Raw genomic sequence first — 57,671 nt, forward strand, 5'->3', positions numbered from 1 at the left:
CGCAGCAGCGCAACCGCGACGGAGGTGCCCAGGGTGGCGGGGTCCAGCGGCCCGGCCCACTCGTGCGCGTTCAGCACGGTCTTGCCGTCCGGCGTGAACACCTTCGCCCGCAGCGACAGGTCGCCGTTGCGTTCGACCCGCGCGTACCCGGCGATCGGGCTGTTGCAGTGGCCCTGGAGCACATGGAGGAACATGCGCTCGGCGGTCGTCTCACGGAGCGCGGCCGGGTCGCCGAGCCCGCTCACGACGTCGATGACGGCGTCGTCGCCTTCGCGGCACTGGAGCGCGAGCACCCCCGCCCCGATCGGCGGGCACATCACCTCGGTCGTCAGGACCTCGGTGATCACGTCCTCGCGGCCGATACGCCCCAGCCCCGCCGCGGCGAGCAGCAGCGCGTCCGCCTCGCCGGCCGCGAGCTTCTCCAGGCGGCGGTTGGCGTTGCCGCGCATCGGTACGCAGTCGAGGTGCGGATGCGACGCGGCGAGCTGAGCGGAACGGCGTACCGACGAGGTGCCGATCCGGGTGCCTGCGGGCAGCTCGTCGAGCGTCAGGCCGCCGGGGTGGATCAGGGCGTCGCGGATGTCGTCGCGGCGGAGGAAGGCGGCGAACACGGTGCCGGCGGGGAGGGGCCGGTCCGCCGGAATGTCCTTGACGCAGTGCACCGCCAGGTCCGCCTCCCCGGCGAGCAGGGCCTGGTCGACCTCCTTGGTGAACGCGCCCTTCCCCTCGACCGCGCTGAGATCGCCCATCCACTTGTCGCCCGTCGTCTTCACCGGGACCACCTCGGTACGGATGCCGGGGTGCAGGGCGGACAACTCGGCGCGCACTCGCTCCACTTGGGCGAGAGCCATCGGCGAGTCACGGGTGACGACACGAATCAGATCGACGGACATGACGCCACGATAGAGCGTGGGGCCTCCCGTTCACCGGACGGACCCGGTGTTCATCTCCTCTTTTGAACACGGGCGTTGGGTACTCCACGATCCGCCGGGCCCTCGCGCACCCGTACGAGCGATCACGCGTGCGATGCGGCTGCCGCGCTGGTCAGCCGCACGGACCCGGAGCCGGAGACACGTCGTCCTTGCGCCTCTGCGCGCCGGTGGAGTCGCCTCCGCCCCGGCTTCGCCCCCCGCCGTGGAGCGCGGAACGCAGCACGCAGGGAGAGGTCGTGGACCTGGGGGGGCACATCGGAGGATCCACGTCGTCGTCACGGGGCGGCGGGAGGCGGTGAAGCCCGCCGAGGGCCGGGCCGTGCCCCGGACCGGCATCGTCGTCGTCGGCGTCGACGGCGGTTCCGGCGCCGCCGGGCGGGCCGTCACAGCTCCTTGGCCGGCCAGTCCAGCAGCCGTGCGCCGATGACCGCCGTCTGCAGGCTGTAGCGGTGCACCGGATCCGAAGGGTCGGACCCGGTCAACTGGTGGATGCGCTCCAGCCGGTACGTCAACGCCCGTACGCTCAGGGCCAGTCGGCGGGCCGTCTCGGCGGCCACGCACCCCGCGTCGAAGTAAACCGCCAGCGTGTTCAGCAGCGGTTCCGCCCCGCCCCGCGCCTTCTGCAACGGCCCCAGCTCACTGCGCACCAGATCCGCCATCGCCTGCCGGTCCCGGGTCAACACCGGGTAGACCAGCAGGTCGGCGGCGTACAGCACCGGGTCGTCCATGCTCATCCGGTCCGCCAGATCGAGGGCTTCCAGGGCTTCGTCGTACGAGTGGACCACCCCACCGGGCCCCTTGTGCGGGCGGCCGATCGCGACCCGGCCGCCGTCCGTCGCCGCGTGCGCCTGCTTGGCGAAGTAGCGCAGCACGTCGGGCTGGCTGCCCGGAGCGATGCAGACGATCCGGCCGTCCTTCGTGGTCAGCAGGATCTTGCGCCCGCCGAACCGCGCCAGCAGCGCCGTCTCCACGCTGCGCGGCGCCGCGTCCGTCTCCGTGTACGCCTCCGGGCCCGACGCCACCGCCACCGCGTGCGCGCGCGACAGCCGCAGGCCGAAGCGGGTCGCCCGCTCCGCGAGCCGGACCAGGTCGCTCCGCCCGTACAGCAGGTCGTCGATGAACTCCCGCCGCGCCGCCTCCTCCCGCCGTACGGTGAGCCGCTGGGCGCGTTCGAACCCCTCGGCGAACGCGTCGACCGCCTGCTCCACGGCGGCCAGGACGGCGTCGGTCACGGCAGGTGAGTTTCCGGCAGCGGCACGCGGCCACGCTTCACGCGTCCGTGCCAGGTGCATCGTCACCAAGGCGCGCAGTTGGTACCCCGCGTCCGCCGCCGCACGTCCCAGCGACCGGCGCTCCTCCAGTTCGTCACGGGTCAAGCGACGGCCCGTGAGGGCGACTTCACCCAGGATATGGGCGTAATCGCCCAGTATTTCGTCGGGAATCCTCGGCTCGGCCACGCATTCTCCTTCAGCCTTGCAACAGTCCGGTCATCTTCCCGACGCTTCCCGGCCGGTGCCGACGCCCGGCATCAGCCGGGCAGGAAGATTGCCGGGTTCCGGCAATGCACGATAACGCCCCCCGGTGTCAGGATCAGGTCAGCACCAACACGGGGGCGCCCCGGGGGAAACACACCCGGGGAGGCCCTGCGGGGGAGACGGGGGGAGTACGGGGGAGCACGGGAACGGGGGAGCGGGAGCCTCCCGGATCTCGGATTCCGCACCGTCCACGGGGGATCGGGGACGATGTGGGGGCCGGAGGTCCGGCACGGGGCGCCCGAGGGCGAACGCCCCGCCCTCCGCGGCGGTTTCGACCGCGCCGCGGCGGCCGGCCCCCGTCACCCGGCCGCCCGTCACCCGGCCGCCCGCCGGCCGACCGCCCCCGTACCGGAACCGACGAGGCGCACCGTCACCGGGACGATGCGCGCGACCGCAAGGGGGGTGGGACCGATGGACGAGTTCCTGAGCGCGGCGCTCGCCTTCCCCGCCGCCGTCTTCGGCGCGGCCCTGGTGGTCGTCGTCTGCTTCTGGCTCCTGGTGCTGGCCGGGGCCGCCGGCCACGACTCCTTCGGCGGAGACCTCGACACCGCTCCGGCCGGTCTCAGCGGCGTCCCCGCCCCGGTCTCCGTCTCCCTGCTCGTCGTCCTCGCCTGGTTCGGCAGCCTGACCGGTACGGTCCTGCTGCACCGGAGCGGGACCGGCGGCGCCGTCCGCACCGCGCTCTCCTTCGCCGTGCTCGCCGGGTCGCTGCTCGTCGCCTGGGCGGCCGTCCGCCTCCTGCTGCACAGCTTCCGCCGGTACTTCCCGGCGGAACCCCCACCATCCCGGCTCGACTTCCTCGGCGGCGTCTGCACGATCCGCACCGGCTCCGTCACCGCCTCCTTCGGCCAGGCCGAGGTCGTCGCGCACGACGGATCGACCGCCACCGTGCAGGTCCGGGCCGCCGCCCCGTCGCACCCGCTCTCCGGCCCGGCCGCCGGGGAGGCTCCGCTCACCAGGGGCAGCACCGGGCTCCTCTACGCCTACGACGAGGAGGGCGAGTTCTTCTGGGTCGCGTCCTACGACGCGGCGCTGGACCCGGGTCCGAACACCGCACCGCACGAACGGCGGGGCGGCGCGGCCGGCTGACCCGGACGGGCCGGCCGCCCCGTCTCCGTACACCCACGCCGCCTCCCTGCCTCCACCACGTCTCCGGACCCGCACCACGTGCCGCCGCGCGACACCCGCGCAGGGGCCCCGGTACGCGACCGGGGCCCGCCCGCCCTGCCACCGCCCTCCCCCGACCTTCCGTACCGACCAGCCGCCAAGGACTCTCCATGGATGCCATCTCCTTGGGCATCGGCGTGCTCATCGCCGTTGTCCTGCTCATCGTCATCGCCGTCGTCTTCGTCGTCACCCGGCTGTTCCGCAAGGTCGAGCAGGGCAAGGCGCTGATCATCTCCAAGACCAAGAAGGTCGACGTCACCTTCACCGGGGCCGTCGTCCTGCCCGTGCTCCACAAGGCCGAGACGATGGACATCTCGGTGAAGACGATCGAGATCCGCCGCGCCGGGCGCGAGGGGCTGATCTGCCAGGACAACATCCGCGCCGACATCCAGATCACGTTCTTCGTCCGGGTCAACAAGACCGTCGAGGACGTCATCAAGGTCGCCCAGTCCATCGGTACGCAGCGGGCCAGCGACAAGGTCGCCATCCAGGAGTTCTTCGCCGCGAAGTTCTCCGAGGCGCTCAAGACGGTCGGCAAGCAGCTCGACTTCGTCGACCTGTACACCCAGCGCGAGGAGTTCCGGGACCGGATCATCCAGGTCATCGGCACCGACCTGAACGGCTACCACCTCGACGACGCCGCGATCGACTTCCTGGAGCAGACCCCGATGGCCCAGCTCGACGGGGCCAACATCCTGGACGCCCAGGGCATCCGGAAGATCACCGAGCTGACCGCGATCGAGCACGTGCGCACCAACGAGTTCCAGCGCACCGAGCAGAAGGAGATCACCCGGCAGGACGTCGACGCCCGCGAGACGATCCTGGAGCTGGAGCGCCGCCAGGCCGAGGCGGAGATCAAGCAGCGCCGCGAGGTCGAGACGCTGCGGGCCCGCGAGGAGGCGGCCACCGCCCGGGTGCAGGAGGAGGAGCGGCTCGGTTCGCAGAGCGCGTTCATCAGGACCGAGGAGCAGCTCGGCATCCAGCGCGAGAACCAGGCGCGGGAGGTGGCCGTCGCGCAGAAGAACCGCGAGCGCGTCATCGCCGTCGAGAGCGAGCGCATCGAGAAGGACCGGATGCTGGAGGTCATCGGGCGCGAGCGCGAGACCGAGCTGAACCGGATCGCCGCCATGAAGGAGGTCGAGGCCGAGCGGCGCGAGGTCGCCGACGTCATCCGCGAGCGGATCGCGGTGGACCGCACGGTCGCCGAGCAGGAGGAGTCGATCCTCACCCTGCGCGCCGTCGAGGACGCCGAGCGGGCCCGCAGGTCGGTCATCATCGCGGCCGAGGCGGAGGCCCAGGAGAAGCTGGTCAAGGACATCAAGGCGGCCGAGGCGGCGGAGGCGGCCTCCACCCACCTGGCGGCCGAGCAGCTCACCCTCGCCGAGGCGCGGCTCAAGACCGCGGACCTGGACGCGCAGGCCAAGCTGCGGCTGGCGGAGGGGGTGCGGGCCGAGTCGGCGGCGCCCGGACTGGCCGCCGTGCAGGTGCGGGACGCCGAGGCCGAGGTCATCGAGAAGGCCGGCCTCGCGGAGGCCGAGGCGACGGCGGCCCGGCTCAAGGCCGAGGCGGAGGGCGCGCGGCTCAAGGCGCTCGCGGAGGCCGAGGGCACCCGGGCGCAGGCGACCGCGGACGCCGCGGTTATCGGCGAGAAGCTGAAGGCGGAGGCCGCGGGGCTCACCGAGAAGGCGGCCGCCATGGCGGCGCTGGACGAGGCGTCCCGTACGCACGAGGAGTACCGCCTGCGGCTGGAGGCGGAGAAGGAGATCCGGCTCGCCGGGTTCGAGGTGCAGCGGCAGATCGCGGAGGCGCAGGCGACGGTCCTGGCGACGGGGCTGGAGAACGCCGACATCGACATCGTCGGCGGCGACTCGGTCTTCTTCGACCGGCTGGTCTCCTCGGTCTCGCTCGGCAAGGGCGTGGACGGGTTCGTCCAGAACTCGCAGACCGCGCAGGCGCTGGCCGGACCCTGGCTGGACGGCTCGTCCTCCTTCACGGACGACCTGACCCGGGTGCTGGGCTCGGTCTCCACGGGCGATGTGCAGAACCTGACGGTGTCGGCGTTGCTGATGCGGCTGATGGGGTCGCCGGGGGCGGCGTCGGGCCAGGTGGAGCAGTTGCTGGCGGCGGCGAGGGAGCTGGGGCTGGCGGACCTGCCGGTCGGCGGCGGTACGGAGGCGGCTCCCGCCCCGGCGTCGCTGAACGGGGCCGGGGCGAAGGGATAGGCCGCGGGGCCCCGGGCCCCGCCCTCGAACGCCGGACGGGCCGGCCGCCCGGCCCGCCCGGCGCCGCAGCACGGGGCACGGTGCCGCCGCACGGGGCCGCCCGCTCCGCACGCCGGAAGAAACACGTAGGGAGCCGTACGCATGGACAGCGACAACACCGCCACCGCCACCGCGCCCCCGGGCGGGCGCGGCGATGTGGACGACGGCGCCTACGAGGTGCTGCGGCGGCGGCTCTCCGACCGGGCCGGCGAGCTCATCCGGCGGGCCGAGGCGCTCGACGCCCGCCGCACCGAGGAGTTCGGGACCACCGGCCTCCGCCTCCTCGCCACCGAGCAGGTGCGCACCGAGCACCCCGCCGTACCGCGCGACCTCGTCGCCGTGGGCGGAAAGCTGCTCTTCGGCTTCGAACGGGGGCCGGGGGCCCGGGGCGAGGCCGGCGTCGAGGACGTCCTCCTCGTCCGGGACGCCTCGCCGCGGGACGCGGACGCCGCGGACGCCCCCGCCCAGGAGGACGCCCTCCTCGACGACCCCGGCTTCCGGCACGCGTTCGCCTCCCTCCACCGCTACTTCCGCGACGCCCGCCTCCTGCGGCTGCGCCGCGTGGACGGCAGGCTGCTGGCCGTCTTCCGTACCGGCGAGAACGCCGAGGACATCCGGGTCCTGCGCTGGGCCCTGGGCGCGGACGGGTCGCCCGGGGCGTTCCTGGACGCGCAGGGCGAGCGCGACCACGTCTTCCCGCCCTCCCACGACGTGGAGTGGACCGTCGCGGGACGCGACGCCCACGTCCCCGGGCGCCACCCGCACATCGCCGTCGGCAAGGGCGGCGGCCTCTTCGTCGACACCCTCGGCGGCACCCTGACCGTCAAGACCGCCGACGACACCGAGTCGCCGGACGGGATCTACGAGGAGCCGGTCGACGAGCCGCTGCAGTCGCTGGCCGACGCCGACGTCGCCTACGCGAAGGTAGGGCCGCTGGTGCTGCTGCGCGTGCGGCCCTACAAGGAGACGCACTGGCGCCACCTCGTCTTCAACTCGCTGCTGGGCACCGTCGAACGGCTCGACGGCATCGGACCCGCCTGCCGCCGCCTCCCCGAGGACCAGGGGATCATCTTCCCCGGCGGCTACTACCTCACCACCGGCGCCGCGAAGACCTTCGACACCGCCGAGGAGCTGACCGAGCCCGTCTTCGAGGGCGCGGTCCGCTCCCCCAACGGCGAGGACGTGCTGTACGTCTTCCGCTCCCGCGACGGCCTCCGCAGCCTCCTCCTCCCCTACAACCTGATCCGCCAGGAGGTCGCCACCCCGCTCACCGGGCGCGGCCACGCGCTGCTGGACGACGGGACGCTCGTCCTGCTGCGGGACAGCCCGGACGAGCCGGCCCGCGTGCACCCCCTCCAGCGCTGGCAGACCCCGTACGTCTCCGACACCCACGCCGCCGCCCGCCCCGCCGGGGCCGGGCCGCTGGCCCGGACCGGCAACGCCGACCTGGTGCGCGGGATCTCCGACTGCCTCGCCCTCGCCCACGGCGTACGGGACATGGCGCCGACGACCGCCGTCTACGAGCGGCTCGCCGCCGACTGCGCCCGCGCCCAGGACCGTTACCACTGGCTCTCCGACCCCGAACTGGGCGCACTGGCCGAGCCGTTGGACGAGCTGCGGGACACCGCGCAGCAGGTGCTGGCCGAGTTCACCGCCGTACAGGAGCTGACCCGGCGGGCCGCCGACGCGCTGGCGGAGACCGACGCCCGCATCACCGCCCTGGTGCGGCGGGTGCGCGGCGAGGCGCCGGGCTCCGCATCCGCCTGGGTCGAACGGCTGACCGAACTCCGGCAGGCGCACGGCCACTTGGCGACCGTCGCGGGAATGCGGTACGCCGACGCCGGGCGGATCGCGGAGCTGTCCGCCCGGACGGAGGAGGACATCGCCTCCGCCGCCCGGCGGGCCGTCTCCTTCCTCGCGCGCGAGGACGCCTTCGACGGCTACCACGAGGAGGTCGCGGGCCTCGTCGCCGACGCGGGGGCCCTGGAGACCGCCCGGGAGGCGTCCGCCGTGACGGACCGGCTCGCGGCGATGACGGAGGGGCTGGCCACCGTCACCGACGTCGTCACCGGCCTGGACATCGGTGACGCCACCGTGCGCACCTCCATCCTGGAGCGGATCGCGGAGGTGCTGGGCGGGGCGAACCGGGCCCGCGCCACGCTCGACGCGCGCCGCGGGGAGCTGCTGTCGAAAGAGGGGCGGGCCGAGTTCGCCGCCGAGTTCGCGCTGCTCGGGCAGGCGGTGACGGGCGCCCTGGCCGCCGCCGATACGCCGGAGGCGTGCGACGACCGACTCGCGCGGCTGCTGCTCCGGTTGGAGGACCTGGAGGCGCGGTTCTCCGAGTTCGACGACTTCCTCGCGGAGCTGGCCGAGCGCCGGGCCGAGGTGTACGAGGCGTTCTCGGCGCGCAAGCAGACCCTCCAGGACGAGCGGGCGCGGCGGGCGGAGCGGCTGGCCGGGGCGGCCGACCGGGTGCTGGAGACCGTCGCCCGGCGGGCGGCCGTACTCGACGACCTCGACGCCGTCCACACCTGGTTCGCCTCCGACCCGATGGTCGCCAAGGTCCGCCGCACCGCCGACGAGCTGCGCGGACTCGGCGACCCCGTACGGGCGGAGGAGTTGGAGGGGCGGCTGAAGGCGGCCCGGCAGGAGGCGGGCCGCGCCCTGCGCGACCGTACCGAGCTGTACGCGGACGGCGGGGCCGTGATCAAGCTGGGCCGCCACCGGTTCGCGGTGAACACCCAGCCCTTCGACCTGACGCTCGTGCCCTCGGGTGGCCGGGACGGGGAGGGGCAGGGCCTCGCCTTCGCGCTGACCGGCACGGACTACCGGGCCCCGGTCACCGATCCGGCGTTCGCGGCGGCCCGCCCGTACTGGGATCAGCTGCTCCCCTCGGAGAACGCCGCCGTCTACCGCGCCGAGCACCTGGCCGCCCGCCTCCTCGACGAGCACGGGGCGAGCCGCCTGGCCGCGTTGTCCGATGCCGAACGGGCGCTCCTCGTACGGAAGTCGGCGGCCGAGGCGTACGACGAGGGGTACACCCGGGGCGTCCACGACGAGGACGCCACCGCGATCCTCGCCGCCCTGCTGCGCCTGCACGCGGGCGCGGGACTGCTGCGCCACGAGCCCCGGGCCCGGGCGGCCGCCCAGCTGTTCTGGGCGTACGGCGTGGACGCGGAGCAGCGCACGGCCTGGCGGCGGCGTGCCGCTTCGCTGGCCCGGGCCCGCGCCGCCTTCGGCTCGGCCCCCGCCATCGCCGCGCTCCGGGAGGAGTGGGCGGCGGCGATCGGGGGCGGTCCGGCCGCGCCGGACGGGGCACGGCCCGAGGCGGTCGCCGCGTACCTCTTCGAGGAGCTGACGAGCGGGCCGGCCGGGTTCGTGCGGTCCGCCCCGGTCCGGGCGTTCCTCGACGGGTTCCACCGGGCCGTGGGGCCCGACGCGTACCGGGAGGACCTGGCGGCCCTGGGCGACGACCCGGCCGCCCGCCGCCAGCTCGTGGAGGGCTGGCTCGTTCCGTACGCGCAGACCCTGGAGGCCGCCGGGGCCGGCCCCGACCGCGGCGACCTGGCGGAGGCCGTGGCGGTGGAGGTGTGCCCGGAGCTGGAGCGGTACGCGTGCGACGCACCGCTCACCGAACGGCTGGAGGGCCTGCTCGGCGACCACCCGCGCATCGCGGGCGGCGGGGTCCTCACCGTACGGCTGGACGAACTCCTCGCACGCACCGCCGAGTTCCGCACCGTGACCGTGCCCGGGTTCCGCGCCTACCAGCGGCTGCGCGCCTCCCTGGTGGCCGCCGAGCGCGGACGGCTGCGGCTGGACGACCACCGGCCGCGCGTCATGTCGGCCTTCGTCCGCAACCGGCTGCTCGACGAGGTGTACCTGCCGCTGATCGGGGACAGCCTGGCCAAGCAGCTCGGCACCGCCGACGCCGACCGGCGCACCGACTCCCAGGGGCTGCTGCTGCTCGTCTCGCCGCCCGGCTACGGCAAGACGACGCTGATGGAGTACGTCGCGGACCGGCTCGGCATGGTCCTCGTCAAGGTCAGCGGTCCGAACCTGGGCCACGACGTGACCTCCCTCGACCCCGACCGGGCCCCGAGCGCCACCGCCCGGCAGGAGATCGAGAAGATCAACTTCGCGCTGGAGGCGGGCAACAACACCCTCCTCCACCTCGACGACATCCAGCACACCTCGCCCGAACTGCTCCAGAAGTTCATCCCGCTGTGCGACGCCACGCGCCGGATCGAAGGGGTGCGGGACGGCGAGCCGCGCAGCTACGACCTGCGGGGCAAGCGGTTCGCGGTCTGCATGGCGGGCAACCCGTACACCGAGTCCGGCGAGCGGTTCCGCATCCCCGACATGCTCGCCAACCGGGCCGACGTGTGGAACCTGGGCGAGGTGCTGAGCGGCCGCGAGGACGTCTTCGCGCTGAGCTTCGTGGAGAACGCGCTGACCGCCAACCCGGTACTCGCCCCGCTCGCCGCCCGCTCCCGGGACGATCTGGCGCTGCTGGTGCGGCTGGCCGGCGGCGACCCGTCCGCACGCGCGGGGAAGCTGGAACACCCCTACTCATCAGGCGAGTTGGACCGCGTCCTGGCCGTGCTGCGCCACCTCCTCACCGCCCGGGAGACCGTCCTCGCGGTGAACGCGGCGTACATCGCCTCGGCCGCGCGCACGGACGCCACCCGCACCGAGCCGCCGTTCCGGCTCCAGGGCTCCTACCGCAACATGAACAAGATCGCGGAGCGGATCGTGCCCGTCATGAACGACGCCGAACTGTCCGCCGTGGTCGACGACCACTACGCGGGCGAGGCCCAGACGCTCACCACGGGGGCCGAGGCGAACCTGCTCAAGCTGGCCGCCCTGCGCTCCACGCTCACCGCCGAACAGGCCGAGCGGTGGGCGGCGATCACCGCCTCCTACGTCCGCACGCAGGCGCTCGGCGGGCCGGACGGCGACCCGGTGACGCGTGCGGTGGCGGCGCTCGGGCTGCTCGCGGACCGGGTCGCGGCGGTGGAGACGGCGATCCGGCGCGCGGCCGGCCCCCGGCGCCCGTCGGCGGAGCCGGCGGACGGGCCGACCGCCCTCCGGCCGGACGCGGTCGGCAACCCGGACGCGGTCGACAACCGGGCCGTTCGGAACCACCATGTGAAGATCACCGACACTCCGCACTGACCGGGCAGACCGAGCCGGAAGGATCACGGCATGCTGGGCTTCGTGCCTCCACTCCCTCAGCAGCCGGGACGGCCGCCGTCCTCCGGCCACATGATCGTCTGCGGTGACGACGCCCTGGCCCGCCGGCTCGCCGTGGAGCTGCGCTACGTCTACGGGGAACGGGTCACCCTCCTCCTTCCCCCGGGCCGCGACGCGAACGCCCCGGAGACGCCGCTGACCCAACGCGGCCGTGCGGCGGCCCTGTTCGGCCGGATGTCGGCCGCGATGAACCGCGCGGGCAACGGGGCCGCCGGGGGCGGCGGCGACACCAACGCCGGGGTCGAGGCGGTCCGCATCATGGAGGCGCCCGAGCCCTCCGACGAGGTACTGGAGGAGGCGGGCGTCGACCGGGCCGCCGCCCTCGCCCTCGTCTACGACGACGACGAGCGCAACATCCGGGCGGCCCTGACCGCCCGCCGCCTCAACCCCCGCCTGCGGCTGGTGATCCGGCTCTACAACCGCAAGCTCGGCCAGCACCTGGAGGAGCTGCTCGACCAGGCGGCGGCCGTCACCATGCCCGGCATCGACCCGGCGCTGCTGGACGCCTCCACCACCGTCCTGTCCGACGCCGACACCGCCGCCCCGGCCCTCGCCGCCACCGCCCTCACCGGCAGCAGCAAGGTCATCCAGGCCGAGGGGCTGCTCCTGCGCGCCGCCGAACGCCCGCCGCCGCGGCCCGGCGAGAGCGCCGACCCCGGGCTGTGCACCCTCGCCCTGCTCTCCTCCACCACCAACGACCCGGCGGGAGCGGAGGGTTCGGAGAGCAGTGGCGACGAGGCCCCGCTGCTGCTGCCCGACGAGAGCGCCGTCGCCGCCGCGACCGGCCGGGGCACGGTGGTCCTCGAAGCGATCAGCCGGGCCGCCCCGGACCGGCCCGCGGCCCGGATGGGAGGCAGGGGCGCCCCGCTCTCCCAGGTCTTCTCCCGCCGGTTGCGCTGGTCGGCCCTCGGTGTCGCGCTCTCCGCGCTCGCCCTGGTGATCGCCTCGCTGCTGACCACCGAGGACTCCGCCCTCCGCTCCACGTACCTGACCCTGCTCGACCTGCTCGGCATGAACGACCCGGCGGAGGACGCGCCCCCGGCCCGCCAGATCATCCAGATCCTCTCCGGCATGGCCGGGCTGCTCCTGCTGCCGCTGCTGATCGCCGCCGTCCTGGAGGCGTTCGGCACCCTGCGCACGGTCTCCTCGCTGCGCCGCCCGCCGCGCGGCCTGTCGGGCCACGTGGTGCTGCTGGGCCTCGGCAAGATCGGGACGCGCGTCCTCGTACGCCTCCGCGAACTCGGCATCCCCGTGGTCGTCGTCGAGGAGGACCCCGAGGCGCGGGGCATCCCGCTGGCCCGCTCCCTGCACGTGCCGACCGTCATCGGCGACGTCACCCAGGAAGGCGTCCTGGAGGCCGCCAAGATCCGCCGCGCCCACGCCCTCCTCGCGCTGACCAGCATCGACACGACCAACCTGGAAGCGACGCTGTACGCCCGCTCGGTGAAACCGGACCTGCGGGTGGCGCTGCGGCTGTACGACGACGAGTTCGCCACCGCCGTCTACCGCACCCTGCGCACCGCGCACCCCCAGGCCCTGACCCGCTCCCGCTCGGTCTCCCACCTGGCCGCCCCGGCCTTCGCGGTCGCCATGATGGGCCGGCAGATCCTCGGCGCGGTCCCGGTCGAGCGGAAGGTCATGCTGTTCGCGGCCCTGGAGGTCGCGGGGCACCCGCAGCTGGAGGGCCGCACGGTCGAGCAGGCGTTCCGGTCCGGCGCGTGGCGGGTCCTGGCCCTCGACGCCACCCCGCCCGCCGACCGCGCCCCCGACCTCGCCGCCGTCCCCCCGTACGACCCGGTGGGCGGCGGCACGGCGCCGCCCTCCGGCCTGGTCTGGGACCTGCACCCCGGCTACGTCCTGCGCGCCCAGGACCGCGTGGTGATCGCCGCCACCCGCCGGGGCCTCGCGGAGCTGCTGCGCCGCCGGCGGACGGCGGCGGTGCGGCAGTAGGGGCGACGGGACGGGGGTGGCGCGGCGGAGGGGGCGGCGCGGCGGGGGGAACGGAGGCGGGCAGGCGCCGTGGGGAGGGGCGTGCCGGTGGCCTCCGTTCCGGGTGCGGCGGGGGGAACGGAGGCGGGCAGGCGCCGTGGGGAGGGGCGTGCCGGTGGCCTCCGTTCCGGGTGCGGCGGGCGCGGTCGGCTACCGGAACGCGCCCATCGCCTCCCGCACCTCGGCCAGCGTGCTCTCCGCGATCGCGTTCGCCCGTTCGTTGCCCGCCCGGAGCACCGACCTCACGTACGCCAGGTCCTTCGCGTACTCCTCCCGCCGGGCCCGGAAGGGGGCGAGGTGGCCGTTGACCGCGTCGGTCACCGTCCGCTTGAGGGCGGCGCCGCCGCCGTCGCCGATCTCCGCCGCGACCTCGTGCGGCTCCCGCTCCAGGCAGAGGGCGGCCAGCAGGACGAGCGAGGAGACGCCCGGCCGGCGGACGGGGTCGTAGGTGATGTGCCGGTCGGCGTCGGTCGTCGCGCCCCTGATCAGGCGGGCCGTCTCGTCGGCGGTGGCGGAGAGCGGGATGGAGTTGGCGCGGCTCTTGCTCATCTTGCCGCCGTCCGTGCCGAGCAGGAGGGGCGCGGGGGAGAGCAGGACGTCCGGTTCCGGGAAGACGTTCCCGTACCGCTCGTTGAAGCGGCGCGCGATCGTCCGGGTCAGTTCGACGTGCGGGATCTGGTCCTGCCCGACCGGCACGAGGTTGCCCTTGCAGAAGAGGATGTCCGCGGCCTGGTGCGCCGGGTAGGTGAACATCAGCCCGCTGACCGCCGACTGCCGGGAGTGTGCGATCTCGTCCTTGACCGTGGGGTTGCGGCCCAGCTCCGCGACGGAGACGAGGCTGAGGAAGGGGAGCAGGAGCTGGTTCAGCGCGGGGACGGCGCTGTGGTGGAAGACGGTGGAGCGGGCGGGGTCGATACCGAGGGCCAGGTAGTCGAGGAGCAGCCCCTCCGTGTACTCCTGGAGCCGGTCGGCGGTGTCCCGGTCGGTGAGCACCTGGAGGTCGGCGATCAGGACGAACACGTCCACGCCGAGATCCTGGAGGCGGACCCGGTTGCGCAGGGTGCCGAAGTAGTGGCCGAGGTGGAGGGGGCCGGTGGGGCGGTCCCCGGTGAGGACCCGGAAGCGGCCGGGGTCCTGCGCGATGCGGTGCTCCAGCTCGGCGCTGCGCAGCTCGACGGGGGTGGGAGCGGTGGCGACGGTCGCGGTCGCGGTCGGGGCGCTGGTCATGACGGGTGTCTCTCCTCGCGGGTGTGATGCGTGAGGGACGGCCCCGCCGGTGAGCGCCGCTGCGCTCCGTCTCCGTGTCCGCGCCGTACGAGGGCAGCGAAAAGGGCCGTCCATGTCGAACGGCCCTGGTTCCGTGCAGATGCTGTGGCCGCTCCTATGAGGAGCGCCACCAGTTTCGGCACGGGACGGAGGTCATGGCCTCAGTGTACGGGCCACGGGCCCGGCGCGGCAGCTCTCCGAGGGGCTCGCCTTCGTGGCGGAAGCCCCCCAGGGGCTCGCCTTCGGGGTGGAAGCCCCCTCGGAGGGGCTCGCCTTCGGGGTGGAAACCCCCTCGGAGGGGCGTGGAATAGGACGGAGGGGGACCCCGTTGTAGGGTGTAGTTCAACGTTCAACCAAAACGGCCGAGGCTTCCGGCGACGGAACCCTGACCTCCGGCCGGGACTCAGGAAGGCGGACGCCATGCAGTTCGGGATCTTCACCGTCGGGGACGTCACGACCGACCCGACCACCGGCCGGACCCCCACCGAGAACGAGCGGATCAAGGCGACCCTGGCCATCGCGCAGAAGGCCGAGGAGGTCGGCCTGGACGTCTTCGCGACCGGCGAGCACCACAACCCGCCGTTCGTCCCGTCCTCCCCGACGACCACGCTCGGCTACATCGCCGCCCGCACCGAGAACCTCATCCTCTCCACCTCCACCACGCTGATCACCACCAACGACCCGGTGAAGATCGCCGAGGACTACGCCACCCTCCAGCACCTCGCGGACGGCCGCGTCGACCTGATGATGGGCCGGGGCAACACCGGGCCGGTCTACCCCTGGTTCGGCAAGGACATCCGCCAGGGCATCCCGATGGCCGTCGAGAACTACGCCCTCCTGCACAAGCTGTGGCGCGAGGACGTCGTGGACTGGGAGGGCAGGTTCCGCACCCCGCTCCAGTCCTTCACCGCCACCCCGCGCCCGCTCGACGGCGTCCCGCCGTTCGTCTGGCACGGCTCCATCCGCTCCCCGGAGATCGCCGAGCAGGCCGCGTACTACGGCGACGGCTTCTTCCACAACAACATCTTCTGGCCCATGGAGCACACGAAGAAGATGGTCGACCTCTACCGGCGCCGCTACGCCCACTACGGGCACGGCACCGCCGACCAGGCCATCGTCGGACTCGGCGGCCAGGTGTTCATGCGGAAGAACTCGCAGGACGCGGTACGGGAGTTCCGCCCGTACTTCGACAACGCGCCGGTCTACGGCCACGGCCCGTCCCTGGAGGACTTCACCCGCGAGACCCCGCTGACGGTGGGCTCCCCGCAGGAGGTCATCGAGCGGACGCTGACGTTCCGGGACGCGGTCGGCGACTACCAGCGCCAGCTGTTCCTGATGGACCACGCCGGGCTTCCGCTGAAGACGGTCCTGGAGCAGCTCGACATCCTCGGCGAGGAGGTCGTACCGGTGCTGCGCAAGGAGTTCGCCCGTCTGCGGCCCGCCGGCGTGCCGGAGTCCGCGCCCGTCCACCCGGCGGTCGCCGCCGCCCGCGCCCCGCAGGAGACCGCCCGCACGGGCGGGAAGCAGTCCGAGAAGCAGTCCGAGAAGAAGGAGGTCTGACCCCCATGACCGCCACCACCCCCCTGCGCGTCGTCGCCGTCTCGGCGGGACTGAGCCAGCCCTCCTCCACCCGGCTGCTGGCCGACCGGCTGGCCGCCGCCGCCCGCGAGCGCCTGGCGGCCGACCAGGACCGGGAGGTCGAGGTCCGCGTCGTCGAGCTGCGCGACCTCGCCGCCGACATCGCGAACCACCTGGTCAGCGGATTCCCCTCGGCCGGACTCCGCGAGGCGATCGAGGCGGTGACGGAGGCCGACGGCCTGATCGCCGTGACACCCGTCTTCACCGCCTCGTACAGCGGACTGTTCAAGTCGTTCTTCGACCTGATCGACCCCACCGCGCTGACCGGCAAGCCCGTCGTGATCGCCGCGACGGGCGGCACGGCCCGGCATTCGCTGGTCCTGGAACACGCACTGCGCCCCCTCTTCGCCTACCTGCGGGCCGTCACCGTGCCCACCTCCGTCTACGCGGCGTCGGAGGACTGGGGGTCGGCGGGCGACGAGTACACCGAGGGGCTGCCGTCCCGCATCCGGCGCGCGGGCGGCGAGCTGGCCTCCGCGATCCTGGGCCGTACGGTCTCCGGAGCCTCGCGCGCGGGCGGCCTGGACGACGGGGAGGACGCGATCGTCCCCTTCGAGCAGCAGCTCGCGGCCCTGCGGCCGAACTGAGCCTGCCGCACCCGCTGAGCGGGACTTACGGCTCAGGGGGACTTACGGGGGCGGTTCGGTACGCCCCGCCCCCAAGTGCCTGATGTGACTACAGTGAATCGAGAGCTGTACCGAGCGGGACCGCACAGGACCGAGCTGGAGGCAGACATGGGCAGGATCGTGGTGGGCGTCGACGGCTCCGGCGCGTCGATCAAGGCGCTGCACTGGGCTGTACGCCAGGCCGAGCTGACCGGCGCCACGGTGGAGGCCGTGAGCAGCTGGGAGTACCCCACCACCAGCTGGGCGTCGATGATGCCGGGCATGCCGGCGGACTTCGACCCGCAGGCCATGGCCACCGTCTCCCTCAACGAGGCGCTGGAGGAGGCGCTCGGCGCCGCGGGATCCGCCGCGGTCAGCAAGGTCGTGGTGATCGGCAACCCGGCCCAGGCGCTACTGGACCGTGCCGAGGGCGCCGACCTGCTCGTCGTGGGAGCCCGCGGCCACACCGGCCTGAAGGCCACCCTCCTCGGCTCGGTCAGCCTCCACGTCACCCAGCACGCACCCTGCCCGGTGACGGTCGTACGCGAGTGACGCGGGCGGTGCGCCCGAACCGCCCCGGACCGTGCGCGGGTCCTGCCCCGGACCGTGTGCGGGCACCGACCCGGACCGTGCGCGGACACTGACCCGGACCGTGCGCGGACACCGACCCGGGCCGTGCGCGGGTGGTATGCGGCGGGCCCGACGTGGCTCCTACGCGGGTGGTGCGCGGGTGGTGCGCGGCGGACTGAGGCGGGCGTACCCGGCCGGGCGGCGGATCCGGCGGGCGGCCGGACGGCCGGCGGTGGAAATCGGGGGACCGTTGTCAGTGGGTGCTCCTATCGTGGGCCCATGACCCCTGCTCTCTTCGGGCGCGACCACCCCGCAGGCGTCCTCCGCTCGGAGATCGCCCGGGCCATGGACAGCCACGGCGGCCTCGTGCTGGTCGCCGGAGAGGCCGGGATCGGCAAGAGCACGCTCGTGACGGACGCCGCACACGAGGCGCGGCGGCGCGGAGCGCTGGTGGTCGGCGGCTCCTGCTGGGACTCCGGCAGCACCCCCGGTTACTGGCCCTGGGTCCAGGTCCTGCGCGGCCTGCGCCGCTCCGCCGCGGCGGCGGAGTGGACGGCGGCGCTGGAGGCGTCGGAGGGCCGGCTCGCCGCGCTGCTCGGCGACCCGGCGCCGGGGGCGGCGGCCCTCAGCGCTGTGGGCAGCGGCACCAGTCCGCCGGGGACGCAGAGGTCGCAGGAGCCGCCGGGGGCGGAGGGGCCGCAGAGGCCATCCGGCCTCCAGGAGCCACCGGGTTCACCAGGGCCGCAGCGGCCCACGGGGTTACTGGCGTCTTCCGGCAGCGGCCCCACCGACGGGATCGACGCCTTCGGCCTGTTCGACGCGGTGACCACGGCCCTCGTCACCCTCTCCCAGAGCCGGCCGCTGGTGGTCGTCCTCGACGATCTGCACAGCGCCGACCCCGCCTCGCTGCGCCTGCTCGAATTCGTCGCCCAGCACGCCTGGTTCGAGCGGCTGCTGCTGATCGGCGCCTACCGGGACGTCGAGGTGGAGGCCCCCGGGCACCCGCTCCAGCCGCTGATCCTGCCGCTGGTCTCGCGTGCCGCCGCCACCCTCACCCTGACCGGCCTCGGCCGGGACGAGGTGGGCGCGCTGATGGCGGTGACGACGGGGCGTGAGCCCGCGCCGGAGCTGGTCGACGAGGTCCACCGGCGTACCGGCGGCAACCCCTTCTTCGTCGAGCAGACCGCCCGGCTCCAGCACAGCGGATCCCCGGTCTCCACCATCCCGCCCGGTGTACGCGAAGCCGTCCGGCAGCGGCTCGCCCTGCTGCCCGAACCGGTCGTCTCCCTGCTGACCGGCGCCGCCCTGCTCGGCCGGGAGTTCCGGCGGCAGGTCCTGGCCGTGGTGCACGGCTCACCCGTCCCCCACGTGGACCGGTTGCTGGAGTCGGCCGTCGTGGCCCGGCTCCTCGTTCCCCGGCCCTCCGGGCAGTACGCCTTCGCCCACGACCTGCTGCGCGAGACGCTGTACGCCTCGCTGGACGACGCGGAGGTCCGCGAACGCCACGCCGCCGTCGTACGGACCCTGGACGCCCACGGCAGCCTCGGCGTCGCTCTGCGGCCCGGCGATCTCGCCCGGCACGCGCACCTCGCCGGCGGGGCGCTGGAGCCCGACCGCCGGATCGACCTCCTGCTGGCGGCCGCCCGCGACGCCGCGGGACGCCTGGCCGACGAGGAGGCCATCGGCCACTACCGCCGCGCCCTCACGGTCGCCTCCGGCGCCCCCGGCGCCCCCGGAGAACCGGAACGCGCCCCGGACCTCCGGCGGGCAGCGCTGATCGGCCTCGACCTCGCCGGACAGCTGCGGCATGGGGGAGAGAAGGCCGAGGCGCAACGGCTGCTGGACCAGGCGGTCGCCCGCGCCCGCCGGCTGGACGACCCGGAGCTGCTGGCCCGCGTGGCGATCACCCTCCACCGCGACGCCGTCATGAACAGCCACGACGTGTCCACGAAGGACCTCCTCGCCGAGGCGCACCGCAGGATCACCGGCAAGGAAGGCCAGGACGGCCTCTCCGACGACCGGCTCGCCCAGGAGCTGGCCGTCCACACCATGGCGCTGGCCCGGCGCGGCTCGGACGACGAGGCGCTCGCGTTCTCCCTCTGGGCGCGCCACGACTCCGTGTGGGGCCTCGGATCCGCGGTGGAGCGGCTCGCGCTGACCGACGAACTGACCGTCGTCGGCCGGCGCGCCCGGCACCAGGCCATGGAACTGCACGCGGCGGCCATGCGCTGGGTAACGCTCCTGGAGCTGGGCGACCCGGCCTACCTCGACCAGTTCCGTACGTTCGTCCGGTGCGCGGAGCTGAGCGAGCTGCCCTGGTCCGCCCTGGCACTCGCCGTCGACAGCAGTCTGATCGCCTCCCTGCAGGGCCGGTTCACGGAGGCTGCCGCCGCGCTTCCGGACGACGCGCTCCCCCTGGAGGGCGGCGACCGCGCGACGTTCAGCTTCATGGGGCGCCACCTGCGCTGGGCGCTGCACCTGCTCCAGGGCCGTTTCGCCGAGGCCGAGGAGGCACTTCACCGCCTGCGGAGCTCCGGACACCCCTGCCTCCGGCTGCTGGAATCGGTCACCGCGGTGGAGCAGGGCGACGCCGCGCCCGCGCTGCGCCTGATCGCCGAGCACGCGGACCGCGCCGCCCCGTACCCGCGGGCCTTCATGCCGCAGTGGCTCAGGCTGCTCGCCCAGACGGCGGCGCTGACGGGAGACCCGCGGCTCATCGCCCGCGCGGAGGACGAGCTGACGCCCTACACGGGCCAGTGGGTCGTCTCGCTCGCCGGGTGCGACATCGGCGGGCCCGTCGACCTGTGGCTCGGAATGCTCGCCGCCGCGCGCGGCGACCGGGACGCGGCGGTGGCGGCACTCACCGAGGCCGCCGCCTCCTCGGACCGCCTCGGCGCCCGCCCCTGGGCCGTACGCTCCCGCGTCCACCTGGCCCGCGCCCTGCTGACCCGCGCCCCAGGTACCGGTACCGGTACCGGGGACGCCGGGCAGGCTCGTCGGCTGCTCGACGACGTCGCACGGGAAGCAGGCGAACTGGCGCTGCACCACTGGGTGTCCGAGACCATCGCGCTCCGCGCACTCCTGCCCGCCACCACCGCCGACGGCACTGCCACCGCCACCGCCCCCGCCGACGGCACTGCCCCCGCCCCCACCCCGCCGTCGGTATCCATCCCCCACGCGGCTCCGGACCGGGGCACGGCCCGGACGGCGGAAGGAGCACCGACCGGGGCACCGCCCGCGGAGCAGAGCGGGGAGCGCGCCGAGTTCCGGCGGAAGGGGCCGGTCTGGCAGCTCCGCTGGGACGGGGTGACCGTGCACGTCCCGGACGCCAAGGGCCTGCGGGACCTGCACACTCTGCTGGGTCTTCCCGGCACCGACGTCCCGGCCGTCCAGCTCCTCGCACCCGAGGGCGGGAGCCTCGTGGTCGCCGCCGGGCGGCTCGGCGGTGATCCGGTGCTCGACGATGAGGCCAAGCGCCGCTACAAGGAGCACCTGGACCGGCTGGACGCCGAGACGGACCGCGCCGCGGCACGGGACGATGCCCGGCAGGTGGAGGCGTACGACCGGGAGCGGCAGGCCCTCCTCGACGAGCTGCGCACCGCGTCCGGGCTCGGTGGCCGGCCTCGGCGGCTGGGCGACCAGGCCGAGCGTGCCCGCAAGACGGTCACCGCCCGGATCCGCGACGCCCTGCGCAGACTGGACGCCCTGCACCCCGCCCTGGCGGCCCACCTCACGGCGTCCGTGACGACCGGGTCCACCTGCGCCTACCGGCCCGGGCGAACCCCCGACTGGCGGCTCTGACCTTCACCGCCCGGGTCGGAGCACCCCGCGCCCACGACGCGGCGGGTACCGGTCCAGGGCCGGCCGCCACGGACGAACACCGGACCGGCCCCACGGACCGGACACCGGGCCGGCTCCACGGGCCGGACACCGGGCCGGCTCCACGGGCCGGACACCGACCCGGTCGCCGCGGACGGCCGCCGACCGACTGCCAGCAAGGGGTACCGTCCGTGCCCCGCCGCTACCCCTCCGCCACCACGTCCGCGACCACGCACGCCACGTTGTCGGGCCCGCCCGCCTCGCGAGCCAGGCCGACCAGCCCGCGTACGGCTGCCTCCGGTGCGTCCGCCGCGATGACCGCCGTCCGCAGCTCCGCTTCGTCCACCACCGCCGACAGACCGTCCGAGCAGAGCAGGTAGCGGTCGCCGGCCCTCACCTCCCGCAAGCGGACGTCGGGCCGGGAGACCACCCCCGACGGGGCGGACCGTGCCGCGCCGACCAACGCCTTCAGCAGCAGCGCACGCTCCGGGTGGGAGGCGGCCTCCTCCGGACTCAGCGCCCCGTCGTCGATCATCGCCTGGACCACGCTGTGGTCGTGCGTGATCCGGAACAGCTCACCGTCCCGCAGCAGATAGGCCCGCGAATCCCCGATGTGTACGAGTCCGAGCCGCGACCCGGTCCACAGCATCGCGGTGAGCGTCGTCCCCGAACCGTCCGGGGACGCACCGGGCGCGACCGCTTCCCGGACCGCGCGGGACACGGAATCCGCCGTGTCCTCCAAGGCGTTCAGCAGATCCGCGGCGGACAGCTCGCCATCCCGCCCGCCCCACGCGGACGGCTTGAGCGCATCGATCGCCGCCGCGCTCGCCTCGGCCCCGAGCTCCCCGAACCCGTCGGCGACCGCCAGCAGCCGCGGCCCTGCGAACGCCGCGTCCTGGTTCTCCGTACGCACCATCCCCGTATCGGTCAGGGCGGCACACCGGATGACCAGGTGCACCTCCCCCGGCCCGCCCGGCCCTCCCGGCGCCCCCGGTCCTCCCGGTCCTCCCGGTCCTCCCGGCGCACAGGACCGGCCCAGCGCCGGAGGCCCGGGCCGGGGCAGCGCTCCCGGCCCGAACCCTTCGGCGCTCAGAGCTTCCGCGTCCCCCGCGCCCCCACCCGACCCCGCACCACCCCCGTCCCCGCTCCTGCCGGTGCTCCCCGTACCGCCCGAGATCCGCCACATGGCTCTTCCCTCCGCTGACAAGTGGTCGACGAGGTACATCGCCAGATCGCGCCGGGCTGCCGTCTCGGCCTCCACCCGTGCCCAATAGGCCCGGATCTCCACGGCCGCCGCCCCCGCGTCGAGCGCCACGACCCGGCCGATCCGGCTCAACGGCATCCCGATCCTGCGCAGCCACGCCACCAGGCGGGCGCCCTCCGCCTGCGCCGGGTCGTAGTACCGGTAGCCGTTCACCGGATCGACCAGGGCGGGCCGGAGCAGCCCCAGCTCGTCGTAGCGCCGGAGCGCCTTCGCGGAGAGCCGGGACAGCCGGGCGAACTCCCCGATCGTCACCAGTCCGCCACGCGCGGCGTCCGCCGCAGGAACTTCGCGTTCCACCCCGTACCTCCTCGTACCGGGCGTCGTCCGCCCGGCCCCACCGATGCTGGGGCTTCCCCCGCGGGGAAGGTCAAGGATGCCCAGGACGTGGATGTCCACGACGCCCGGGCCCGCGCGTACGACCTGGGCGACGGCGCCCCGTCAGAGGACCGGAGACGAACCTGCCCGCTCCTGTCGGGCGGGTCCGGGCACGGACGCGTCCGCAACCCTGCCCCTGGTCACTTCCGGTTGTAGAGCCGCATCGTCACCACCCCGAAGACCACCAGAAGCACCCCCGACCAGCCCAGCGTCCAGGCGATGTCGGCGGCCGGCCATTCGCCCGCCATCAACTCGCGCACCGCCGTGGCGAGGTGGGTGACCGGGCTGTTGTTCACGAACGCCTGAAGCCAGCCCGGCATCGTCTTGGGGTCGACGAAGACGTTGCTGAGGAAGGTCAGCGGGAAGATCACCATCATGCTGACGCCCATCACCGACTTCTCCGAGCGCAGCAGCAGCCCGAACATCGTCCAGATCCAGGAGAACGCGAAGGAGAACACGACCAGCAGCGCGACGCCGGCCAGCACGCCGAGCACACCGCCGCCCGGACGGAACCCGATGATCATGCCGACGGCGAGCATCACCGCCGACGCCAGCAGGTAGCGCAGGACGTCGCCGAGCAGATAGCCGACCATCGGGGCGGGACGCCAGATCGGCAGCGTGCGGAAACGGTCGAAGACGCCTTTGGCGATGTCCGTGTTCACCGCGACGCCCGTGTACATCGTGATCATCACGACGCTCATCACCATGATGCCGGGCAGCAGGAACTGGATGTACTCCTCCGTCGAGCCGGCCAGCGCCCCTCCGAAGAGGTACGTGTACATCAGGACCAGCATGATCGGAAAAGCCGTCACGTCGAAGAGCTGTTCCGGCACGTGCTTGATCTTCAGCATGGCGCGCCAGCCGAAGGTCAGCGACGCCGACAGGGCGCTGGGCCTCGGAGGGCGCTCATGGCCCACCAGCAGCGCCGAAAGGCGCTCCCGGTCGGGCTCGGCGAGCACGACGTCCTCGAGCTCCGTCTTGGCGGTCGCGGTACTCATGCCGCCACTCCCTTCTTGTCCGTGAGAGCGAGGAAGACCTCGTCGAGGCTGGGTTGTCCCAGCGAGAAGTTGTCGACCGTGATGCCGCAGCGGGCCAGCTCGGCCAGGGCACGCCCGGCCTGCTCCGCCGCGCCCTGGTCGCCGTTCTGCCCGTCGATCCGGGCGGTGAGCGCCACCGGGTCCGCGTCCAGCTGGACCTCCGTCTCCAGCGCGAGCGCCAGCACCTTGTGCGCCTCGGCGCGCTGATCGGCGTCCCGCAGCCGCAGGTGGACGGTTCCGGAGCCGACGGATGCCTTGAGCTCACCCTTGGTCCCCTCGGCGATGACCTTGCCGTGGTCGATCACCGCGATACGGGAAGCCAGTTGGTCGGCCTCGTCCAGGTACTGGGTGGTCAGCAGAACCGTGGTGCCGTGCGCGACGACCGCCCGCACGATGTCCCAGACCTGGTTGCGGCTGCGGGGGTCGAGTCCGGTGGTCGGCTCGTCCAGGAACAGCACGTCCGGGGTGTTCAGGATGGACGCGGCGATGTCGATGCGCCGCCGCATGCCTCCCGAGTAGTTCTTCACCTGCTTGCCCGCCGCGCCGCTCAGCCCGAACCCGTCGAGCAGCTGGTCCGCCCGGTCACGGGCCGCAGGTTTGGAGTGCCCGAGCAGCCGGGCGAGCAGGATCAGGTTCTCCACGCCGGTCAGGTCCTCGTCCACCGAGGCGTACTGCCCGGTCAGGCTGACCCGGCTGCGGACCGCGTCGGCGTCCTGCACGACGTCCTTGCCGAACACCCGGGCGGTGCCGCCGTCGGGGCGCAGCAGGGTCGCGAGCATGCGGACGGCGGTGGTCTTGCCGGCGCCGTTGGGTCCGAGGACGCCGTAGACGGTGCCGGTGGGGACGGCGAGATCGATGCCGTCCACCGCGCGGTTGTCGCCGAAGACCTTCACCAGCCCCTCGGTCTCGATGGCCAGTTCTGTGGTCATGTTCCCCTCCTTGTGGATCGTCGGTGGGTGTCGGTGCTCCGGGCCCGCATCGGCTTCCGGAAGCTCACGCGACGTAGGGGTGGACGGCGCGCGCCTCACGCAGGGCCCGGCCCCACCAGTCGAGCTGGTCGAGCATCACACGCACGGACCGGTCGTGGCGGGTGGCGGCGGGGCTTTCCTCCAGGGGCTGCTGGAGGAAGTCGAGCGCGACCCCGTTTCTCAGGGTCACCGTGTGCAGCTCGGTGAAGACCGAACGGAGCTGCTCCACCGCGTACAAACCGGCGGAACCATGTCCGTAGCTCACGAAGGCGACCGGCTTGGTCTGCCACTCCTCGTACGCGAAGTCGATGGCCTGTTTGAGGGAGGCGGGGAAGGAGCGGTTGTACTCCGGGGTGATCACGACGAACGCCTCGGCCCTGGCGATCTCGCCGGTGAACTCCGTCATCTGCCCGGTCGCCCGCCCGGGGTGGTGGAGGGGGAAGTCGAAATCCGCCAGGTCCAGCACGGCGAGCTCCAGCTCGCTCCGGCCCTGCGCCCGGTCCATGAACCAGCGGCCGACCGCATCGCCGACGCGGCCTTCGCGGGTGCTGCCGATGATCACCGCGACACGGAGCGGGTCGCTTCCCGTCTCCCGCTCCCGCCCGGACGGAGAACCGCTTCCGGTGCCCCGCGCAACGTCGTCTGCCTCGTCCGTCGTCATCGCCGGCTCCTCCTCCCGTCTCCCCCGCCGCGCCCCGAGCCCCGTCCGCTCCCTCACCTCCTGGGCGCCAGACGCGGGGGCGCGGCCGCCAGATCGAATCGGGCGGCCGCACCCCCGGTCGGGGAGCCATGGGAACAGGCCCCGGAACCGGGCCCCGGAAGGCAGCCGGGCTCTCAGGTCTCCCGCGCGTACAGGGCGTAGTACGAGACGCAGAGGACGCCCACCCCGACCGCCAGGCCCAGCACGGTCGACCGCAGCACGCTGGTGTCGGTGAGGCTCACCAGGAAGCCGATCGCGCACGCGGTCAGCGCGCCGTAGGCGACCGCCCGCAGTTCGCGCGGCAACGCGTGCTGGATCCGTCCCAGCGCGAAGCAGAGGACCGCCAGAGCGGCACCGGAGACGAGCCCGAGCAGGACCTGCCCACCGGTGCTGGGGCCGCCGTCGCGGCGGATGAACGCCGCGTAGAAGCCGTAGACCACGCCGAGCACCAGGGGCAGGGCCCAGGCCAGCGCGGTGTGGCGGCGGGGCCGGGCGTGCGCGCGGCCGCCCCTTCGGCCGGGCATCGCTGCGTGTGTGGCCATCACGGACAGCTCCTTCCGTCACCCCCGTTCCTCCAGAGCACACCCGGCCGCGCGGCCCGGCAACTCGAACGGCGTACGGCCCGGAGCGGTCCGGCCCCCGAGGGGATTTCCTGGAGGAGTGCGGACCTCCCCCTCGATGACCTCGAAGACCCCGGCAGCCTCGTCGCGCTCGGCGGTCCCGGCGGCCCTCTCAGCGGTCCTGCTCGTCCTGCTCGCCCTCCTGGTGCCGCTGAGCGCGCTCTCCGCGTGGGTGGACCTGGAGATCGACGACGCCGACCGGTACGTCGCCGCCGTGTCCCCGCTCTCCTCCGACCCTGCGGTCCGGGCCACCGTCGCGGACCTGGTCACCGAGGAGGCCATGCGCCGGATCGACCTCGGGCCGCTCCAGGACACGGCCCGCGACTTCCTGCACCGGACCGTGTCGTCGTTCACCACCGGCGACGTCTTCCGCAACGCCTGGGACACCGCGAACCGGACCGCCCACGAGGCGGTGACGGCCGCCCTGGACGGCGACGGCGGGGAGCCGGTGACGATCGACCTGGCCCCGGTGATCGACCAGGTCAAGAAGGACCTCGTACGCGACGGGGTGCCGTTCGCGGACCAGATCCCGGTCGAGCGGACGGAGATCACCGTGCTCGGCCCGGACCGGGCCGACGACTTCAGGAGTTCGTTCCGCCGGCTCCGTCAGTGCAGCATCTGGCCGGCCGTCGCCACGCTGGTCCTCCTCGTCCTGGTGGTGGGCGTCACGACCGTACGGCGCGGTCTGCGGGGCGGCCTGGGGGCCACCGCGGTCGTGGGCGCCGGGTTGGTGCTCGGGGCGATCGTGCTCCGGGTGCTGGTCTCGGTCGGCCGCAGCCGGGTGCTGGACGAGGTCCCCGGCAGCGACCGGGACGCGGCGGCGGCGGTGGTCGACGCCCTGACGGCCTCGCTGCGGACCACGGTGTGGATCGTGCTGGTGGCCGGGGCGGTGCTGCTCGTGGGGGCGGTGTTGGCACGGATGCTCCTGCGGAAGAGGGCCTGAGCCGATGTGCGCCGCGGTGGTACCCGCGCGAGAGTGGACGACGGGCCCGTCCCGCACGGCGACCGCCCCCCCGGGGGGGGCACGGCGGCCGCCCCGCGTGATCCTCAGGGCGGCGACCGCCGCCGAACGACCTGCTCCGAGTTACCTGCGCCGAGCGACCTGAAGGAGGCGTCATGGCCGACCGCGAGATCTTCGAGCACATCGACGAGCTGGTGGCGGAGGAACGCGACCTGCGCGACCGCTCCGTGGCCCGGATGGGGCTGTCCGCGGACGAGAAGGCCCGATTGCGGGCGGTGGAGGTCCAGCTCGACCAGTGCTGGGATCTGCTGCGCAGGCGTCGGGCGCTCAGCGAGTACGGCGAGGACCCCTCGGCGGCGAAGGTGCGCCCCGCGGACGAGGTCGAGGGCTACCGGAGCTGACCGGGTCCGGGAGGCCGACGGAGACCGCGGCCCCGTGTTTCACGTGAAACACGGGCAGCCTCGGCGGGCACCCCGCTGACCGGCCCGGACGCCGACCGGCCCGGCCCTGCTCGGCTCGTCGTCAGTGGCGGCGGCGGCGTCGGCTCAGCCGGCCGGCGGGCGCCCCTGCAGACGCTCCATCTCCCGGCGGTCGCGCTTGGTGGGGCGGCCCGCGCCCCGGTCCCGTACGGGTACCTGGATCGCCATCTCTCGGGGCGGCGGGGGCGGGCTGTTGTCGACGAAGCACTCCGCGGCCACCGGCGGGCCGACCCGCTTCTTCACGATCTTCGAGACGACGACCACCCGGTCCCGCCCCGCGTGCCGCAGCCGCACCTCGTCGCCGACGCGTACGGCCTGCGCGGGCTTGGCCCGGTCGCCGCCGACCTTCACATGCCCCGCCCGGCAGGCGGCGGCCGCCTGGGCACGCGTCTTCGTCAGCCGGACCGACCAGATCCACACGTCGACCCGGACGCTTCCCTCCGCCTGCGGCGCGTCACCGGAAACCATGGGTCCGACTGTAGTGCGGAGAGGGCGGCGGGCGGGAGGCGGTCGTCCTCCCGCCCGCCGGACCTCACACGCCGATGTCGCGGCCGTCCTTGCGCCAGACGGCGACGACGGCGGGACGGACGATCCTGCCCGGTCCGTCGGGCCAGGAGCTCGCCGGGTTCTCCACGGACGCCCCGTCCGTCTCCCCCGGGTGCTGCACGGCGACCAGGACGCGACGGTCCTGGATGACCGGGCCGCAGGTCTCGGCCCCGGACGGGACGGTGAGGAACTGCTTCAGTTCACCCCGGCGGTCACCCTGCGTCGCCACGCCGAACAGGCCGTCGTGCGAGTCGAGCTTGTTGCCGTCCGTGGAGATCCACAGGTTGCCGTGGGCGTCGAACGCCACGTTGTCCGGGCAGGAGATGGGGCTGACGTTCTCCTTGGGGAAGCCCGCGAAGTACGTCGACGGGTCCTCCGGGTCGCCCGCCACGAGGAACAGCCGCCAGGCGAAGCCGTCGCTCGCCGGGTCGTCCCAGTTCTCCGCGAGCTCCAGGACCTGCCCGTGCTTGTTGTTGTTGCGCGGGTTGGCCTCGTCCGCACCAGCCTTGCCCGCCTTGCCGCGGTCCGTGTTGTTGGTGAGCGCGACGTAGACGCGGCCGGTGCGCGGCGAGGGCTCGACGTCCTCGGGGCGGTCCATCTTGGTCGCGCCGACCTTGTCACCGGCGACCCGGGTGTAGACGTACACCTCCTCGGCGGTCATGCCCGGCACGTGCGAGGTGGTGCCGGTGGCCAGCGGGATCCACACACCGCTGCCGTCGAACTCGCCGTCGTTGGGAAGCTTTCCGGTGCCGTCGATCTCGGTGACCGGCGAGTCGCCCGTCAACTTGGCGACGTACAGCGTCCCCTCGTCCAGCAGCGTCAGGTTGTGCTCACGGGCGGCCCGCGAGTTCCCCTTCTTCATCCGCTTGCTGGAGACGAACTTGTAGAGGTAGTCGAACTTCTCGTCGTCACCCATGTAGACGACCGGGCGGCCGTCGGAGGTGAGCCGGGGCTGCGCCGCCTCGTGCTTGAACCGGCCCAGCGCGGTCCGCTTGCGCGGGGTGGAGTCCGGGTCGTACGGGTCGAGTTCGACGACCCAGCCGAAGCGGTTGGCCTCGTTGGGCTCCTCGGCGAGGTCGAAGCGCCGGTCGAAACGCTCCCACTTGCGCTCCGTCTCGCCCGCGCCTATCCCGTACCGCTTGTGCATGGCGGTGGAGCCGTTGGCGAAGTACTGGTTGAAGTTCTCCTCGCCGTGCAGCGTGGTGCCCCACGGAGTGGTGCCGCCCGCGCAGTTGTTGAGGGTGCCGAGCACCTTGCGGCCGGTGCGGTCGGCGGAGGTGCGCAGCAGGGCGCTCCCCGCGGCGGGGCCCGTCATGCGGAACTCGCTCGTCGCGGTCAGACGGCGGTTCAGCGGGTGCCGGTTGACCGGGCCCAGCCTGCCGGTGCGGTGCTCCTCCTGGACGACGACCACGGAGAGTCCGTGCGCCGCCCAGGCGATCTCCACCTGCTCGCGGGTCGGGTTGGCCGGATCGTAGCCACGGAACATGAGGATCTCGTCCGTGTACTCGTGGTTGGCGACCATGACCTGCCGGCCGTGCTCGCCGCGCAGCGGGAGCAGAGAGAGGAAGTCGTTGTTGTAGCCGAACTGGCCCGCCTGCGCCTTCGCCGTCTGCTTGTCCGGGTCGAAGGCGGGCGCACCGCGCAGGATCGGTTCGCCCCAGCGGATCACCACGTTCTGGGCGTACCCGTCGGGGACGGTGACCTTGTCGTCCTTGTTGGGTGCGACCGGCGAGAACCGCAGGCCACGCGCCCCGGAGGAGGACGGGCGGTGGGGGTGGCCCGGCTTGTGGCCGTGTCCGGCCGGTACGACGGCCTCGGCCCGCTGGACGCCCGGGCCGGTCAGCGCGGCGGTCCCTGCGGCGGTGGCGACGGTGACCACGGCGGCGGCGCGCATCATCGAGCGGCGCGACACGGCGCCGGCGATGATGTCGCCCGCGTACTCGTTGTCGCTGGTGTTGGGCGTCTCCTTGAAACAGGCGTCCCCGCAGCGGAAGCGGCAGGTCAGCGCGGAACGCCCCCCGGGATGCGAGCTGATGAACGGCAGCAGGTTGCGCACGTGGATTCCCTCCGTCTGGTGTCGTGCGAGACGGTATGTGCGCCTTCACGCGGTCCGTGGGACTCCCGGTGAACGGAGGGTGAAGTCCGGGCCACCGCTGTCTTTTCGCGCCCCCCGGGGCCGGCGCCCCGGACTCGGTACGGGAACGGTTGCGGCTCGGTTGACGCAGGGGTGGGCCGCACCGGCGTACGGCCTGATCCGGCCGCTAACCTTACGTATCCGTCCTGGCCAGGGATGAATTCACCCAGGTCGGACATTCCCCGCACCCAACTCATGCGAAAGGCCTCGCTCATGGGCATTCGGAGCTTGCTGCGTAAGGTGTTCGGCCGCACGGAGCAGGACGAGCCGACCACGGCCACCGTCCCGCCCCAGGCCGAGCGCGTTCAGCCCAAGGAGCCGGAGCCGGAGTCCACTTCGGCGGCCGGAACCGAGGCGGAGCCGAAGGCCTCGATCCCGGCGCCCGCCTCGCCCCCCTCGACGGAGTCCCCGTCGGCGGCCCCCCGCCCCGACGGCGCCACGGAGCGTGACGGTTCCCCGGCCGCCGACCTGGTGGCGGAGGCGTTCGACCGGCCGGCCACCGCTCCGGCGACGGCGACCGTCCCCGCCCAGGGGTCGGCCGCGGACGCCGCTCCGAAGGCGGAGAAGCCCGAGGAGCCGGTAGCCGCCGAGCCCGAGGAGCCGGTAACCGCCGGTCCCGCCGAGACGGGGAAGCCCGAGGCCGCCGAACCCGTCGAGACCGAGAAGCCCGAGGCGCCGGTGGCTTCCGGGACGCCTGCCGAGGCCGGGGCGGCGGACCGGGCGCCGATCACGATCGACTTCGACCTGGACGATGTCCGGGAGGCCGCACCGGAGCCGGAGCCCGCACCGGCAGAGGGGCAGGCGAAGGCAGAGGGGCCGGCAGAGGCAGAGGCGTCTGCCAAGGCCCCGGAGGCCGAGACGGAGGCCGCTCCCGAGCCGGCCCAGGCCGCTCCCACCGCGGAGACCCCCGCGTCCGAGCCCGCCGAGGCCGAGGCCGCCCCCACCGCGGAGACCGCTCCCGAGCCCCAGGCAAAGGCCGAGACCGAGGCGGAAGTCGAGACCGCCCCCGAGGCCGAGGTCGAGACGGAGACCGCCCCCGAGCCCATCGAGGCCCCGGCCGAGACGGAAGCCACCCCCGAGCCCATCGAGGCCCAGGCCGAGACGGAGACCGCCCCCGAGCCCATCGAGGCCCCGGCCGAGACGGAGACCGCCCCCGAGCCCATCGAAGCCCCGGCCGAGACGGAAGCCACCCCCGAGCCCATCGAGGCCCAGGCCGAGACGGAAGCCACCCCCGAGCCCATTGAGGCCGAGACGGAGGCCGAGGCCGCCCCCGAGCCGGCCGCCGCGCCCCGCAAGCCCGCCACCACGCTCGCGAAGGTCACGTCGCGCGCTCCCCAGCTCGCCGCCCCGTACAAGGCCGCGCAGGCAGCGCTCAAGGCGCACGATCTGACCGGGCTCCGCGCCCGCGTCTACCTCGTGCTGGACCGCTCCGGCTCGATGCGCCCGTTCTACAAGGACGGCAGCGCCCAGCACCTGGGCGACCGGGCGCTCGCCCTCGCCGCGCACCTGGACGCGGACGCCACCGTGCCGGTCGTCTTCTTCTCCACCGAACTCGACGGCACCGGGACGCTCGAACTCTCCGGACACGAGGGGCGCGTCGACGAACTGCACGCGGAACTCGGCCGCCTGGGCCGGACGCACTACGAGCACGCCGTCGCGGAGGTCGTCGCCCACTACGAGAAGTCCGGCGCCACCGGCCCGGCCCTCGTGATCTTCCAGACGGACGGCCCGCCGGACGCCAAGCAGGCCGCCCGGCAGGCCCTCGCGGACGCGGAGCGGCTGCCGCTGTTCTTCCAGTTCGTCGCCTTCGGCGACCCGGAGGCGAAGGGCTTCGACTTCCTGCGGAAGCTCGACGCGCCGAACACCGGCTACTTCCACGCCGGACCCGCACCCCGCGAGATCGCGGACACCGAGCTCTACCGGGAGATCCTGGCCGGGCTGCCCGCCTGGACCGCCGCGCGCGAGGCCGGTGCCGAGGGCTGACCGGTCGGCAGTCGTACGGTCACGGCGAGACCACCGCCCTGCGGGCCCGGCCTCGCCGTGACCGTTCCGCCGTGGGCCACCGCGATCGACCGGACGATCACTCCACCCCGATCGGGGGCGTCTTCCCTCCTGAGGGTGGGCCCCCGCGGGCGGGCCCCGACCGCCGATGTGAGGGCGCCCCTCCCCGGGGCCGTAGGATTTCCGCCATGGCGGCCACTGGATCCGAGAAGCAGGGGGCGAAGGCGTTCTACGTCTCGACCCCCATCTACTACGTCAACGACGCTCCTCACCTGGGCCACGCCTACACGACCGTCGCAGGCGACGTGCTCACGCGCTGGCACCGCCAGCGTGGCGAGAAGGTGTGGTATCTCACCGGCACGGACGAGCACGGTCAGAAGATCATGCGCACCGCCGAGGCGAACGACGTCACCCCGCAGGCGTGGGCGGACAAGCTCGTCGAGGAGGCGTGGAAGCCCCTCTGGGAGCACCTGAACATCGCCAACGACGACTTCATCCGGACCACGGAGAAGCGGCACACCGACCGCGTCCAGGAGTTCGTGCAGGACCTGTACGACAAGGGCGAGATCTACAAGGGCGGATACGAGGGCCCGTACTGCGTGGGCTGCGAGGAGTACAAGCTCCCCGGCGACCTGGTCGACGGCGAGGGCGACCTCGCCGGGCAGAAGCTGTGCCCGATCCACAAGCAGCCGGTGGAGCTCCTCAAGGAGGAGAACTACTTCTTCAAGCTCAGCGCGTACGGCCCGAAGCTGCTGGAGTTCTACGCGGCGAACCCGGACTTCATCCAGCCCGAGTCGGCGCGCAACGAGGTCGTGAACTTCGTCGAGCAGGGGCTCCAGGACCTGTCGATCTCGCGCTCCACCTTCGACTGGGGCGTCCCGGTGCCGTGGGACGACCAGCACGTCATCTACGTGTGGGTCGATGCGCTGCTCAACTACGCCACGGCCGTCGGCTACGGCTCCGACCAGGAGAAGTTCGACGGTACGTTCCCGGCGAACGTCCACCTGATCGGCAAGGACATCCTCCGTTTCCACTCGGTGATCTGGCCCGCCATGCTGATGGCGCAGGGCCTGCCGCTCCCCGGCAAGGTCGTCGCCAACGGCTGGCTGATGGTCGGCGGCGAGAAGATGTCGAAGTCGAACCTGACCGGCATCAAGCCGCAGGACCTGACCGCGCACTTCGGTGTGGACGCGTACCGCTGGTACTTCCTGCGGGCCATCGCGTACGGCAGCGACGGGTCGTTCTCCTGGGAGGACTTCTCCGCCCGCTACACCTCCGAGCTGGCCAACGACTACGGCAACCTCGCCTCGCGCGTGGCGGCGATGGTCGGCAAGTACTTCGACGGCGCGCTGCCGGCGGACACGGCCGCCGGTGACGCCGAGCTGGCCGTGCGGGAGGGCCTGGCGAAGGCGGTCGCCACCGCCGACCGGAAGATCGGCGAGGAGCTGGACTTCCAGGCCGGCATCCTGGCGGTCTTCGACTTCGTGAAGCAGGTCAACGGCTACATCACGGAGCAGGAGCCGTGGAAGGTGGCCAAGGACACCACCCCGGAGGGCCGGGCCCGCCTGGCGGCCGTCCTTTACACGGCCGCCGAGTCGCTGCGCGGGGTCGCGGTCCTGCTCAACCCGGTCATGCCGGAGACCTCGCAGAGGCTCTGGGAGTCCCTGGGCGCCGAGGAGGCCCTGGGCGCCCTGGCCGGCCAGCGGGTCCAGGACGCGGGCACGTGGGGCGTCCTGCCCGTGGGCGCGACGGTGACGAAGGGCGCGGTGCTCTTCCCCCGCCTGGAGGAGAAGCCGGCGTAACCGCTGCCGTACGTACGCGGGGGGGGGGGGGGGGCGCCCCCGGCGGGGGGGGGCCCCCCCCCCCCGGGGGGGGCCCCGCCCCCCCCGCGTACGGGCTTCTCCTCAGCGCACCCAGCTCTTGAGCGGCTCGGTGTCCAGCTCGATCCCGACCGGGGCGGGGAGGGTGACGGTCTTGCCGTACGGCACGGTGACGACCTGCTCGTAGCGCACCCCGTCGGGCGGCGAGTGGACCTTCGCCTCACAGCTGTCCCGGTCGATCAGGGGATGGACCGGGGTACCGGTCCCGGCGTACGCGCGGGGCTTCTCGACCCGGCCGCGGCGGTCGGTGTCCTCGTCGTACGAGGTGACCTCGACGCCCATGAGGACGTCGTCGGGCCGGCCCGTTCGCCTTGGCCGACGAAGGCCCCGCTGGAGGCGAGGCAGCCGTCCGGGCGGGCGTTGCCCTTGCGGTATGTCTCGATGCGCAGTCCCTGCTCGGGACAGAGCCACCGGCTCGGCGACCGGTCTCACCGCCCCAGCCTCTCCGCGTCGCCCATCACGATCACCGGCTTCATCGCCGGGTCCAGGGCGCGCAGCAGCTCCCGCATCCGGTTCTCCGGGATGGAGACGCAGCCCTGCGTCGGTCCGCCGTGGTCGACGTGGATCCAGATGCCGCCGCCGCGTTCGAGGCCGAGGGGACGGGTGCGGTCGAGCGGGCTGACGCCTTCCGTCCGGTTGTAGTTGATCGCGACGACGTAGTCGAAGGAACCCTCCAGCGGCTCCCCGAAGAACCCCTCGCCGTCCACCGCGAACCGGGGGTGTTCGTCGTACGGGAGCAGAGCGCCCGGGTCGGGGAGGCGCCCGCCCGCGTCGGTGAGGGTGTAGACGCCCGCGGGAGACCTCAGGTCGCCGGCCACGTGGTGGTCGGTCCAGCCCTTCATGCCGTTGTGCGCGTCCCAGGGGCCGGCGACGGGCTTCCACCCCCCGACCGGGTCCTCGCGGCTGTAGAGGACCGCGCTGGACCGGTTGGCGTCGGCCTCCTCGCCGGTCACGACGAACGCCTGCCGGGCCTCGGCGGGGATCTTCGCCAGGGTCTCCGGTCCCAGACCGGGGATCGCGGCGGGGGACGGGGTGGGACTCGGCGCGGGAATCGCGCCGGCACCCGGGCCGGAGGAGGCCCGGCGTGCGGGCGCGGCGTCGGACTCCGGGCCCGCCGCCCCCTGCCCCGGAGCGCCCACCGGGGGCTTCGCGGGGGCGGGGTCGGAGGAGCAGCCGGTGAGCAGCAGGACCAGAGCGAGGAGCGGGGCGGCGAGCAGGGCCGGAGGGCGGCGCGGGACGGACACGGCGGATGGCTCCTCGGGAACGGCGGGACGGCGCGGCACGCGGTGCGGTGGAGGTCTCTCGTTGCCAGTCTTTGCCGGGGCCGCCCCGGACGAATCCGAACCGGGGCCATCCGGCTGTACCCCGTCGCCCTGCCGTCCCCGGCCTCCGGCGTCCCGCAACGCAACGGCCCCCGGTCAGGTGACCGGGGGCCGTTTCACGTGAAACATCCGCAGGGCGGGGCGAGCGGAACCGTACGGACCGCCGCGTCCCCGCAGACCGCCTACTCCGAGGCGGGCTTCTCCCCTGCGGGCTTCTCCGCCGCGCCCTTGGGGGCCACCGGCTTGCGCAGCTGGATGTTCAGCTCCCGCAGACGGGACTCGTCCAGCTCGGTCGGGGCACCCATCATCAGGTCCTGGGCGTTGCCGTTGAGCGGGAACGCGATCGTCTCGCGGATGTTCGGCTCGTCGGCGAGCAGCATCACGATGCGGTCGACGCCCGGGGCGATGCCGCCGTGCGGCGGAGCGCCCAGCCGGAACGCGCGGAGCATGCCCGCGAACTCGTGCTCCACGGTCTCGCGGTCGTAACCGGCGATCTCGAACGCCTTGAGCATCAGCTCGGGCTCGTGGTTGCGGATGGCGCCCGAGGACAGCTCGATGCCGTTGCAGACGATGTCGTACTGCCAGGCGAGGATGTCCAGCGGGTCCTTCTCCTCCAGGTCGGCGAGGCCGCCCTGGGGCATCGAGAAGGGGTTGTGCGAGAAGTCGATCCTGCCGGTCTCCTCGTCCTTCTCGTACATCGGGAAGTCGACGATCCAGCAGAACCGGAAGACGCCCTCCTCGAAGTGGCCGGCGCGCTTGGCCGCCTCGACCCGGACCGCCGACATGATCTTGGAGACCTCGTCGAACTCGCCCGCGCCGAAGAAGACCGCGTGGCCCGGGACCAGCGAGAGGCGCTCGGTGAGCGTCTTGACGTCGGCCTCGGTGAGGAACTTGGCGATCGGACCGGCGAGCGTGCCGTCCTCACCCACCCGCACCCAGGCCAGGCCCTTGGCGCCGTGCTCGACGGCGTACTCGCCGAGGCCGTCGAAGAACTTGCGGGACTGGCCCGCGGTGTCGGGGACGGGCAGCGCGCGGACGTGCTTGCCCGCGAACGCCTTGAACCCGGAGTCGGCGAAGACGTCCGAGATGTCGACCAGCTCCAGCTTGGCCCGCAGGTCCGGCTTGTCGTTGCCGTACTTCAGCATCGACTCGCGGAACGGGATGCGCGGGAACGGCGAGGTGACCTCGCGTCCGTTGCCGAACTCGGTGAAGAGCTCGGTCATCAGCTTCTCGATCGGCTGGAAGACGTCCTCCTGCTCGACGAAGGACATCTCCACGTCGAGCTGGTAGAACTCGCCCGGCGAGCGGTCCGCGCGGGCGTCCTCGTCGCGGAAGCAGGGCGCGATCTGGAAGTAGCGGTCGAAGCCCGAGATCATCAGCAGCTGCTTGAACTGCTGCGGGGCCTGCGGCAGCGCGTAGAACTTGCCGGGGTTCAGCCGGGACGGGACGACGAAGTCACGGGCGCCCTCGGGAGAGGTCGCGGTGAGGATCGGGGTCGCCATCTCGTTGAAGCCGAGCGCCACCATCTTGGAGCGGATGGCCGCGATCACGGCCGAGCGCAGCATGATGTTGCGGTGCATGCGCTCGCGTCGCAGATCGAGGAAGCGGTACTCCAGGCGCCGCTCCTCGTTGACGCCGTCCTCGGTGTTGATCGTGAACGGCAGCGGGGCCGCCTCGCCCAGCACCTCGACCTCGGCGACCTCGATCTCGATCTCGCCGGTCGGCAGCTCCGGGTTGACGTTGTCGGCGCCGCGCGCGGAGACCGTGCCGTCGATCCGGACGACGGTCTCCTTGGTGAGCTTCGCCAGCGCCTCGTTGGCGGGGGTGCCGGGGCGGGCGACGAGCTGCACCAGACCGTAGTGGTCGCGCAGATCGATGAAGAGGATGCCGCCCAGGTCTCGGCGATTGTGCAGCCAGCCGCTCAGCCGGACGTCGGTGCCGACGTCAGAGGCGCGGAGCTCGCCGCAGGTGTGGGACCTGTACCGATGCATCGTCGTTCATCCAGTCTTCGCGGTTGGGGTGGATCGAGCCTCCCCAGGCTACCGTCCGGGACCGAGCCGCTTCATTTCCCTTACGCTCCGCAGCGGCGGCCCACCCGCTGTCGCCCCGCCCCGCCCCCCGTCGGCGCCCCGTCCGGCCCCCGGGCAGGTGGCGGCTCCTCGGTGGCGTCCACCGAGCAGACCTTCCTAAAGTGGGGCAATGCGCACCGAGGAAGTCCTGGCCGCCATCGCGACGGGCCTGTGGCGCTGGGACAACGCCGCCGGCACGGTCACGCTCGACGCGGAGGCGGCCCGGCTGGTCGGGCTGCCGGCCGAGCCCGGCAGCTACCGGGAGGCCGCGGTGCGCTGCCGGTTCCACCCGGTCGACTGGAACGAGATCTACGCGGTGGTGAACCTCGCGGTGACCGAGGGGACCGTCGCCGAGTCGCGGCTGCGGATCGTGGACGAGCGCGGCCAGGTCCTCCGTACCGTGCGCAGCCGCTCCAGGCCGGTGGTCCCGCCGGGCCGGGAAGCGGGGAGCTACGTCCTCATCGGCACGCTCCAGGAGGTCGCCGAGCCGCAGCCCGGCTCCACCGCCGCCGCCCGTACGCCGGTCACCGGGGACTGGCGGCGGTCCCGGGAGGCGTTCCTGCTGGACGCCGGGCGGGCGCTGGCCGAGGCCCGGTCCACCGCGGAGGTGCTGCGGGTGGCCGGGTCGCTGTCCATGCCCGGCTTCTCCCCCGACGGCCTCGCGGTCTTCGGCTCCGCCGGGGAACGGTTGACGATCATCGGGCACCACGGGCACAACCCGGGCGACGAGGAAGCCTTCACCGACATGGCGCTGGACACCGACTACCCGGCCGCCGAGGTCGTCCGCACCGGCCGCGCCATCTACCTCCCCTCCCCGGAGGAGTACCGCCGCCGTTATCCGGCCACCTGGCCGCTGGCCCGCCGGTTCGGACGCCAGTCCTGGGCCTTCCTGCCGCTGGTGGCGTCCGGCCGCACGATGGGCGCGTGGATGGCCGGGTTCCGGCACCCGGTGGGGTTCTCGCCGGACGAGCGCGCGGTGCTCTCCACGGTCGCCCGGATGCTCGCCCAGGCCCTGGCGCGCGCCGGGGCGGCCGAGACGGAACGCGAGCTGTCCCTCGGCCTCCAGCGCTCGATGATGCCGACCCTGGGCCCGGAGATCCCCGGGATGACGGTGGCCGCGCGGTACGTGCCGACCGGCGGCGGGCTCCAGGTGGGTGGCGACTGGTACGACATGATCCCGCTCCCCAACGGCCGCATCGCCCTGGCCATCGGCGACGTCCAGGGCCATGACGTGCGGGCCGCCGGGCTGATGGGCCAGCTCCGGATCGCCCTGCGCGCCTACGCCTCCGAGGGGCACCGCCCGGACGCCGTGCTCGCCCGCGCCTCGCGCTTCCTGTCCGGGCTCGCCGACGCGGACGAGAGCGTCGAGGGCGATCCGGGGGCCACCGCGCCCCGCTTCGCGACCTGCCTGTACGCGGAGGTGGACCCGGAGAACGGAACCCTGGACATCGCCCGCGCGGGCCACCCCGACCCGGTGGTGGTCAGCGCCGACGGGACCGCGGTGATCCGGCAGACGGCCGGCGGACTGCCGCTGGGGATCGAGGCCGACTCCGACTACCCCACCACCCGGGTGGTCCTGGAACCCGGCGAAACGATCATGCTGTGCACGGACGGCCTCATCGAGACCGGCGGGCACGACATGGCCACCGGCTGGACCCGGCTGCGCCCGATCCTGGAGGAGCCCGTCGAGGACCTGGAGGAGATGGCCGACGCACTGGTCGGGGCCGTGCACGGCCCGACCTCGCACTACACGACGGGGCCGCTCGCGGACCGGCGGGAGGACGACATCGCGGTGCTGGTCCTGCGCCGCGAGAGCACTCCCACCCGCGCGGCCCCGCCGCGCCGCAGCGTCCTGACCATCGCGCAGGCCGAGCCCGAGCGGATCTCGGTCGGGCGGCAGCTCGTGCGCGAGCTGCTGCACGACTGGAGCGACCCCGAGCAGGTCGACTCGGCGGTCCTGATGGTCTCCGAGATGGCCACCAACGTGCTCGTCCACACGGACGGGGACGCGCTGATGGTGGCGGAGGTCTCCGGCGAACAGGGCGAGCGGCGGCTGCGCGTCGAGGTCGCCGACGCCAGCGACGAACTGCCGCACAAACGGCGGCCGGGCGAGATGGCGTCCAGCGGGCGGGGGCTCGTGCTGATGGAGATGCTGGCGGACGCGTGGGGGGTCGATCCGCGCGGTGAGGGGAAGTCGACCTGGTTCGAGCTGTACGAGTCGCAGGAGCTGGGGGAGCAGGGAAAGCAGGGGGAGTCGCAGGAGCCGGGGGAGCCGGCGGGAGCGGCCGTCTGAACCCGGGGCCGCGGGCCCCCGGGCGCCTCAGGCCGCGGCTCCGGCCCGGCGGAGGTTCGGGCCCACCGGTGCGAAGGGTCCGTCCTCGAACGCCGGACGGCGGGGGAACCGGACCACCGGGCCCCTGCTCCGGCAACGCCCCCGCCGCGGTTCCGTCCTCACGCACCGGAGGGGGCGGGCGGGGCAGGGCCCGGCGGCCCGCCCGGGCCGTCTCCCCCGCGCAGTTCGCCCAGAATGCCGAAGACCGCCGCGCACAGCGGCACCGCCAGCAGCATCCCGAGCAGGCCCGCCACGCTCGCTCCCGCCGTCAGCGCGACCATGACCATGGCCGGGTGCATCTGGACCGTACGGCTCTGGATCACCGGCTGGAGCACGTGGCCCTCCAGCGCCTGGACGGCGAGCACCACCCCCAGCACCCACAGGGCGGTCACGAACCCCCGGTCGGCCAGCGCGACCAGGACGGCCACCGCACCGGAGACGAACGCCCCGAGGTACGGGATGTACGCGCCGACGAAGACCAGCGCGCCCAGCCCCACCGCCCCGGGAACGTCCAGGATCAGCAGGCCCACCGTGATGCAGACGGCGTCGATCAGGGCGATGAGCGTGGTGCCGCGCATGAAGCCCTCCACGGCCTCGAACGCGCGCCGCCCCATCGCCTCGACCAGGTCCCCCGTGCCGCGCGGGGCGACGGTGTGGGCCAGGTGCGCCGCCCGGTCCGAGTCGCGCAGGAAGAAGAAGGTCAGCAACAGGGCCAGCACGCTCGTCGCCACCAGCGAACCGACCAGGCTGAGACCGTTGAGCAGGCCGCCCGCCGCGCTCGCCCCGAACTTCTCGACCAGACCCTTCGCGTTGTCCGCCAGGTCGTCGACGTCCGTGGTCCCGCCGATCTCCAGATGGTCGACGACCCACTGGCCGGCCTCCTTCAGCGAGGCGACGATCTGGTCGCCGGAGTCGATGAGCGCGGTGACCACGATGTACCCGGCGCCGCCGACCACCGCGACGAGGGCCGCACAGGTCAGCCCGGCGGCCAGCGACCGGTTCAGCCGGCGGGCGGTCAGCCACCGGTGGACGGGGCCGAGCAACGCGGTGCCGAGCAGCGCGAGCAGGACCGGGGTGACCGCCGTCTTCAGAGCGACGACCAGCCAGACCACGACGGCGGCCACGCCCACCACGAGCAGGACGACGCCGCACCAGGCGGCCGCCCTGCGGGCGCTCTGCGGGAGGAGGGGCTGGGGTGCGGACACCCTTCCACCCGATCACGGGGTGCGGGGACGGGCCCGCCCGCACACCCCGTACGGGTGACAGCTCGTCACATGCCGTGGACCGCCGGGACCGTGCCGAGCCGGCCGGCCTGGAAGTCCTCGAAGGCCTGCTTGAGCTCGGCCTGACTGTTCATCACGAACGGCCCGTAGTGCGCCATCGGCTCCCGGATCGGGCGTCCGCCGAGGAGCACGACCTCCAGGTCCGGGGTGTGGCCGTCCTGCCGCTCGTCGGCGCGGACGGTCAGCGAGCCGCCGGACCCGAACACCGCGGTCTGCCCCACCGCGATCGGGCGGCGCTCCGTGCCGACCGTGCCGCGCCCGGCCAGGACGTACGCGAGGCCGTTGAAGTCCTCGCGCCAGGGCAGGACCGCCTCCGCGCCGGGCCGGACGGTGGCGTGGATCATCGTGATCGGGGTGTGGGTGATGCCGGGGCCCCGGTGGCCGTCCAGTTCACCCGCGATGACCCGCAGCAGCGCGCCGCCGTCGGGCGAGGCGAGGAGCTGGACCTCGCCACCGCGGATGTCCTGGTAGCGGGGGTTCATCATCTTGTCGGCCTTGGGCAGGTTCACCCAGAGCTGGAGGCCGTGGAAGAGGCCGCCGGACATGACGAGCGACTCCGGCGGGGCCTCGATGTGCAGCAGGCCCGATCCGGCGGTCATCCACTGGGTGTCGCCGTTCTCGATGGTGCCGCCCCCGCCGTTGGAGTCCTGGTGGATGAAGCTTCCGTCGATCAGGTACGTCACGGTCTCGAAGCCGCGGTGCGGGTGCCAGGGGGTTCCCTTCGGCTCGCCCGCCGCGTACTCCACCTCACCCATCTGGTCCATCATGATGAACGGGTCGAGGTGCCGGTAGTTGATGCCCGCGAAGGCGCGGCGGACGGGGAAGCCCTCGCCCTCGAAGCCGGTCGGCGCGGTCGTCACGGCGAGCACGGGCCGCGCCGCGGCGTTCTCCGGAGCGGCCACCTTGGGCAGGGTCAGCGGGTTGTCGACGGTCACTGCGGGCATGGGGGCCACCTCCGGGCGAGTGTTCTGCGATCAATTTAGTTGAACGATGAACATCTTGCAAGGCGTCGCGCATTCCCGGAGCCCCGCCATGACGGCGCGAGGGTCCGCGCCGTCTCGGCGCGGACCCTCGCCCCACAGAAGAAACCGCAGGCCGGCGACGAGCCGGCCCGGAACCCCTACCCGTACATCCGGCGCATCGCGAAGTCGACCATCTGCTCGACCGCCTTGGCGTCGAAGACCATCCGGTGGTCGCCCTCCATGTCGAGGACGAAGCCGTACCCCGTCGGCAGCAGGTCGATCACCTCGGCCCCGGTGATCACGAAGTACTTGGACTCCTTGCCCGCGTACCGCCGCAGCTCCTTGAGCGTGGTGAACATCGGGATCACCGGCTGCTGCGTGTTGTGCAGCGCCAGGAAGCCGGGGTTGTCGCCGCGCGGGCAGTAGACCTTCGACGTCGCGAAGATCTGCTGGAAGTCCTCGGCGGAGAGGGAGCCGGTGGTGAAGGCCCGTACCGCGTCGGCCAGGGAGGGCGGCGACGGTTCGGGGTACAGCGGCTGCTCCCCGTAGCCGCCGCCCATCTGACCCATCTGGCCCATCTGACCCATCTGCTGCTGAGCACCAGGGTTCTGGTCGTAGCCGTACATGCCGCAAAGAGTAATCGGACACATCTACGGCTTGAGGGGTTGCGCCTTATTACTGACGGGTAGCATCATCGGAGGGGTCAGCTGACCGACCCATGTCTGCCTGTCGCCCGACCCGCATCTCCCCGGGGCGCCGCGCGCCACTGCTATTGATTACGGAGCCTTCCCATGGGGCACTACAAGTCGAATCTCCGCGACATCGAGTTCAACCTCTTCGAGGTCCTCGGGCGCGACAAGGTGTACGGCACCGGTCCGTTCGGTGAGATGGACGTCGACACCGCGAAGAGCATCCTGGAAGAGATCGCGCGCCTCGCCGAGAACGAGCTCGCCGACTCCTACGCCGACGCCGACCGCAACCCGCCGGTCTTCGACCCGGAGACCAAGACCGCCCCGGTCCCGGCGAGCTTCCGGAAGTCGTACCAGGCGTTCATGGACTCCGAGTACTGGCGCCTGGGCCTGCCGGAGGAGATCGGCGGCACGACCTCCCCGCGCTCCCTGATCTGGGGCTACGCGGAGCTGCTGCTCGGCTCGAACCCGGCCGTGTGGATGTACTCCTCCGGCCCGGCCTTCGCCGGCATCCTCTTCGAGGAGGGCAACGAGGAGCAGAAGAAGATCGCGGAGATCGCCGTCGAGAAGCAGTGGGGCTCGACGATGGTGCTGACCGAGCCGGACGCCGGCTCGGACGTCGGCGCCGGCCGCACCAAGGCCGTGCGGCAGGAGGACGGCTCCTGGCACATCGAGGGCGTGAAGCGCTTCATCACCTCGGGCGAGCACGACATGTCCGAGAACATCATCCACTACGTGCTGGCCCGCCCCGAGGGCGCCGGACCGGGCACCAAGGGCCTCTCCCTCTTCATGGTCCCGAAGTTCCACTTCGACTGGACCACCGGCGAGCTGGGCGAGCGCAACGGCGTGTACGCGACCAACGTCGAGCACAAGATGGGCCTCAAGGCGTCCAACACCTGCGAGATGACGTTCGGCGACCAGCACCCCGCCAAGGGCTGGCTCATCGGCGACAAGCACGACGGCATCCGCCAGATGTTCCGCATCATCGAGTTCGCCCGCATGATGGTCGGCACGAAGGCCATCGCCACGCTCTCCACGGGCTACCTGAACGCGCTGGAGTACGCCAAGGAGCGCGTCCAGGGCCCCGACCTGGCGAACTTCATGGACAAGACCGCGCCCAAGGTCACCATCACGCACCACCCCGACGTGCGCCGCTCGCTCATGACGCAGAAGGCGTACGCCGAGGGCATGCGCTCCCTCGTGCTGTACACGGCCGCCGTCCAGGACGCGATCCAGGAGAAGGAGGCCGCGGGCGAGGACGCCAAGGCGCTGATCGGCCTCAACGACCTGCTGCTGCCGATCGTGAAGGGCTACGGCTCCGAGAAGTCCTACGAGCAGCTCGCGCAGTCGCTCCAGACCTTCGGCGGCTCCGGCTACCTCCAGGAGTACCCGGTCGAGCAGTACATCCGGGACGCCAAGATCGACACCCTCTACGAGGGCACCACGGCGATCCAGGGCCAGGACTTCTTCTTCCGGAAGATCGTCCGCGACCAGGGCGCCTCGCTCAACACGCTCTCCGAGGAGATCAAGAAGTTCCTCGCCGAGGCCCAGGGCAACGAGGAGCTGGCCCCGGCGCTGGACTCGCTCGCCAAGGCCGCCGTGGACCTGGAGGCGATCGTCGGCACGATGATCACCGACCTCACCGCGACCGGCGAGGACGTCAAGAACATCTACAAGGTGGGCCTCAACACCACCCGCCTGCTGATGGCGTCCGGCGACGTCGTCGTCGGCTACCTGCTGCTCAAGGGCGCGGCCGTCGCCGCGGAGAAGCTGCCGACCGCCTCCGCCAAGGACACCGCCTTCTACCAGGGCAAGATCGCCGCCGCGAAGTTCTTCGCCGCCAACGTCCTGCCCGGCGTCTCGACCGAGCGCGCGCTCGCCGAGGCCGTGGACAACTCCCTGATGGAGCTGGACGAGGCCGCGTTCTAGGGCCGCCCGCCCGCTCGGTACGTCACCCCGGCGCCGCCACCCGAATCCTTTCGGGTGGCGGCGCCGTCGTATCGGCTGGGTACGCTGACTGCACGGCCCAGAATCCCGTCCATGGGAGGAACCATGACCGCCGAGGCCCTGCCCGAATCGCCGCACCGCCAGTCGGACGGCTCCAAGTGGCCGGTCCCGCCCGCGGACGGCTACACCGTGGACGAATTCTTCACGCTCGACCTCCCGCCGCACACAGAGCTGATCGACGGGAGCCTGGTTTTCGTGAGTCCGCAGCGGAAGTTCCACACGCTGGCGATGTATCTGCTGGAGCAGGGGCTTCGCGTCCATGTGCCGGGTCATCTGCGCGTACGCCGGGAGATGGCGGTGGTGCTCGGCAAACGCAACGCCCCGGAACCCGACCTCCTGGTCGTGACCGCCGCCGCGGACGGGGACCAGCGCACGACCCGCTACGACGCCGCCGACGTCCTCCTCGCCGTCGAGGTCGTCTCGCCCGACTCCGAGGACCGCGACCGGGACACCAAGCCGCACAAGTACGCGGCGGCGGGCATCCAGCACTACTGGCTCGTCGAGATGACCGGCGAGAACGACCGCCCCATGGTCATCACCTACGAGCTCGATCCCGTCAACAAGGCGTACGTCTCCACCGGCGTCCACCACGACCGGCTCAAGCTCTCCGCCCCCTACGACATCGACATCGACCTGACCGCGATCGACGAGCTGTAGACCGGGCGCCCGCCGGGCCTCCGATCCCGTGGTCACCGGATACCGGATTCCGCTTCCTCGTTACAGTGAAGAACATGAGTTCCCCTCTCCGGTTCGACCGCGCCCACACCGATGACCTGATGTCCTACCTGGCGGCCAGCCCGTCCCCGTACCACGCCGTGGCGAACGCCGCCGCCCGCCTGGAGGAGGCCGGTTTCCGGCAGGTCGAGGAGACCGCCGCCTGGGACGCGTCGGCCGGGGGGAAGTACGTGCTGCGCGGCGGGGCCATCGTCGCCTGGTACGTGCCGGAGGGCGCCGAGGCGCACACCCCGTTCCGGATCGCCGGGGCGCACACCGACTCCCCCAACCTGCGGGTGAAGCCGCTGCCCGACACCGGGGCGCACGGCTGGCGCCAGGTCGCCGTCGAGGTCTACGGCGGCACCCTCCTCAACACCTGGCTCGACCGGGACCTCGGCCTGGCGGGCCGGATCTCGCTGCGCGACGGCACCCACCGGCTGGTCAACGTCGACCGGGCGCTGCTGCGGGTGCCGCAGCTGGCCGTGCACCTGGACCGGTCGGCCAACACCGACGGCCTCAAGCTCGACCGGCAGAAGCACATGCAGCCGATCTGGGGGCTCGGCGACGTCGAGGAGGGCGACCTGATCCGGTTCGTCGCCGAGGAGGCGGGCGTCGACGCGGAGGACGTCACCGGCTGGGACCTGATGCCGCACGCCATCGAGCCGCCCTCCTACCTGGGCCGCGACCGGGAGCTGGTGGCCGGGCCCCGGATGGACAACCTGCTCTCGGTGCACGCCGCGACCGCCGCCCTGGCCGCCGTCGCCGCTCAGCCCGACGCCGACATCCCGTACATCCCGGTGCTCGCCGCCTTCGACCACGAGGAGAACGGCTCGCAGTCCGACACCGGGGCCGACGGGCCGCTGCTGGGCTCGGTGCTGGAGCGTTCGGTGTTCGCACGCGGCGGCACGTACGAGGACCGCGCCCGCGCCTTCGCCGGCACGGTCTGCCTCTCCTCCGACACCGGTCACGCCGTGCACCCCAACTACGCGGAGCGGCACGACCCGACGCACCACCCGGTCGCCAACGGCGGCCCGATCCTCAAGGTCAACGTCAACATGCGGTACGCCACCGACGGCAGCGGACGCGCGGTGTTCGCCGCCGCCTGCGAGAAGGCGGGCGTGCCGTGGCAGACCTTCGTCTCCAACAACGCCATGCCCTGCGGCACCACGATCGGCCCGATCACCGCCGCCCGGCACGGCATCCAGACCGTGGACATCGGCGTGGCGATCCTCTCGATGCACAGCGCCCGTGAGCTGTGCGGCGCGGACGACCCGTACCTGCTGGCGAACGCGCTGGCCGCGTTCCTCGCCGGCTGACCCGAGGACGCCCCACCGCCTCCGCGCCCCCGGGCGGGAAGGTGCAACCCCCTGCGCGCACATGGTTGTTGCCGGGCCGGGTACGCGATCCGTACACCGGCCCGGACCCCCCGGGCGGTCGAGGAGGCGGAAGTCATGGGACTCGGAGGATGCATTCTCCTGATCGGTGCCGGCGCGATCCTGGCGTTCGCCACCGACTGGCAGGTCGACTCGGTCAACGTCGACCTGGTCGGATGGATCATGATGCTCGTCGGCCTCGTCGGGGTCTTCGTGTACATGAGCATCGCGCGGCGCCGCCGGATGGTCGTGCCGCCCACCACCACCGTCGTCGCGGACGACGAACAGCGCTACCACTGACGGCCCGCGGCGGCGAGCGGCCCGGACGGCCGGCCGAGCGTCGCCGCCGGGCGGGCGGCCCGGTGCCGACGCTGCGGGGGCACCGATATTCTGGGACGGATCCCGCGCCCCCACCGTGGGTGCGCCCCGCCCCGAAGAGGAGCCGTTCGTGGAGTTCCGGCTGCTCGGCACGGTCGCCGTGGAGACGCACACCGGCCCGCTGCCGCTGGGGCCCGCCAAACGGCGCAGCCTGCTCGCCGCGCTGCTGCTGTCCGCCAACACGCCGGTCTCCATCAGCCGGCTGATGGACTCCCTGTGGGACGACACCCCGCCGCTGCAGGCCCGCAGCGTCATCCAGGGCCATGTCTCGCGGCTGCGCGCCCTGCTGGTGGGCGCGGACGCGGAGGCGTACGGGGTCGAGCTGGTCACCCTCGGCGACGCGTACGTGCTGCGGGTTCCCGAGACGCTGGTGGACGCGCAGCGGTTCGAGGAACTGCTGATGCTGGCGCGGGAGCAGCGCAGTCCGGCGGACACCGTGCTGATGCTGAAGGAGGCCCTGTCCCACTGGCAGGGGCCGGCCCTCAGCGGAGCCTTCGCCGGTCCGCCGCTCCGGGCCGCCGCGCACTCCCTGGAGGAGTCGCGGCTGGCGACGGTCGAGCTGCTGGCCCGTACGTACGGCACCCTCGGCGAGCACCACCGGGCCGCGGCCCTGCTGGCGGCGGAGACCTCGGCGCACCCGTTGCGGGAGTCGCTGGCCGCCGAGCTGATGCTGGCGCTGTACCGGGCGGGACGCCAGTCGGAGGCCCTGGACCGTTTCCACCGTACGAGGCGGCTCCTCGCCGACGAACTGGGCATCGACCCCGGACCCCGGCTCGCGGACGCGTACGCACTGATCCTGCGCGGCGACCCGGGGCCCCCGCCCGCCGCCCCGGCCGCCCGTACCAAGGCCCCCCGGACCCCGACCCGCCCCGCGGCCCCCTCCGCCGGAGCCGCTGGGGCTCCCGTCGTCCCGCCCGCCGCCGCCGACGCGCCCCCGGGCGGCGGTACGGCGCAGGCGCCCCCCGCCGCTCCGCGCCCCTGGTCGGCCACGCCCGCGCTGCACCCCGCCGACCCGCTCCCCGTCGACCTGCTCCCCCGGGCGCCCCGCGGCTTCCAGGGGCGCACCGACGAACTGGCCGCGCTCACCCGGGCGGCGGCGGGCGAGTCGCCCGTCTGCCTGGTCACCGGCCCGGCCGGGGTCGGCAAGACCGCGCTGGCGCTCCAGTGGGCGCACCGCAACGACGCGCTCTTCCCGGACGGGCGCCTCTTCGCCGACCTGCGCGGCTTCAGCGAGGCCGGCGAGCCCCCGCTCGTCGACGTCCTGCGGGAGTTCCTGCTCGCGCTCGGCGTCCCGCCTCGCCGGATTCCGGAATCCGCACCGGCGGCCGCCGCGCTCTTCCGCTCGCTGACCGACCGGCGCAGGCTGCTGGTCATCCTCGACAACGCCCGCGATTCCGCCGCCGTCCGGGCGCTGCTCCCGGGCGGCGCGGACTGCGTCACGCTGGTCACCAGCCGGCACCGGCTGGAAGGGCTGATCGCCTCGGACGCCGCCCGCCCCGTCCCCCTCGACACGCTGGAGGCCGACGACGGCACGGCGCTGCTCGCCGGGGTGCTGGGGGAGGAGCGGGTGCTCGCCGAACCGGTGGCGGCCCGCCGGCTCGCCGAACTCTGCGGCGGGCTGCCGCTCGCGCTGCGCGTCACCGCCGCCCGGCTGGCGGGGCGGCCCCGCTGGACGCTGGCCGCCCTCGCCGACGAACTGGCCGACGAGCGCGGCCGGCTGGCGTGCCTCGACGTGGACGACACGGGCGTCGCGGCCGCGCTGCGGCTGACCGTCCAGCACCTCCCGCCGGACGCCGCCCACCACTTCGCACGGCTCGGACACCATCCCGGCGGCCATGTCGACCCGTACGCGGCGGCCGCGCTGGCGGGGACGGACCCGGTGGTCGCGGCGGCGGCGCTGGAGCGGCTGTCCGACGCCCACCTGGTCGCCGAGACGGCCCCGGGCCGGTGGATCCTGCACGACCTGGTACGCCTCTACGCCCGGGGTATCGACCCGGCCTCCGCAGACGAGGCCCTCGTGGGGGTGCTCGACCACTGCATCGCCACCGCGCTGGCCGCCGCCGACACGGCGGAGCCCGGCGGCGAGCCCTGCTTCGTCCTGCCGGACGGCTTCCGCCGGCCCGCCGCCGTACGGGACTTCACCGGCCGGGACGAGGCGATGAGCTGGCTGGCGGGCGAGCGCGAGAACCTGGCGCTGGCGGCCCAGGCGGCGCGGGAGGCGGGCCTGGAGGAGCGGGCCTGGCGGATCATCCTGCTCCAGTGGCCGCAGGTGGTGTGGCGGGTGCGGGACAACTGGGCGCCGCTGCTGGAGCTGGCCCTGGAGTCGGCCCGCGCCGGAAAGGACGCGTACGCCGAATCGAGGGTGCTCACGCTGCTGGGCTGGGTGCTGACGGAGGAGGGCCGGACCGCCGAGGCCGCCGCCCTGCTGGAGCGCTCGCCGCAGCTCGCCCGGGAGGCCGGCGACCCGCTGGGCGAGGCGACCGCGCTGATCAACCTGGCGGTCGTCCAGGCCGAGCTGGGCGAGCTGCCGACCGCGTCGGAGAACTGCCTCCGCGCCGTGGAGCTGGCCCGCCGGGAGGAGGACCGGCACACCGAGATGCTCGCCCTCCAGCACCTGGCGCGGATGCGGCTCACCGCGCGCCGCCCGGAGGAGGCGCTGGCCTGTGCGCGGTCCGCGCTCGATCTGGGCCCCGAGCACGAGGAGGCCGCGCGCCGGTCGCTGCTGCTGGCGATCTGCGGCGAAGCCCGGCTGGCACTGGGCGAGGAGGAGGACGGCGTCCGGCTGCTGGACCGGGCCGCACGGGAGGCGGAGGAGGCCGGTTACGACGAGGGCGCGGTGCGGGCGCTGGAGGTCCTGGTGCGCACCACGGCGGAGCCCTCCTACCGCCTACGCCACGAGCGGTCCGCGCTCCGCCTCGCCACCGCGCCCTGAGCCGCGCCGACCGGCACTCCCGCAGGTGGGAGCGGGGGCGACCGGGATGAAGCGGGGAAAATCGAGGCCGTCAGCCGAACGTCAGCGGGACGCCACCGGAACGTGAGCGGGGCCGCGCAGACTCATTCCTGTCAGCAGCTCACCGGCCGCTCCACCGCTGACCAGGTGGAGGCGGCCACTCACATCGGGGAACTCGTCATGCGCGCCTACCGCAACCGCACCGCCGTACTCGTCTCCGCGGCCACCGCCGCCCTCGCCCTCTCGCTCACCGCGTGCAACGGCGACGACGGCGGCACCAAGTCCGCCGGTACGACGGACGGCTCCGCCGCCTCGGCCGCCACGGCCCCCGTCGCCAAGAGCACCGACACGAACCAGGACGGCGCGGAGCAGAGCGGTGACCAGGGCGCCGCGAAGCAGGGCAGCGAGGGTCAGGGCGGCGAGGCGCAGGGCACCGCCAAGCAGAGCGGCGGCACGAACCAGACCAAGCAGCGCGAGAGCAGCACCACCGACAAGGCGCCCCTCTGCACCGCCAAGGGCCTCACGATCACCGCCGAGCGCCAGGACGGTCCTCCCTACACCCACCTCACGCTGTCCGCGAAGAACACCTCCGGCGCGAGCTGCGAGATGAAGGAGTACCCGCACATCCATTTCCTGGACAACGCGCGGGGCATCGTCCCGCCGGTCGCCAAGAGCAAGCCGGCCTCCCCGGTGATCCTGGCGCCCGGTCAGTCCGCCTACGCCGCGGTGCGCATGTCCGAGGGCGGCCGCAAGGAGAACACCGAGACGGTGAAGGAGTTCACCGTCACGCTGAAGGCCAACGGCGGCGGCATGGCCGTCGTGAAGTCCCCCGTCGCCGAGGGCCTGTCCGTCAACCCGCAGAAGTGGGCCACCGGCTACTGGACCCCCCAGCTGCGCAACGGCGCCGACGAGTTCTGAGCCGCCGGAAGACCGGCCGGAGCCCGGCCGGGGGCCGGACTCCGGAAACCTCCGCCCTCCGGGCCCGCAGGCGCTCCGGACCAGCCCCGTCCGCCCCGGGTTCAGCGAGGCTCGTCCATACCGGCCAGCACCAGCCCCAGCCGGGACTCGCCGTCCGCCGTGACGCGGACCGGCACGCCCCAGTCCTGCTGGTGCACATGGCAGGCCGGGTATGCGTTGGCCGGGTCGTCGTCGCAGGACGCGGCCATGGCGGAGACGTGCAGCACGCCCTCGGTGACTCCGTCCGCGAGCACCAGGTCGCGCCCGAGGTCGGAGCCCGCGCCGGAACCCTCCGCCAGCAGCTCCGGCGGAGTGGCGGAGACCAGCAGCCGGGTCGAGGGCCCGTAACGGGTGTCCAGCTTCTGGCCGGCGGGCGCCTGGAAGACCACGTCGAGACGGAGGGCGCCCGGAGCGATCTCGGTGGCGGCGCGCCGGGTGCGGTGTGCCCGGTCCGCGACCCGTACCGCCTCCTCGGGCAGCCGGAGCCGGGTCAGCCGGTGCCGGGCCGACTCGACGACGACGAGATCGCCGTCGACCAGTACCGCGTCGCTGGGCTCGCGGATGTCGGTGGCCACCGTGGTGACCTCACCGGATGCGGGGTCGTACCGGCGCAGGGCGTGGTTGTACGTGTCGCTGATCGCGACGGACCCGTCGGGCAGCGCGGTCACGCCGAGCGGGTGCTGGAGCAGGGCCTGGGAGGCCGCCCCGTCGCGGTGGCCGAAGTCGAAGAGGCCCGTGCCGACGGCGGTGCGGACGTGCTCGTCGCGGTCGACCCAGCGCAGCGCGGAGGTCTCCGCATCGGCCACCCAGAGCCGTTCCCCGTCCGCGGAGACGGCGAGCCCGGAGGGCTGGGCGAACCAGGCGTCGGCGGCCGGCCCGTCGACCAGGCCCTCATTGGTGGTCCCGGCGGCGACGCGTACGGTTTCGGCCTCCGGGTCGTACGTCCACAGCTGGTGCACGCCCGCCATGGCGATCCACAGCCGGTCGCCGAACCAGGCGACGTCCCACGGCGAGGAGAGGTCCACCTCACGCGCCGGGCCGCTGGTCGGGTTCCCCTGCCACCACTGCCGTCCGGTACCGGCGAGGGTGCTGGTCACCCCGGTGGTGAGGTCCAGGGCGCGGATGGCGTGGTTGACGGTGTCCGCGACGGCGATCCGGCCGTCCGGGAGCACGGCGAGCCCCTGCGGTTCGCTGAACCGGGCCTCCTCCGGGCCCCCGTCGTTCAACCCGCGTTCGCCGGTGCCGAAGCGGCGTCGTACGGTCTCGCCGTCCGCGTCCAGCTCGACGAGGCGGTGGCGGGTGGTGTCGGAGACCAGGAAGCCTCCGTCCGGCAGCGGCAGCGCCTTGCCGGGGAAGCGCAGGTGCGTGGCGACGGGCTCGGGCGCGACGTAGGGGCCGTCGCCCCGGCGCAGGGTGCCCTTGGCCCCGTGCTCGGCCTCCAGCTCCTCGACGAGCTTCTCGATGGCGTGCGCGTGGCCCTCGCCCGCGTGCTGGGCGACGACATAGCCCTCGGGGTCGATCACGACGAGCGTCGGCCAGGCGCGTACCGCGTACTGCTTCCAGGTGGCCAGCTCGGGATCGTCCAGGACGGGGTGGTGGACCTCGTAGCGTTCGACGGCGTCGACGACGGCCTGGTGCTCGGCCTCGTGGACGAACTTCGGCGAGTGGACGCCGATGATCACCACGGTGTCCCGGTGCTTCTCCTCCAGCTCGCGCAGCTCGTCCAGGACATGCAGACAGTTCACACAGCAGAACGTCCAGAAATCGAGGATGACGATACGTCCTCGCAGGTCAGCGAGGGTGTACTGCTGGTCGCCTGTATTGAGCCAGCCGCCCTTGCCGATGAGTTCGGGGGCGCGGACGCGTGCACGTGTTGCCATGTCACCAGTCAACACCCTGATCGCCTGCGCGCATTCCGCCGGGGCCCGGGGGAACCTGTGCTCCATGAGACTTCTCGTGCGCGAGCGGATGTTCGCCATCGGCGACGACTACTGGATCGAGGACGACGCGGGCCGCAAGGTCTTCCTGGTCGACGGGAAGGCGATGCGGCTGCGCGACACCTTCGAGCTGAAGGACGCGGACGGCCGCATCCTGGTCGAGCTGCGGCAGAAGCTGATCAGCCTGCGCGACACGATGCTCATCGAGCGGGGCGGCGAGGAGCTGGCCACGGTCAGACGCAAGCGGCTGTCGCTGCTGCGCAACCACTACCGGGTGACGCTGGTGGACGGCACGGAGCTGGACGTCAGCGGCAAGATCCTGGACCGCGAATTCGCCGTCGAATACGACGGTGAGCTGCTGGCCCAGGTCTCCCGCCGCCGGCTGACCCTCCGCGACACGTACGGCATCGACATCGTCCGGGACGATGCGGACACCGCGCTGCTCATCGCCGTGGCGATGTGCGTGATCGTGCTGGCCGACAAGGAGAACGGGGGCTGAGCTCCCGCGCCCGTACGGACGTCCGCCGTCTCACGGGTACGCCCGCCGGCTCCCGTGTACATCTGCCGCCTCGCCCGTACGTCCGCTGTTTCACGTGAAACAGCGCCCCTCAGCAGCCGGCTCGCCCGTCCCGGAGGGCGCCGTGCCGGAGAGGAGTGCTCACCGGAGCGGCGGAGCGAGCCCCAGGCGGCGGCCCTTGAGCGCCGGGAACTGCTCCCGGGTCGTCCGCACCCTCTCCGGGTCCAGCCGGACCGTCAGGACCTCCTCGTCCGCCCCCGCTTCGGCCAGCACCTCGCCCCACGGGTCGACGACGATGCTGTGCCCGGCCTGCTGGACGTCGGCGTGCGTGCCCGCCGTCCCGACCGCGAGGACGTACGCCTGGTTCTCCACGGCCCGCGCCTGCGCCAGGAGCGTCCAGTGGGAGCGGCGGCGCTCGGGCCAGCCCGCCGCGACGACCAGCGTCTCGGCGCCCGCGTCGACGAGCCCCCGGAACTGCTCGGGGAAACGGAGGTCGTAGCAGGTCGCGAGGCCCAGCGTGGTGTCCGGCAGGGCGACCGTCACCAGCTCCTCGCCCGCGCCCATCATCACCGCCTCGCCCTGATCGAAGCCGAAACGGTGGATCTTGCGGTAGAAGGCCGCGCGCCTCCCCTCGGGCGAGAAGACCAGGCTGGTGTTGAACAGGGTGCCGTCGTCCGTCCGTTCGACGAAGGAGCCGGCGTGCAGCCAGACGCCGGCCTCGGCCGCCGCCTTCGCCATCACCTGGTGCGTGGGGCCCTCCAGCGGCTCGGCCTCCGCCTCGAAGGCGGTGTAGGCGAACGCCCCGACCGGCCAGAGCTCGGGAAGAACTACCAGGTCAGAGCCGTTTTGGGCGACCACCAGAGCGGCTGCGCGCGCTCTGCGGGCCGCGACGGATTCGTCCGGGTCCACCGCGATCTGGATGAGGGAGGCGCGCACACTACCACCGTCCTGGCATTCGAGCCGTCAACACGGGCCTACGATCGTCACACGAAAGCACTGCCGGGGTGCCTGATCGCAGCGTAACTTAGCGGTCGAACCTCCCACGCAGCCCGCCGACAGCGCCGTCAGTGCCCGCCCACCCGCCCGCACTCCCTGCTCTCCAGCCCACGCACCGCAGAACCGCACGAGGGGTCCCGTGACCGTCCATCCCAGCCTCCAGCCCTACACCGACGCCGCGACCCACTCCATCGAGGCGATAGCCGAGCTGGTGAAGCCCCTTCCGGAAGGCGAGTGGAACCGCCGCACCCCCTGCCCCGGATGGTCGGTGCGCGACATCGTGTCGCACGTCATCGGCATGGAGTGCGAGATGCTCGGTGATCCCCGGCCGATCCACACCCTGCCGCGCGACCTCTACCACGTGCAGAGCGACTTCGCCCGCTACATGGAGATGCAGGTCGACGTCCGGCGGCACCACACCTCCCCGGAGATCCTCGCCGAGCTGGAGTACGTCCTCATCCGCCGCGCCCGCCAGATCCGCAACGAGTCGCGCAGCCCCGAGACCAAGGTCCGCGCCCCCCTGGGCACCGAGCAGACCCTCGAAACGGCGCTGAACCTGCGGGCCTTCGACCTCTGGGTGCACGAGCAGGACCTGCGCGCCACGCTCGGGCAGCCGGGCAACCTGGACTCTCCCGGCGCCCACGTCACCCGGGACATGCTGCTCGCCGGGTTGCCGAAGGTGGTCGCCAAGGCGGCGGGCGCACCCGCGAATTCGGCGGTCGTCCTCGATGTGCACGGCCCGATGGAGTTCCTGCGGACCGTACGGGTCGACGCCGACGGCCGCGGTTCGATCGACGGCGCGCCCTCGCTGGGCCCCGCCGTGACGCTCTCGCTGGACTGGGAGACGTACGTCCGCCTCGCCTGCGGCCGGGTCCGGCACACGGCCGTCGCCGACCGGATCAAGGTCGAGGGCGACCAGGAGCTGGCCACCGCGATCCTGGACAACTTCGCCCTCACGCCCTGACCCCGCTCCCGCGCCCCGGCGGCGCCCGTCCCGCCCCGAGGCGACGGGCGCGCCGCCGAGCGGCCCCGGACGGCTCCCCCGGCGCGGGCCCGCGAGGACGGGCGCCGAGCGGCTTCCCCGGCAGCCCTACACGGGCACGTGCACGGCCTCGACGCGGCTGACCACGTGGTGCTCGCGCTCCCTGAGCGCCGCCCGGCGGCGCAGCCGCAGGATCTGGGTGACGCCGAGCGCCTCCAGGACGAAGACCGAGGCGAACGCGGTGCGATAGTCGTCGCCCGTGGCGTCCAGCAGGACCCCGACCGCGAACAGGGTGGTCATCGAGGCGATGAACCCGCCCATGTTGACGATCCCCGACGCGGTGCCCTGGCGCTCGGGCGGATTGGCAGGCCGGGCGAAGTCGAAGCCGACCATCGAGGCCGGACCGCAGGCGCCGAGCACCACGCACAGGGCCACCAGCAGCCACATCGGCGTGTGGTCGGCGGGGTAGAGGATCGCCGATGCCCAGAGCAGGGCGGTCGCGGCCACCGTGCCCAGCGCGATCGGGGTCCGCGCCTCGTGGTGGCGGGCGATGATCTGCCCGTAGACGAGCCCCACCACCATGTTGGAGAGCACCACCAGGGTGAGCAGCGTGCCCGCCGTCCCCCGGCTCAGCCCCTGCGCCTCGACCAGGAACGGCATCCCCCACAGCAGCAGGAACACCATCGCCGGGAACTGGGTGGTGAAGTGCACCCACATCCCCAGGCGCGTCCCGGGCTCCCGCCAGGCGGCGGCGATCTGCCGGCGGACGTACGCGGCCCCGGCGTGGTCGGCGGGCGGCGGCTCGTGGCCCTCGGGGTGGTCCTTGAGGAACAGCAGGAGCAGCACCAGCACCACCACGCCCGCCAGCGAACTGCCGACGAAGGTCGTGGTCCAGCCGTAGCTGTGCAGCGCCCGCGCGATGAACAGCGTCGAGACGAGGTTGCCCGCCATCCCGAACAACGCGGCGACCTGGCCGATCAGCGGGCCGCGCCGGGCCGGGAACCAGCGGCTGCCGAGCCGCAGCACGCTGATGAACGTCATCGCGTCGCCGCAGCCGAGCAGGGCGCGGGCCGCCAGCGCCGTCCCGTACGAGGGGGAGAGCGCGAAGCCGAGCTGGCCCACGGTGAACAGGACGGCCCCGATGGTGAGGACCCGCTTGGTGCCGAGCCGGTCCACCATCAGCCCCACGGGTATCTGCATGCCCGCGTAGACGAGGAGTTGGAGGATGGAGAAGGTGGAGAGCGCCGAGGCGTTGACGTCGAACCGGTCGGCGGCGTCGAGACCGGCGACGCCCAGGCTCGTACGGAAGATGATCGCGACGAAGTAGACGGCGACCCCGGTGCCCCAGACCCAGGCGGCACGCCGCCCTCCGGGCGGGTCGCCGGGCAGCGTCAGGGCGGGCGCGGCGTTCGAGCTCACCGGTCCTCCCCCCGCACCAGTTCCCGCACCCGGCCGACGTGGCGGCGCACGACCAGGGCGGCCCCCTCGGCGTCCCCGGCCCGGATCGCGTCCAGCAGCTCCCCGTGCTCGGTGACGTTGGCCTCGATCCTGCCGGGATGGGCCTCCATGACGGCGACGCCCATCCGCAGCTGACGGTCGCGCAGCTGGTCGTAGAGGCGCGAGAGGATCTCATTCCCGGCGTTCTTCACGATCTCCGCGTGGAAGCAGCGGTCCTTGACGGCCACCGCCGCCAGGTCGCCGGCCTCCGCCAGCCGCCGCTGCTCCTCCAGGAGCTGTTCCAGCCGGGCGATCAACCGCGGGGAGGCGGGCACCGCCTTGCGCGCCGCGAACTCCTCGACCAGCAGCCGGGTCTCCACCACGTCCTTGATCTCCTGCGCGGAGACGGCGAGGACCAGGGCGCCCTTCTTCGGATAGAGCTTGATCAGCCCCTCCACCTCCAGCCGCAGCAGCGCCTCGCGCACGGGCGTCCGGGAGACCCCGACCGCGTCCGCCAGGTCCCCTTCGGTGAGCAGCGTCCCGCCTTCGTAGCGCCGGTCCAGAACGGCTTCCTTGATGTGCGTGTAGACCCGCTCGGCGGCGGGCGGACGCTTGAGCGGGACGGTCGGCGGCTTCACGGAGGCTGAGGGTGCGGCAGGCATGCGCACAGCATAGATACAACATGGACGCATGGGCGGCGCCGTCCGGATTCCGGACCTCCGGGGCGAGCGGTCGACGAACTCCTGTCCTCGTACTCCTGGCCGAA

At 73.2% G+C, this 57,671-nt stretch carries 40 protein-coding genes and 2 pseudogenes (1 of these 42 only partly in view); 21 read left to right on the forward strand and 21 right to left on the reverse strand.

Features of this window, described 5'->3' with window-relative positions:
• Positions 1-893, reverse strand: the 5' portion of a protein-coding gene (gene hemC, locus ACH4K1_RS12810) for a hydroxymethylbilane synthase (RefSeq protein WP_398089010.1). Its footprint begins 40 nt before the window's first position; 893 of the gene's 933 nt are visible here — the first part of the coding sequence; it begins with the start codon at positions 891-893; the stop codon falls past the left edge of the window.
• 422 nt (positions 894-1,315) lie between these two features.
• Positions 1,316-2,389 (reverse strand): PucR family transcriptional regulator, encoded by a 1,074-nt coding sequence (locus ACH4K1_RS12815; RefSeq protein WP_398089012.1) that lies wholly within the window; start codon positions 2,387-2,389, stop codon positions 1,316-1,318.
• Positions 2,390-2,878: 489 nt separating this feature from the next.
• Between ACH4K1_RS12815 and ACH4K1_RS12820 the strand changes: the two genes are divergently transcribed.
• The 4 genes from ACH4K1_RS12820 (at position 2,879) to ACH4K1_RS12835 (ending at position 13,098) form a co-directional block, all read left to right on the forward strand.
• Positions 2,879-3,556, forward strand: a complete 678-nt coding sequence (locus ACH4K1_RS12820; RefSeq protein ID WP_398089013.1) for a hypothetical protein — start codon at positions 2,879-2,881, stop codon at positions 3,554-3,556.
• Between the two features lie 188 nt (positions 3,557-3,744).
• Complete coding sequence (locus ACH4K1_RS12825; protein ID WP_398089014.1) at positions 3,745-5,856, forward strand: flotillin family protein; 2,112 nt, start codon at positions 3,745-3,747, stop codon at positions 5,854-5,856.
• Between the two features lie 141 nt (positions 5,857-5,997).
• Entirely contained in the window at positions 5,998-11,070 is a 5,073-nt protein-coding gene (locus ACH4K1_RS12830) for a DNA repair ATPase (RefSeq protein ID WP_398089016.1), read from the forward strand.
• A gap of 30 nt (positions 11,071-11,100) precedes the next feature.
• Entirely contained in the window at positions 11,101-13,098 is a 1,998-nt protein-coding gene (locus ACH4K1_RS12835; protein WP_398089018.1) for an NAD-binding protein, read from the forward strand.
• Between the two features lie 189 nt (positions 13,099-13,287).
• Here the strand turns inward: ACH4K1_RS12835 and trpS are convergent, their stop codons facing one another.
• Positions 13,288-14,364, reverse strand: coding sequence for a tryptophan--tRNA ligase (gene trpS, locus ACH4K1_RS12840; RefSeq protein WP_398089019.1), 1,077 nt, complete (start codon positions 14,362-14,364; stop codon positions 13,288-13,290).
• Between the two features lie 459 nt (positions 14,365-14,823).
• On the opposite strand from trpS, the gene ACH4K1_RS12845 reads away from it, so the two are divergent.
• The 4 genes from ACH4K1_RS12845 (at position 14,824) to ACH4K1_RS12860 (ending at position 21,017) form a co-directional block, all read left to right on the forward strand.
• Positions 14,824-15,963, forward strand: a complete 1,140-nt coding sequence (locus tag ACH4K1_RS12845; protein ID WP_398089020.1) for an LLM class flavin-dependent oxidoreductase — start codon at positions 14,824-14,826, stop codon at positions 15,961-15,963.
• A 5-nt stretch (positions 15,964-15,968) separates the two neighbouring features.
• On the forward strand, positions 15,969-16,628 hold the full coding sequence (locus tag ACH4K1_RS12850; protein WP_398089022.1) for an FMN reductase: 660 nt from the start codon (positions 15,969-15,971) through the stop codon (positions 16,626-16,628).
• A gap of 147 nt (positions 16,629-16,775) precedes the next feature.
• Positions 16,776-17,198, forward strand: a complete 423-nt coding sequence (locus tag ACH4K1_RS12855) for a universal stress protein (protein ID WP_398089023.1) — start codon at positions 16,776-16,778, stop codon at positions 17,196-17,198.
• A gap of 297 nt (positions 17,199-17,495) precedes the next feature.
• The gene (locus ACH4K1_RS12860) at positions 17,496-21,017 is read left to right on the forward strand and encodes an ATP-binding protein (protein WP_398089025.1); all 3,522 of its coding nucleotides are present in this window, start codon (positions 17,496-17,498) and stop codon (positions 21,015-21,017) included.
• Between the two features lie 220 nt (positions 21,018-21,237).
• Here ACH4K1_RS12860 and ACH4K1_RS12865 read toward each other — a convergent pair whose 3' ends face one another.
• The 5 genes from ACH4K1_RS12865 to ACH4K1_RS12885 all read right to left on the reverse strand — a co-directional run bounded on the left by ACH4K1_RS12865 (position 21,238) and on the right by ACH4K1_RS12885 (position 25,921).
• A complete protein-coding gene (locus ACH4K1_RS12865) occupies positions 21,238-22,596 on the reverse strand; it encodes a MerR family DNA-binding transcriptional regulator (RefSeq protein WP_398089026.1) in 1,359 nt (452 codons plus the stop codon).
• 218 nt (positions 22,597-22,814) lie between these two features.
• Positions 22,815-23,672, reverse strand: a complete 858-nt coding sequence (locus ACH4K1_RS12870; RefSeq protein ID WP_398089028.1) for an ABC transporter permease — start codon at positions 23,670-23,672, stop codon at positions 22,815-22,817.
• Positions 23,669-24,640: an ATP-binding cassette domain-containing protein gene (locus ACH4K1_RS12875; protein WP_398089030.1), complete on the reverse strand. Its 972-nt coding sequence runs from the start codon at positions 24,638-24,640 to the stop codon at positions 23,669-23,671. The genes ACH4K1_RS12870 and ACH4K1_RS12875 overlap by 4 nt, the downstream gene beginning before the upstream one ends.
• 64 nt (positions 24,641-24,704) lie before the next feature.
• A complete protein-coding gene (locus tag ACH4K1_RS12880) occupies positions 24,705-25,340 on the reverse strand; it encodes an NADPH-dependent FMN reductase (RefSeq protein WP_398089031.1) in 636 nt (211 codons plus the stop codon).
• A 173-nt stretch (positions 25,341-25,513) separates the two neighbouring features.
• On the reverse strand, positions 25,514-25,921 hold the full coding sequence (locus ACH4K1_RS12885) for a hypothetical protein (RefSeq protein ID WP_398089033.1): 408 nt from the start codon (positions 25,919-25,921) through the stop codon (positions 25,514-25,516).
• 136 nt (positions 25,922-26,057) lie between these two features.
• Between ACH4K1_RS12885 and ACH4K1_RS12890 the strand changes: the two genes are divergently transcribed.
• Complete coding sequence (locus ACH4K1_RS12890; protein ID WP_398089035.1) at positions 26,058-26,942, forward strand: hypothetical protein; 885 nt, start codon at positions 26,058-26,060, stop codon at positions 26,940-26,942.
• A 173-nt stretch (positions 26,943-27,115) separates the two neighbouring features.
• Positions 27,116-27,361: a DUF2630 family protein gene (locus tag ACH4K1_RS12895; RefSeq protein WP_398089036.1), complete on the forward strand. Its 246-nt coding sequence runs from the start codon at positions 27,116-27,118 to the stop codon at positions 27,359-27,361.
• Between the two features lie 144 nt (positions 27,362-27,505).
• Here ACH4K1_RS12895 and ACH4K1_RS12900 read toward each other — a convergent pair whose 3' ends face one another.
• Both ACH4K1_RS12900 and ACH4K1_RS12905 read right to left on the reverse strand, forming a co-directional pair.
• Positions 27,506-27,907, reverse strand: coding sequence for an RNA-binding S4 domain-containing protein (locus ACH4K1_RS12900; protein WP_145798506.1), 402 nt, complete (start codon positions 27,905-27,907; stop codon positions 27,506-27,508).
• Between the two features lie 64 nt (positions 27,908-27,971).
• The gene (locus tag ACH4K1_RS12905; RefSeq protein ID WP_398089037.1) at positions 27,972-30,041 is read right to left on the reverse strand and encodes a PhoX family protein; all 2,070 of its coding nucleotides are present in this window, start codon (positions 30,039-30,041) and stop codon (positions 27,972-27,974) included.
• A 291-nt stretch (positions 30,042-30,332) separates the two neighbouring features.
• Here ACH4K1_RS12905 and ACH4K1_RS12910 point away from each other — a divergent pair, with 291 nt between their 5' ends.
• Positions 30,333-32,102, forward strand: coding sequence for a VWA domain-containing protein (locus tag ACH4K1_RS12910; protein ID WP_398089038.1), 1,770 nt, complete (start codon positions 30,333-30,335; stop codon positions 32,100-32,102).
• On the opposite strand, the pseudogene ACH4K1_RS12915 reads toward ACH4K1_RS12910, so the two are convergent.
• Positions 32,036-32,277, reverse strand: a pseudogene (locus ACH4K1_RS12915) (two-component sensor histidine kinase); the annotation flags it as partial. The gene ACH4K1_RS12910 and the pseudogene ACH4K1_RS12915 sit on opposite strands and share 67 nt — an antisense overlap.
• 31 nt (positions 32,278-32,308) lie before the next feature.
• On the opposite strand from ACH4K1_RS12915, the gene metG reads away from it, so the two are divergent.
• Positions 32,309-33,922, forward strand: a complete 1,614-nt coding sequence (gene metG / locus ACH4K1_RS12920; RefSeq protein WP_398089040.1) for a methionine--tRNA ligase — start codon at positions 32,309-32,311, stop codon at positions 33,920-33,922.
• Positions 33,923-34,024: 102 nt separating this feature from the next.
• Here the strand turns inward: metG and ACH4K1_RS12925 are convergent.
• From ACH4K1_RS12925 to aspS, 3 genes and pseudogenes are all read right to left on the reverse strand, one after another.
• Positions 34,025-34,413, reverse strand: a pseudogene (locus tag ACH4K1_RS12925) (Uma2 family endonuclease); the annotation flags it as partial.
• Between the two features lie 15 nt (positions 34,414-34,428).
• Positions 34,429-35,244 carry a hypothetical protein gene (locus ACH4K1_RS12930; protein ID WP_398089041.1) on the reverse strand — a complete coding sequence of 272 codons (816 nt, stop codon included), beginning with the start codon at positions 35,242-35,244 and terminating at the stop codon, positions 34,429-34,431.
• A gap of 260 nt (positions 35,245-35,504) precedes the next feature.
• Positions 35,505-37,313 (reverse strand): aspartate--tRNA ligase, encoded by a 1,809-nt coding sequence (aspS, locus tag ACH4K1_RS12935; RefSeq protein ID WP_398089043.1) that lies wholly within the window; start codon positions 37,311-37,313, stop codon positions 35,505-35,507.
• A 208-nt stretch (positions 37,314-37,521) separates the two neighbouring features.
• Between aspS and ACH4K1_RS12940 the strand changes: the two genes are divergently transcribed.
• Positions 37,522-39,684, forward strand: a complete 2,163-nt coding sequence (locus ACH4K1_RS12940) for a SpoIIE family protein phosphatase (RefSeq protein ID WP_398089045.1) — start codon at positions 37,522-37,524, stop codon at positions 39,682-39,684.
• A 158-nt stretch (positions 39,685-39,842) separates the two neighbouring features.
• Here ACH4K1_RS12940 and ACH4K1_RS12945 read toward each other — a convergent pair whose 3' ends face one another.
• The 3 genes from ACH4K1_RS12945 to ACH4K1_RS12955 form a co-directional block, all read right to left on the reverse strand.
• Positions 39,843-40,928: an AI-2E family transporter gene (locus tag ACH4K1_RS12945; RefSeq protein ID WP_398089047.1), complete on the reverse strand. Its 1,086-nt coding sequence runs from the start codon at positions 40,926-40,928 to the stop codon at positions 39,843-39,845.
• 65 nt (positions 40,929-40,993) lie between these two features.
• Complete coding sequence (locus ACH4K1_RS12950; RefSeq protein ID WP_398089049.1) at positions 40,994-41,950, reverse strand: pirin family protein; 957 nt, start codon at positions 41,948-41,950, stop codon at positions 40,994-40,996.
• 176 nt (positions 41,951-42,126) lie between these two features.
• The gene (locus tag ACH4K1_RS12955; RefSeq protein WP_006125898.1) at positions 42,127-42,594 is read right to left on the reverse strand and encodes an SseB family protein; all 468 of its coding nucleotides are present in this window, start codon (positions 42,592-42,594) and stop codon (positions 42,127-42,129) included.
• 165 nt (positions 42,595-42,759) lie between these two features.
• On the opposite strand from ACH4K1_RS12955, the gene ACH4K1_RS12960 reads away from it, so the two are divergent.
• The 6 genes from ACH4K1_RS12960 to ACH4K1_RS12985 all read left to right on the forward strand — a co-directional run bounded on the left by ACH4K1_RS12960 (position 42,760) and on the right by ACH4K1_RS12985 (position 50,997).
• A complete protein-coding gene (locus ACH4K1_RS12960) occupies positions 42,760-44,586 on the forward strand; it encodes an acyl-CoA dehydrogenase (RefSeq protein ID WP_398089051.1) in 1,827 nt (608 codons plus the stop codon).
• 111 nt (positions 44,587-44,697) lie between these two features.
• Positions 44,698-45,321 (forward strand): Uma2 family endonuclease, encoded by a 624-nt coding sequence (locus ACH4K1_RS12965; RefSeq protein WP_398089053.1) that lies wholly within the window; start codon positions 44,698-44,700, stop codon positions 45,319-45,321.
• Between the two features lie 74 nt (positions 45,322-45,395).
• Positions 45,396-46,694, forward strand: a complete 1,299-nt coding sequence (locus tag ACH4K1_RS12970; RefSeq protein WP_398089054.1) for a M18 family aminopeptidase — start codon at positions 45,396-45,398, stop codon at positions 46,692-46,694.
• Between the two features lie 135 nt (positions 46,695-46,829).
• Entirely contained in the window at positions 46,830-47,051 is a 222-nt protein-coding gene (locus tag ACH4K1_RS12975) for a DUF6458 family protein (protein ID WP_228993776.1), read from the forward strand.
• 148 nt (positions 47,052-47,199) lie between these two features.
• Complete coding sequence (locus tag ACH4K1_RS12980; protein WP_398089276.1) at positions 47,200-50,061, forward strand: AfsR/SARP family transcriptional regulator; 2,862 nt, start codon at positions 47,200-47,202, stop codon at positions 50,059-50,061.
• 198 nt (positions 50,062-50,259) lie between these two features.
• On the forward strand, positions 50,260-50,997 hold the full coding sequence (locus ACH4K1_RS12985) for a DUF4232 domain-containing protein (protein ID WP_398089278.1): 738 nt from the start codon (positions 50,260-50,262) through the stop codon (positions 50,995-50,997).
• A 101-nt stretch (positions 50,998-51,098) separates the two neighbouring features.
• Here ACH4K1_RS12985 and ACH4K1_RS12990 read toward each other — a convergent pair whose 3' ends face one another.
• Positions 51,099-52,916 carry a thioredoxin-like domain-containing protein gene (locus tag ACH4K1_RS12990; RefSeq protein WP_398089055.1) on the reverse strand — a complete coding sequence of 606 codons (1,818 nt, stop codon included), beginning with the start codon at positions 52,914-52,916 and terminating at the stop codon, positions 51,099-51,101.
• Between the two features lie 64 nt (positions 52,917-52,980).
• Here ACH4K1_RS12990 and ACH4K1_RS12995 point away from each other — a divergent pair, with 64 nt between their 5' ends.
• Positions 52,981-53,472, forward strand: a complete 492-nt coding sequence (locus ACH4K1_RS12995; RefSeq protein WP_398089056.1) for an LURP-one-related/scramblase family protein — start codon at positions 52,981-52,983, stop codon at positions 53,470-53,472.
• A gap of 159 nt (positions 53,473-53,631) precedes the next feature.
• Here the strand turns inward: ACH4K1_RS12995 and ACH4K1_RS13000 are convergent, their stop codons facing one another.
• Positions 53,632-54,426: a carbon-nitrogen family hydrolase gene (locus tag ACH4K1_RS13000; protein ID WP_398089058.1), complete on the reverse strand. Its 795-nt coding sequence runs from the start codon at positions 54,424-54,426 to the stop codon at positions 53,632-53,634.
• A 199-nt stretch (positions 54,427-54,625) separates the two neighbouring features.
• Here ACH4K1_RS13000 and ACH4K1_RS13005 point away from each other — a divergent pair, with 199 nt between their 5' ends.
• Positions 54,626-55,450: a maleylpyruvate isomerase family mycothiol-dependent enzyme gene (locus tag ACH4K1_RS13005; protein WP_398089059.1), complete on the forward strand. Its 825-nt coding sequence runs from the start codon at positions 54,626-54,628 to the stop codon at positions 55,448-55,450.
• A 126-nt stretch (positions 55,451-55,576) separates the two neighbouring features.
• Here the strand turns inward: ACH4K1_RS13005 and ACH4K1_RS13010 are convergent, their stop codons facing one another.
• Both ACH4K1_RS13010 and ACH4K1_RS13015 read right to left on the reverse strand, forming a co-directional pair.
• Positions 55,577-56,887: a nitrate/nitrite transporter gene (locus ACH4K1_RS13010; RefSeq protein WP_398089061.1), complete on the reverse strand. Its 1,311-nt coding sequence runs from the start codon at positions 56,885-56,887 to the stop codon at positions 55,577-55,579.
• The gene (locus tag ACH4K1_RS13015) at positions 56,884-57,567 is read right to left on the reverse strand and encodes a GntR family transcriptional regulator (RefSeq protein ID WP_228993762.1); all 684 of its coding nucleotides are present in this window, start codon (positions 57,565-57,567) and stop codon (positions 56,884-56,886) included. Before ACH4K1_RS13015 ends, ACH4K1_RS13010 begins: the two co-directional genes overlap by 4 nt.
• Between the last annotated feature and the right edge of the window lie 104 nt (positions 57,568-57,671).

The sequence above is a fragment of the Streptomyces sp. NPDC017448 genome (assembly GCF_044330565.1).
Classification (GTDB): Bacteria; Actinomycetota; Actinomycetes; order Streptomycetales; family Streptomycetaceae; genus Streptomyces.

Bases quoted from the DNA above. Each gene is read 5' to 3' on its own strand.
- ACH4K1_RS12820 (WP_398089013.1), top strand. From the start codon at position 2,879: ATGGACGAGTTCCTGAGCGCGGCGCTCGCCTTCCCCGCCGCCGTCTTC.
- ACH4K1_RS12825 (WP_398089014.1), top strand. From the start codon at position 3,745: ATGGATGCCATCTCCTTGGGCATCGGCGTGCTCATCGCCGTTGTCCTG.
- ACH4K1_RS12830 (WP_398089016.1), top strand. From the start codon at position 5,998: ATGGACAGCGACAACACCGCCACCGCCACCGCGCCCCCGGGCGGGCGC.
- ACH4K1_RS12835 (WP_398089018.1), top strand. From the start codon at position 11,101: ATGCTGGGCTTCGTGCCTCCACTCCCTCAGCAGCCGGGACGGCCGCCG.
- trpS (WP_398089019.1), bottom strand. From the start codon at position 14,364: ATGACCAGCGCCCCGACCGCGACCGCGACCGTCGCCACCGCTCCCACC.
- ACH4K1_RS12845 (WP_398089020.1), top strand. From the start codon at position 14,824: ATGCAGTTCGGGATCTTCACCGTCGGGGACGTCACGACCGACCCGACC.
- ACH4K1_RS12850 (WP_398089022.1), top strand. From the start codon at position 15,969: ATGACCGCCACCACCCCCCTGCGCGTCGTCGCCGTCTCGGCGGGACTG.
- ACH4K1_RS12855 (WP_398089023.1), top strand. From the start codon at position 16,776: ATGGGCAGGATCGTGGTGGGCGTCGACGGCTCCGGCGCGTCGATCAAG.
- ACH4K1_RS12860 (WP_398089025.1), top strand. From the start codon at position 17,496: ATGACCCCTGCTCTCTTCGGGCGCGACCACCCCGCAGGCGTCCTCCGC.
- ACH4K1_RS12870 (WP_398089028.1), bottom strand. From the start codon at position 23,672: ATGAGTACCGCGACCGCCAAGACGGAGCTCGAGGACGTCGTGCTCGCC.
- ACH4K1_RS12875 (WP_398089030.1), bottom strand. From the start codon at position 24,640: ATGACCACAGAACTGGCCATCGAGACCGAGGGGCTGGTGAAGGTCTTC.
- ACH4K1_RS12880 (WP_398089031.1), bottom strand. From the start codon at position 25,340: ATGACGACGGACGAGGCAGACGACGTTGCGCGGGGCACCGGAAGCGGT.
- ACH4K1_RS12885 (WP_398089033.1), bottom strand. From the start codon at position 25,921: ATGGCCACACACGCAGCGATGCCCGGCCGAAGGGGCGGCCGCGCGCAC.
- ACH4K1_RS12890 (WP_398089035.1), top strand. From the start codon at position 26,058: ATGACCTCGAAGACCCCGGCAGCCTCGTCGCGCTCGGCGGTCCCGGCG.
- ACH4K1_RS12895 (WP_398089036.1), top strand. From the start codon at position 27,116: ATGGCCGACCGCGAGATCTTCGAGCACATCGACGAGCTGGTGGCGGAG.
- ACH4K1_RS12900 (WP_145798506.1), bottom strand. From the start codon at position 27,907: ATGGTTTCCGGTGACGCGCCGCAGGCGGAGGGAAGCGTCCGGGTCGAC.
- ACH4K1_RS12910 (WP_398089038.1), top strand. From the start codon at position 30,333: ATGGGCATTCGGAGCTTGCTGCGTAAGGTGTTCGGCCGCACGGAGCAG.
- metG (WP_398089040.1), top strand. From the start codon at position 32,309: ATGGCGGCCACTGGATCCGAGAAGCAGGGGGCGAAGGCGTTCTACGTC.
- aspS (WP_398089043.1), bottom strand. From the start codon at position 37,313: ATGCATCGGTACAGGTCCCACACCTGCGGCGAGCTCCGCGCCTCTGAC.
- ACH4K1_RS12940 (WP_398089045.1), top strand. From the start codon at position 37,522: ATGCGCACCGAGGAAGTCCTGGCCGCCATCGCGACGGGCCTGTGGCGC.
- ACH4K1_RS12950 (WP_398089049.1), bottom strand. From the start codon at position 41,950: ATGCCCGCAGTGACCGTCGACAACCCGCTGACCCTGCCCAAGGTGGCC.
- ACH4K1_RS12955 (WP_006125898.1), bottom strand. From the start codon at position 42,594: ATGTACGGCTACGACCAGAACCCTGGTGCTCAGCAGCAGATGGGTCAG.
- ACH4K1_RS12960 (WP_398089051.1), top strand. From the start codon at position 42,760: ATGGGGCACTACAAGTCGAATCTCCGCGACATCGAGTTCAACCTCTTC.
- ACH4K1_RS12965 (WP_398089053.1), top strand. From the start codon at position 44,698: ATGGGAGGAACCATGACCGCCGAGGCCCTGCCCGAATCGCCGCACCGC.
- ACH4K1_RS12970 (WP_398089054.1), top strand. From the start codon at position 45,396: ATGAGTTCCCCTCTCCGGTTCGACCGCGCCCACACCGATGACCTGATG.
- ACH4K1_RS12975 (WP_228993776.1), top strand. From the start codon at position 46,830: ATGGGACTCGGAGGATGCATTCTCCTGATCGGTGCCGGCGCGATCCTG.
- ACH4K1_RS12985 (WP_398089278.1), top strand. From the start codon at position 50,260: ATGCGCGCCTACCGCAACCGCACCGCCGTACTCGTCTCCGCGGCCACC.
- ACH4K1_RS12990 (WP_398089055.1), bottom strand. From the start codon at position 52,916: ATGGCAACACGTGCACGCGTCCGCGCCCCCGAACTCATCGGCAAGGGC.
- ACH4K1_RS12995 (WP_398089056.1), top strand. From the start codon at position 52,981: ATGAGACTTCTCGTGCGCGAGCGGATGTTCGCCATCGGCGACGACTAC.
- ACH4K1_RS13015 (WP_228993762.1), bottom strand. From the start codon at position 57,567: ATGCCTGCCGCACCCTCAGCCTCCGTGAAGCCGCCGACCGTCCCGCTC.